Origin of the sequence: Halorussus marinus, assembly GCF_004765795.1 — an archaeon.
Classification (GTDB): domain Archaea; phylum Halobacteriota; class Halobacteria; order Halobacteriales; family Haladaptataceae; genus Halorussus; species Halorussus marinus.
The window spans coordinates 217,360-271,687 of the sequence record NZ_SBIV01000001.1 but is presented as its reverse complement, the minus strand read 5'-3'; the positions used below and the strand labels follow the sequence as shown (position 1 = coordinate 271,687).

At 70.2% G+C, this 54,328-nt stretch carries 57 protein-coding genes (2 of these 57 running past the window's edge); 26 read left to right on the top strand and 31 right to left on the bottom strand.

What is annotated here, in order from left to right; all coding sequences use genetic code 11:
- Together EPY72_RS01480 and EPY72_RS01475 are read left to right on the top strand one after the other, a co-directional pair.
- Positions 1–842 carry the 3' portion of a hypothetical protein gene (locus tag EPY72_RS01480; RefSeq protein WP_135805342.1) on the top strand. Its footprint begins 16 nt before the window's first position, so only the last 842 of its 858 coding nucleotides appear in the window; the start codon falls outside the window, past its left edge; the stop codon is at positions 840–842.
- Positions 843–909: 67 nt separating this feature from the next.
- Positions 910–2,892, top strand: coding sequence for an AMP-binding protein (locus EPY72_RS01475; RefSeq protein WP_134670744.1), 1,983 nt, complete (start codon positions 910–912; stop codon positions 2,890–2,892).
- 61 nt (positions 2,893–2,953) lie between these two features.
- Here the strand turns inward: EPY72_RS01475 and EPY72_RS01470 are convergent, their stop codons facing one another.
- The 3 genes from EPY72_RS01470 to lonB all read right to left on the bottom strand — a co-directional run bounded on the left by EPY72_RS01470 (position 2,954) and on the right by lonB (position 6,211).
- On the bottom strand, positions 2,954–3,685 hold the full coding sequence (locus EPY72_RS01470; RefSeq protein ID WP_135805341.1) for an acyl-CoA synthetase family protein: 732 nt from the start codon (positions 3,683–3,685) through the stop codon (positions 2,954–2,956).
- 215 nt (positions 3,686–3,900) lie between these two features.
- Positions 3,901–4,101 carry a hypothetical protein gene (locus EPY72_RS01465; RefSeq protein WP_134670746.1) on the bottom strand — a complete coding sequence of 67 codons (201 nt, stop codon included), beginning with the start codon at positions 4,099–4,101 and terminating at the stop codon, positions 3,901–3,903.
- A 94-nt stretch (positions 4,102–4,195) separates the two neighbouring features.
- A complete protein-coding gene (lonB, locus tag EPY72_RS01460) occupies positions 4,196–6,211 on the bottom strand; it encodes an ATP-dependent protease LonB (RefSeq protein WP_134670747.1) in 2,016 nt (671 codons plus the stop codon).
- A gap of 170 nt (positions 6,212–6,381) precedes the next feature.
- On the opposite strand from lonB, the gene EPY72_RS01455 reads away from it, so the two are divergent.
- Together EPY72_RS01455 and EPY72_RS01450 are read left to right on the top strand one after the other, a co-directional pair.
- A complete protein-coding gene (locus tag EPY72_RS01455; protein WP_135805340.1) occupies positions 6,382–6,900 on the top strand; it encodes a nicotinamide-nucleotide adenylyltransferase in 519 nt (172 codons plus the stop codon).
- A 47-nt stretch (positions 6,901–6,947) separates the two neighbouring features.
- Positions 6,948–7,712: an SAM hydrolase/SAM-dependent halogenase family protein gene (locus EPY72_RS01450; protein ID WP_134670749.1), complete on the top strand. Its 765-nt coding sequence runs from the start codon at positions 6,948–6,950 to the stop codon at positions 7,710–7,712.
- A gap of 57 nt (positions 7,713–7,769) precedes the next feature.
- Here EPY72_RS01450 and EPY72_RS01445 read toward each other — a convergent pair whose 3' ends face one another.
- On the bottom strand, positions 7,770–8,033 hold the full coding sequence (locus EPY72_RS01445; protein WP_134670750.1) for a DUF7520 family protein: 264 nt from the start codon (positions 8,031–8,033) through the stop codon (positions 7,770–7,772).
- A gap of 86 nt (positions 8,034–8,119) precedes the next feature.
- Positions 8,120–8,923 carry an orotidine-5'-phosphate decarboxylase gene (gene pyrF / locus EPY72_RS01440; RefSeq protein WP_135805339.1) on the bottom strand — a complete coding sequence of 268 codons (804 nt, stop codon included), beginning with the start codon at positions 8,921–8,923 and terminating at the stop codon, positions 8,120–8,122.
- Between the two features lie 104 nt (positions 8,924–9,027).
- Between pyrF and fen the strand changes: the two genes are divergently transcribed.
- Together fen and EPY72_RS01430 are read left to right on the top strand one after the other, a co-directional pair.
- The gene (fen, locus tag EPY72_RS01435) at positions 9,028–10,011 is read left to right on the top strand and encodes a flap endonuclease-1 (RefSeq protein WP_135805338.1); all 984 of its coding nucleotides are present in this window, start codon (positions 9,028–9,030) and stop codon (positions 10,009–10,011) included.
- Between the two features lie 74 nt (positions 10,012–10,085).
- Entirely contained in the window at positions 10,086–10,352 is a 267-nt protein-coding gene (locus EPY72_RS01430; RefSeq protein WP_134670753.1) for an HAH_0734 family protein, read from the top strand.
- A gap of 136 nt (positions 10,353–10,488) precedes the next feature.
- Here the strand turns inward: EPY72_RS01430 and EPY72_RS01425 are convergent, their stop codons facing one another.
- Positions 10,489–11,784 carry an MFS transporter gene (locus tag EPY72_RS01425; protein ID WP_134670754.1) on the bottom strand — a complete coding sequence of 432 codons (1,296 nt, stop codon included), beginning with the start codon at positions 11,782–11,784 and terminating at the stop codon, positions 10,489–10,491.
- A gap of 14 nt (positions 11,785–11,798) precedes the next feature.
- Here EPY72_RS01425 and EPY72_RS19155 point away from each other — a divergent pair, with 14 nt between their 5' ends.
- A complete protein-coding gene (locus EPY72_RS19155) occupies positions 11,799–11,975 on the top strand; it encodes a hypothetical protein (RefSeq protein WP_168215987.1) in 177 nt (58 codons plus the stop codon).
- 98 nt (positions 11,976–12,073) lie between these two features.
- Here EPY72_RS19155 and EPY72_RS01420 read toward each other — a convergent pair whose 3' ends face one another.
- The gene (locus EPY72_RS01420; protein ID WP_134670755.1) at positions 12,074–12,478 is read right to left on the bottom strand and encodes a hypothetical protein; all 405 of its coding nucleotides are present in this window, start codon (positions 12,476–12,478) and stop codon (positions 12,074–12,076) included.
- Between the two features lie 112 nt (positions 12,479–12,590).
- Here EPY72_RS01420 and EPY72_RS01415 point away from each other — a divergent pair, with 112 nt between their 5' ends.
- Complete coding sequence (locus EPY72_RS01415) at positions 12,591–13,847, top strand: NAD(P)/FAD-dependent oxidoreductase (protein ID WP_135805337.1); 1,257 nt, start codon at positions 12,591–12,593, stop codon at positions 13,845–13,847.
- Here the strand turns inward: EPY72_RS01415 and EPY72_RS01410 are convergent.
- Positions 13,839–14,528 carry a metallophosphoesterase gene (locus EPY72_RS01410; protein WP_135805336.1) on the bottom strand — a complete coding sequence of 230 codons (690 nt, stop codon included), beginning with the start codon at positions 14,526–14,528 and terminating at the stop codon, positions 13,839–13,841. The genes EPY72_RS01415 and EPY72_RS01410 overlap by 9 nt on opposite strands.
- A gap of 107 nt (positions 14,529–14,635) precedes the next feature.
- Between EPY72_RS01410 and EPY72_RS01405 the strand changes: the two genes are divergently transcribed.
- Positions 14,636–15,418 carry a DUF7839 domain-containing protein gene (locus EPY72_RS01405; RefSeq protein ID WP_135805335.1) on the top strand — a complete coding sequence of 261 codons (783 nt, stop codon included), beginning with the start codon at positions 14,636–14,638 and terminating at the stop codon, positions 15,416–15,418.
- On the opposite strand, the gene EPY72_RS01400 is transcribed toward EPY72_RS01405, so the two are convergent.
- Entirely contained in the window at positions 15,411–15,977 is a 567-nt protein-coding gene (locus EPY72_RS01400; RefSeq protein WP_134670959.1) for a J domain-containing protein, read from the bottom strand. The two genes, EPY72_RS01405 and EPY72_RS01400, sit on opposite strands and share 8 nt — an antisense overlap.
- Positions 15,978–16,122: 145 nt before the next feature.
- Between EPY72_RS01400 and EPY72_RS01395 the strand changes: the two genes are divergently transcribed.
- Entirely contained in the window at positions 16,123–16,662 is a 540-nt protein-coding gene (locus tag EPY72_RS01395) for a DUF7344 domain-containing protein (protein ID WP_134670759.1), read from the top strand.
- Positions 16,663–16,674: 12 nt separating this feature from the next.
- On the opposite strand, the gene EPY72_RS01390 is transcribed toward EPY72_RS01395, so the two are convergent.
- The 5 genes from EPY72_RS01390 to EPY72_RS01370 are packed head-to-tail and all read right to left on the bottom strand — an operon-like array spanning position 16,675 to position 18,876.
- Entirely contained in the window at positions 16,675–17,433 is a 759-nt protein-coding gene (locus tag EPY72_RS01390; RefSeq protein ID WP_134670760.1) for a proteasome assembly chaperone family protein, read from the bottom strand.
- A gap of 5 nt (positions 17,434–17,438) precedes the next feature.
- Positions 17,439–17,621: an RNA-protein complex protein Nop10 gene (locus EPY72_RS01385; protein ID WP_134670761.1), complete on the bottom strand. Its 183-nt coding sequence runs from the start codon at positions 17,619–17,621 to the stop codon at positions 17,439–17,441.
- Positions 17,622–18,422 (bottom strand): translation initiation factor IF-2 subunit alpha, encoded by an 801-nt coding sequence (locus EPY72_RS01380; protein WP_135805334.1) that lies wholly within the window; start codon positions 18,420–18,422, stop codon positions 17,622–17,624. It lies immediately after the preceding gene.
- On the bottom strand, positions 18,419–18,592 hold the full coding sequence (locus EPY72_RS01375; RefSeq protein WP_134670763.1) for a 30S ribosomal protein S27e: 174 nt from the start codon (positions 18,590–18,592) through the stop codon (positions 18,419–18,421). The genes EPY72_RS01380 and EPY72_RS01375 overlap by 4 nt, the downstream gene beginning before the upstream one ends.
- Positions 18,593–18,594: 2 nt before the next feature.
- A complete protein-coding gene (locus EPY72_RS01370; RefSeq protein ID WP_134670764.1) occupies positions 18,595–18,876 on the bottom strand; it encodes a 50S ribosomal protein L44e in 282 nt (93 codons plus the stop codon).
- Between the two features lie 204 nt (positions 18,877–19,080).
- Here EPY72_RS01370 and EPY72_RS01365 point away from each other — a divergent pair, with 204 nt between their 5' ends.
- Positions 19,081–19,392, top strand: coding sequence for a transcription factor S (locus EPY72_RS01365; RefSeq protein ID WP_134670765.1), 312 nt, complete (start codon positions 19,081–19,083; stop codon positions 19,390–19,392).
- Positions 19,393–19,564: 172 nt separating this feature from the next.
- Here EPY72_RS01365 and EPY72_RS01360 read toward each other — a convergent pair whose 3' ends face one another.
- The 4 genes from EPY72_RS01360 to EPY72_RS01345 form a co-directional block, all read right to left on the bottom strand.
- Complete coding sequence (locus EPY72_RS01360) at positions 19,565–20,371, bottom strand: formyltransferase family protein (RefSeq protein ID WP_134670766.1); 807 nt, start codon at positions 20,369–20,371, stop codon at positions 19,565–19,567.
- Positions 20,372–20,457: 86 nt separating this feature from the next.
- On the bottom strand, positions 20,458–21,177 hold the full coding sequence (locus EPY72_RS01355; protein ID WP_135805333.1) for a tRNA (adenine-N1)-methyltransferase: 720 nt from the start codon (positions 21,175–21,177) through the stop codon (positions 20,458–20,460).
- Positions 21,174–21,566 carry a nascent polypeptide-associated complex protein gene (locus tag EPY72_RS01350; RefSeq protein WP_134670768.1) on the bottom strand — a complete coding sequence of 131 codons (393 nt, stop codon included), beginning with the start codon at positions 21,564–21,566 and terminating at the stop codon, positions 21,174–21,176. The genes EPY72_RS01355 and EPY72_RS01350 overlap by 4 nt, the downstream gene beginning before the upstream one ends.
- A gap of 72 nt (positions 21,567–21,638) precedes the next feature.
- Positions 21,639–22,118, bottom strand: a complete 480-nt coding sequence (locus EPY72_RS01345) for a PUA domain-containing protein (RefSeq protein ID WP_134670769.1) — start codon at positions 22,116–22,118, stop codon at positions 21,639–21,641.
- Positions 22,119–22,289: 171 nt separating this feature from the next.
- Here EPY72_RS01345 and EPY72_RS19150 point away from each other — a divergent pair, with 171 nt between their 5' ends.
- Positions 22,290–22,460 (top strand): hypothetical protein, encoded by a 171-nt coding sequence (locus tag EPY72_RS19150; RefSeq protein WP_167599437.1) that lies wholly within the window; start codon positions 22,290–22,292, stop codon positions 22,458–22,460.
- Here the strand turns inward: EPY72_RS19150 and EPY72_RS01340 are convergent.
- Positions 22,457–22,954 carry a LabA-like NYN domain-containing protein gene (locus EPY72_RS01340; protein ID WP_134670770.1) on the bottom strand — a complete coding sequence of 166 codons (498 nt, stop codon included), beginning with the start codon at positions 22,952–22,954 and terminating at the stop codon, positions 22,457–22,459. The genes EPY72_RS19150 and EPY72_RS01340 overlap by 4 nt on opposite strands.
- Before the next feature lie 240 nt (positions 22,955–23,194).
- Positions 23,195–23,863 (bottom strand): metallophosphoesterase family protein, encoded by a 669-nt coding sequence (locus EPY72_RS01330; RefSeq protein WP_368280641.1) that lies wholly within the window; start codon positions 23,861–23,863, stop codon positions 23,195–23,197.
- Positions 23,864–24,114: 251 nt separating this feature from the next.
- Between EPY72_RS01330 and dapA the strand changes: the two genes are divergently transcribed.
- Genes dapA through EPY72_RS19145 form a run of 7 tightly spaced genes read left to right on the top strand, consistent with a single transcriptional unit; the run spans position 24,115 to position 30,007 of the window.
- A complete protein-coding gene (dapA, locus tag EPY72_RS01325; RefSeq protein WP_135805331.1) occupies positions 24,115–25,023 on the top strand; it encodes a 4-hydroxy-tetrahydrodipicolinate synthase in 909 nt (302 codons plus the stop codon).
- Positions 25,020–25,802, top strand: coding sequence for a 4-hydroxy-tetrahydrodipicolinate reductase (gene dapB / locus EPY72_RS01320; RefSeq protein ID WP_135805330.1), 783 nt, complete (start codon positions 25,020–25,022; stop codon positions 25,800–25,802). The genes dapA and dapB overlap by 4 nt, the downstream gene beginning before the upstream one ends.
- Positions 25,799–26,632 carry a 2,3,4,5-tetrahydropyridine-2,6-dicarboxylate N-succinyltransferase gene (locus EPY72_RS01315; protein WP_135805329.1) on the top strand — a complete coding sequence of 278 codons (834 nt, stop codon included), beginning with the start codon at positions 25,799–25,801 and terminating at the stop codon, positions 26,630–26,632. Before dapB ends, EPY72_RS01315 begins: the two co-directional genes overlap by 4 nt.
- A gap of 2 nt (positions 26,633–26,634) precedes the next feature.
- Positions 26,635–27,867, top strand: coding sequence for a diaminopimelate decarboxylase (gene lysA, locus EPY72_RS01310; RefSeq protein ID WP_135805328.1), 1,233 nt, complete (start codon positions 26,635–26,637; stop codon positions 27,865–27,867).
- Positions 27,864–28,709: a diaminopimelate epimerase gene (gene dapF / locus EPY72_RS01305; protein ID WP_135805327.1), complete on the top strand. Its 846-nt coding sequence runs from the start codon at positions 27,864–27,866 to the stop codon at positions 28,707–28,709. The genes lysA and dapF overlap by 4 nt, the downstream gene beginning before the upstream one ends.
- A complete protein-coding gene (locus tag EPY72_RS01300; protein ID WP_134670777.1) occupies positions 28,706–29,791 on the top strand; it encodes a M20/M25/M40 family metallo-hydrolase in 1,086 nt (361 codons plus the stop codon). Before dapF ends, EPY72_RS01300 begins: the two co-directional genes overlap by 4 nt.
- A gap of 42 nt (positions 29,792–29,833) precedes the next feature.
- Positions 29,834–30,007, top strand: a complete 174-nt coding sequence (locus EPY72_RS19145) for a hypothetical protein (RefSeq protein WP_167599438.1) — start codon at positions 29,834–29,836, stop codon at positions 30,005–30,007.
- Between the two features lies 1 nt (position 30,008).
- On the opposite strand, the gene purB is transcribed toward EPY72_RS19145, so the two are convergent.
- Positions 30,009–31,397 carry an adenylosuccinate lyase gene (purB, locus tag EPY72_RS01295; RefSeq protein WP_135805326.1) on the bottom strand — a complete coding sequence of 463 codons (1,389 nt, stop codon included), beginning with the start codon at positions 31,395–31,397 and terminating at the stop codon, positions 30,009–30,011.
- Between the two features lie 168 nt (positions 31,398–31,565).
- On the opposite strand from purB, the gene EPY72_RS01290 reads away from it, so the two are divergent.
- The 4 genes from EPY72_RS01290 (at position 31,566) to EPY72_RS01275 (ending at position 37,432) form a co-directional block, all read left to right on the top strand.
- Positions 31,566–33,209: a formyltransferase family protein gene (locus EPY72_RS01290; protein ID WP_135805325.1), complete on the top strand. Its 1,644-nt coding sequence runs from the start codon at positions 31,566–31,568 to the stop codon at positions 33,207–33,209.
- Positions 33,210–33,371: 162 nt separating this feature from the next.
- Positions 33,372–33,881, top strand: a complete 510-nt coding sequence (locus tag EPY72_RS01285; protein ID WP_135805324.1) for an SHOCT domain-containing protein — start codon at positions 33,372–33,374, stop codon at positions 33,879–33,881.
- Between the two features lie 334 nt (positions 33,882–34,215).
- The gene (folP, locus tag EPY72_RS01280) at positions 34,216–36,660 is read left to right on the top strand and encodes a dihydropteroate synthase (protein ID WP_135805323.1); all 2,445 of its coding nucleotides are present in this window, start codon (positions 34,216–34,218) and stop codon (positions 36,658–36,660) included.
- Between the two features lie 49 nt (positions 36,661–36,709).
- Entirely contained in the window at positions 36,710–37,432 is a 723-nt protein-coding gene (locus EPY72_RS01275) for a hypothetical protein (RefSeq protein WP_134670782.1), read from the top strand.
- A 16-nt stretch (positions 37,433–37,448) separates the two neighbouring features.
- On the opposite strand, the gene EPY72_RS01270 is transcribed toward EPY72_RS01275, so the two are convergent.
- Both EPY72_RS01270 and EPY72_RS01265 read right to left on the bottom strand, forming a co-directional pair.
- Complete coding sequence (locus tag EPY72_RS01270) at positions 37,449–38,588, bottom strand: glycosyltransferase (protein WP_135805322.1); 1,140 nt, start codon at positions 38,586–38,588, stop codon at positions 37,449–37,451.
- 48 nt (positions 38,589–38,636) lie between these two features.
- Complete coding sequence (locus tag EPY72_RS01265; RefSeq protein WP_134670784.1) at positions 38,637–39,251, bottom strand: DUF7344 domain-containing protein; 615 nt, start codon at positions 39,249–39,251, stop codon at positions 38,637–38,639.
- Between the two features lie 355 nt (positions 39,252–39,606).
- Here EPY72_RS01265 and EPY72_RS01260 point away from each other — a divergent pair, with 355 nt between their 5' ends.
- Entirely contained in the window at positions 39,607–41,424 is a 1,818-nt protein-coding gene (locus tag EPY72_RS01260) for a S9 family peptidase (protein ID WP_135805321.1), read from the top strand.
- A 30-nt stretch (positions 41,425–41,454) separates the two neighbouring features.
- Here the strand turns inward: EPY72_RS01260 and EPY72_RS01255 are convergent, their stop codons facing one another.
- Positions 41,455–42,057, bottom strand: coding sequence for a DUF7344 domain-containing protein (locus EPY72_RS01255; protein WP_135805320.1), 603 nt, complete (start codon positions 42,055–42,057; stop codon positions 41,455–41,457).
- A gap of 317 nt (positions 42,058–42,374) precedes the next feature.
- Between EPY72_RS01255 and EPY72_RS01250 the strand changes: the two genes are divergently transcribed.
- The gene (locus tag EPY72_RS01250; protein WP_134670787.1) at positions 42,375–42,806 is read left to right on the top strand and encodes a DoxX family protein; all 432 of its coding nucleotides are present in this window, start codon (positions 42,375–42,377) and stop codon (positions 42,804–42,806) included.
- Here the strand turns inward: EPY72_RS01250 and EPY72_RS01245 are convergent.
- The 3 genes from EPY72_RS01245 to EPY72_RS01235 form a co-directional block, all read right to left on the bottom strand.
- Positions 42,803–43,852 carry an NAD(P)-dependent glycerol-1-phosphate dehydrogenase gene (locus EPY72_RS01245; protein ID WP_135805319.1) on the bottom strand — a complete coding sequence of 350 codons (1,050 nt, stop codon included), beginning with the start codon at positions 43,850–43,852 and terminating at the stop codon, positions 42,803–42,805. The two genes, EPY72_RS01250 and EPY72_RS01245, sit on opposite strands and share 4 nt — an antisense overlap.
- A 93-nt stretch (positions 43,853–43,945) precedes the next feature.
- Complete coding sequence (locus EPY72_RS01240) at positions 43,946–44,617, bottom strand: hypothetical protein (RefSeq protein WP_134670789.1); 672 nt, start codon at positions 44,615–44,617, stop codon at positions 43,946–43,948.
- A 146-nt stretch (positions 44,618–44,763) separates the two neighbouring features.
- A complete protein-coding gene (locus EPY72_RS01235) occupies positions 44,764–45,753 on the bottom strand; it encodes an NAD-dependent epimerase/dehydratase family protein (protein ID WP_135805318.1) in 990 nt (329 codons plus the stop codon).
- Positions 45,754–45,948: 195 nt separating this feature from the next.
- Between EPY72_RS01235 and EPY72_RS01230 the strand changes: the two genes are divergently transcribed.
- On the top strand, positions 45,949–46,713 hold the full coding sequence (locus tag EPY72_RS01230; RefSeq protein ID WP_244605500.1) for a GNAT family N-acetyltransferase: 765 nt from the start codon (positions 45,949–45,951) through the stop codon (positions 46,711–46,713).
- 79 nt (positions 46,714–46,792) lie between these two features.
- Here EPY72_RS01230 and gltB read toward each other — a convergent pair whose 3' ends face one another.
- The 4 genes from gltB to EPY72_RS01210 form a co-directional block, all read right to left on the bottom strand.
- Complete coding sequence (gltB, locus tag EPY72_RS01225; RefSeq protein ID WP_135805317.1) at positions 46,793–51,340, bottom strand: glutamate synthase large subunit; 4,548 nt, start codon at positions 51,338–51,340, stop codon at positions 46,793–46,795.
- Positions 51,341–51,436: 96 nt separating this feature from the next.
- A complete protein-coding gene (locus EPY72_RS01220) occupies positions 51,437–52,684 on the bottom strand; it encodes an MFS transporter (protein WP_135805316.1) in 1,248 nt (415 codons plus the stop codon).
- A 107-nt stretch (positions 52,685–52,791) separates the two neighbouring features.
- Entirely contained in the window at positions 52,792–53,823 is a 1,032-nt protein-coding gene (locus tag EPY72_RS01215; RefSeq protein ID WP_135805315.1) for a 3-oxoacyl-ACP synthase, read from the bottom strand.
- Positions 53,820–54,328, bottom strand: the end of a protein-coding gene (locus EPY72_RS01210) for a branched-chain amino acid ABC transporter permease (protein ID WP_210423485.1). The gene runs 616 nt beyond the window's last position; only the last 509 of its 1,125 coding nucleotides appear in the window; its start codon lies off the right edge, out of view; it ends in the stop codon at positions 53,820–53,822. The genes EPY72_RS01215 and EPY72_RS01210 overlap by 4 nt, the downstream gene beginning before the upstream one ends.

Below are 54,328 nucleotides of genomic sequence, written 5' to 3'. Positions count from 1 at the left end.
CACACCGAGACGTCCCGGCCGACGAGCCCGACTCGTTTTTCGGCTTCGTCGTCGGGCTGTACGTCGCCGCCCTCCTCGCGCCAGTCGCGACCGTCGGCGTCGCGGTCACCGCGACCACGGAGGCCGGCGTCCTCTTTTTCACCTTCCTCGGGGTCGGCACCGCCGGGGTCGCGGTCGGGTGGCGGGCGGCCGGCCGCGAGGCCGTCGCGGTCCGGCTCGGTTCGACCCGGTGGGCGTGGCTCGCGCCGGCCGCCGGCCTCGCGTACGGCGGCGGCGTGCTCGCCGCGACCGGGGTCGAGGGGCCGGCCTCGGGGATCGCGGTCGGGCTCGCGCTACTCGGGGCGGTCGGCGGACTGGTCGGCGGGACCGGTCTCGTGCTCGCCGCGCACAATCGCCACGCGAAGGCCGTGCTCGCGGGCTCGGAGCGTCGGGTCCGCTTCAGCACCACGGGCCCCGAGCGGGACCGTCGGCTCGCAAAGTGGGCCGTCGGGGCGCTCATGCTCGGCGGCACGGTCGGGTTCGCCGCCTCGATCGTCGCCGGCTTCGAATCGCTCCGGTGGCTCTTTCACCTCATGATCGCCGGCGGCGCCGGACTGTCGGGCGCGGTCGCCGAGCGAACGTACGTGGTCGCCGACGCCGGCGTCCGGGTCGGCACGCCGGTCCACAAGCGCGTCCGGCCGTGGTCGAGGTTCGAGAGCTACTCGCTGACCGACGACGAGCTCCGGGTCAGGCGTGCCGGGTGGTCGCCGTGGGGCCTGCGTGACCTGCGGCTCGACCCCGAGGAGATCGACGACGTGGCGGCCGTGAGGGCGGTGCTCGACGCCCATCTCCCGCGGCGATAGCGCCCGGACGAGCGGTCGCGCAACTTACTTGGCAGACCCCGACAACGTGTCGCGTACGGTGGCATCTATGGATACGCTCGAAGACGTCGACGAGGTCGTCCACGAACCGTCCGAGGAGTTCGTGGAGTCGACCAACGTCTACCAGTTCATGCAGGAGTACGACATCGACGACTACGACGAACTCGTCGAGCGGACCACGGGGGACGTGGAGTGGTTCTGGGACGAGATGGTCGACTACCTCGACATCGACTTCTACGAGCCCTACGAGGCGGTCCGGGGCGACGCCGACGGGCCTCAGTTCTCGGAGTGGTACGAGGGCGGGGAGATCAACATCGCCCACAACGCGGTCGACCGCCACGCCGCCCCCGACGCCGAGACCCGAAACAAGGTCGCCTGCATCTGGGAGGGCGAGGACGGCGAGGTCCGCGAGGTCACGTTCCACGAGCTGGCCCGCCAGTCGAACAAGGTCGCCAACGCGCTCGAAGCCCGCGGCGTCGAGAAAGGCGATGCGGTGGGTCTCTACATGCCGATGGTCCCGGAGGTCATCTCGATCCTCTACGGCGCGTTCAAGGTCGGCGCCATCGTCGTCCCTATCTTCTCGGGGTTCGGCGTCGAGGCGACCGCGACCCGCATCGAGGACCCCGAGTGTTCGGTGTTGTTCACCGCCGACGGCTTCTATCGGCGGGGGAGCGAGGTCAGGCTGAAGGGAACCGCAGACGAGGCCATCGAGGCGGCGGGTCACGTCGAGCACACCATCGTCTACGATCGGTTCGGCTCCCGAGGGGCCGCCGACTCGGCCGTCCCGTGGCACGACGACCGCGACGAGTGGTGGGACGAGGCGGTCGAGACCCGGAGCGACGAGTACGACACCGTCCCGATGGACGCCCGCGACGAGTCGATGATCCTCTACACTTCAGGCACGACGGGCAAGCCGAAGGGCACCGTCCAGACTCACGCCGGCCAGCTCGTCCAGTGTGCCAAGGAGATCTACTTCGGCTTCGACCACAAGCCAAGCGACCGCTTTTTCTGGGTCAGCGACATCGGGTGGATGATGGGGCCGTGGACGCTCATCGGCAACCACGCCCACGCCGGCACGGTCTTCATGTACGAGGGGGCGCCCGACCACCCCGAGCCCGACCGCTTCTGGGAGATGATCGACCGCCACTCGATCTCGACGTTCGGCATCTCGCCGACCGCGATCCGCGCGCTCCGCAAGTACGGCGACGAGTGGCTGGAGGGCCACGACCTCTCCAGCCTCCGCCTGCTTGGCTCGACCGGCGAGCCGTGGGACCCCGAGAGCTGGCAGTGGTTCTACGAGCACGTCGGGGGCGGGGAGGCGCCGATCATCAACATCTCGGGCGGGACCGAGATCTGTGGTTGTTTCCTGATGCCGATGCCGATCCAGCCGCTCAAGCCCTGCACGCTCGGCGGACCCGGGCTCGGGATGGACGTCGACATCGTCGACTCGCAGGGCGAGTCGATCGCCGACACCCACGAGCGGGGGTTCCTCGTCGCCCGGGACTCCGCGCCGTCGATGACCAAGGGACTCTGGCAGGACGACGAGCGTTACCTCGAGGAGTACTGGTCGACGTTCGAGGACATGTGGGACCACGGCGACTGGGCCCAGAAGGACGAGGACGGCTTCTGGTTCCTCCACGGCCGGGCCGACGACGCCATCAACGTCGCGGGCCGGAAGGTCGGGCCCGCAGAGGTCGAGGGCGCGCTCATCGACCACGACGCGGTGAATCAGGCCGCCGCCGTCGGCGTCCCCGACGACACCACGGGGCAGGCGGTGGTGACCTACGTCATCCTCGAAGACGGCTACGAGGCTGGCGACGACCTCCGCGAGGAACTCCGCGCGCAGGTCGGCACGGAACTCGGCAAGCCGTTCCGGCCCCGCGAGGTGCTTTTCGTCTCGGAGTTCCCCAAGACCCAGTCGGGGAAGATCATCCGGCGGGCGATCGAGGCGACCTACACCGGCGAGGATCTGGGCGACATGTCCAGCATCGAGAACCCCGAGGCGCTCGACCGACTCGAAGACGCGCGGTGAGCGGTTACCGCTTCTACCGTCCCATCGGCTCCGGACCCGCGATCGGCCACGTCGGTCGGGCTTACGTCACAGTCGACGCCGCGACCGTCCGAGACTCGGGCGGGTCGCCCCCGTCCTCGACGACCGCGTAGTCGCCGACGGCTTCGTCGTCGGGCAACAGTATCGCCGCACCCGCGACCAGCGGCGCGACCACGCCTGCGGCGATCGCTCCGGGGTCGGCCAGCGGCGCGCGGACCGCCACCTCGTCGCCAGGCCCGATCCCCCAGTCGTCGGCGACCGTCCGGGCCGCAGACAGGAGGTCGGCGTGGGAGTACTCGCGGTCGGGGGCGTCGTCTCCATCGGCGGCGACGAGCGCGACCGACTCGGGGTCGACGGGCGTCTCGGGGAACGCCGGGTTCTCGCTCCAGACGTCGCGCTCGAAGTGCGCGACCGACGGATCGTCGGGCGGGCCGGCGTAGGCGACCCGCTGGCCGCCCGGCGGGAGGTCGTAGCCGTCGACGGCCCCGCGGGGCGCGACCCCGATCCGGGCGTCGACCTCGCCGGGCGCGCCGAACCGGGTCCGGGCGCCGAGCAGGGCCGCTCCGAGGAAGGCGAAGACGGCCTCTGGCTCGGGGTCGTCGGCGACAGCGACGGTCGCGTCGGCGTGGAGACCTCTGCGCCGCCAGAAATTGCCCGTCTTCCACGCGGTGGTGCAGAACCGCCGGTAGTCGTAGGCGCGGCGCTCGCGGGGCGCCGAGAGCGCCGGGTCGTCGCTTCGACGGTCGCGAGTCACGAGGTCGCCGAGTGCGTCCATGCGCTCACCTTCGGGGAGTCGGGAAAAAGTCGCGTCGGTTCGGAATGCGCCGCCGGGCAAAGAGGCGCTGACAGCGACGTCTGTTCGATAGGCGCGCTTATGCCGTCTCCGCGGTAGGCGGTAACTGACGGCACGGGAGACCGTGCTGGACCGGGCTCGTATCCCGATACCACTACACCGTCGCCCCCTTCCTGACGGCAAAAAGTGAGGCGTCGTTACTCCGCGGCGGGGTCCTCGATGGACAACTCTTCGACGGCGTCGTCGTCGCCACCGGACAGGAGCGTCCGGACCGCGACAGCGCCGCCTGCCAGCAGGCCGATCTTCGTCCCGCTCCGGGAGGAGGCGAGCGTCCGGACCGCGAGGGTTGCGACTGCGAACGCGACGAGTCCACTCAGGAGGCTCTTTTTGAGTCCCATGTCTCCCTATAGGACACGTCATCTAATAGATGTTCGTGTTCGCGGTCGAGGTGGCGGCCGCCGGCCGATCGAAAACGAGAGAAACGGGGCCGCGTTACTGCGGGCTCGGGCTACCGCCGGTGCCCGACCGGCCGACCTGCCGTTCGAGCGCGGAGCCGGTGATGTTCTTGAGCCGATCGACGAGGCTGTCCTTCTCGGCCTCGCCCGCCAGCGCCACGTCGAGCACTTCGCTGATGTGGGTGACCGGGATGATCTCGATCTGCTCTTCGTACTCCGCTTCGATCATCACGTCGTCCTCGTTGGCCTTCGGGATGATGACCCGGTCGAGGCCCGCCTTCGCGGCGGCCTCGATCTTGTGGGTCACGCCGCCGACCGGAAGCACGTCGCCCCGGACCGACAGCGAGCCGGTCATCGCGAGGTCCTGTGCGACCGGCATGTCCTCGAGCGCCGAGATGACCGCGGTGGCCACCGTGATCGACGCCGAGTCGCCGTCGACGCCCTGTTGACCCGCCTGCACGAACTGGATGTGGACGTCGCGTTCGGTGATGTCCTCGTCGGAGAACTTCTTGATGATCGCCGAGACGTTCTGGACGGCCTCCATGGCCATCTCCTTGAGCTGACCGGTGGCGATGACCTCGCCCGGTCCCTGAGACGGCGTGACCTCCGCCATCACGGGGAGGACGATCCCGCTGTCCTCGCCCATCACGGCGAGTCCGTTGACGCGACCGACCACGTCGCCGGCGTTGACCGTAAGCTCGTAGTCCTTCCGCCGTTCGATGTACTCGTCGGCGACCTGCTGTTCGATCGAGCGGCTCCGGCGCTTGGCCTGAAGCACGTCCTCGCGCTCGGTCTGGCTCTTGTCGGCGGCGCGGGCGATGTCGCCCGCGACCCGAACCAGCCCCCCGAGGTCCCGGAGCTTGAGCGTGAGGTGGTCCTTCCGGCCCGACCGACGCTGGGCCTCGAGGATGACCTCCTCGACCGCCTCCTCGGTGAAGTGGGGGAGCCGACCGTCCTTGGTGACCTCCTGGGCGATGAACCGGGCGTACTTCCGGCGCATCTCCGGGGTGTCCTCGATGGTGTCGTCCATGTAGACCTCGTACCCGTACCCCTTGATCCGCGACCGGAGCGCCGGGTGCATGTTCTCCATCGCGTCCATGTTCCCCGCCGCGATCATGATGAAGTCACAGGGGACCGGCTCGGTCTGGACCATCGCGCCCGAGGAGCGCTCGGACTGGCCCGTGATGGAGAACTCGCCCTCCTGGATCGCGGTCATCAGCTTCTGCTGGGACCGGATGTCGAGGGTGTTGATCTCGTCGACGAACAGCACGCCCTTGTTGGCCTTGTGGATGGCCCCGGCCTCGACGCGGTCGTGGCTCGGGGTCTCCATCCCGCCGGACTGGAACGGGTCGTGGCGGACGTCGCCGAGCAGCGCGCCGGCGTGGGCGCCGGTGGCGTCCTCGAACGGCGCGGTGGTCTGGTCGGCGGCGTTGACCAGCAGGTTCGGGATCATCGCGTCGCTGCCCCGCGAACCGTACCGGAACGCGAGGTAGATGACCCCGGCCGCGAGGATGCCCAACAGCGGCCGGCCCGCGATGAGCAGGGCGTACCCCACTACGATGGCGATGATGACCCACATCAGGAACGACCGCATCTGGTTGCGCTTGCGGGCCTCCTCCTTGTGGGCCTCGATGATCTGCTCGCCTTTCCCCGCCGGAACCGTCCGGACCTTCGGCTCGTTGCCGTCGTCGGGATTGTGGTAGACGAGCACGTCCTGCAACTCCTCTTTCGGGAGGAGTTCGCTCATCGCTTTCGCCAGCATCGACTTCCCCGTCCCCGGGGTGCCGATCATCATGACGTGGCGGCGCTGCTTGGCCGCTTTCTGCACGACGTCGCGTGCGTGATCCTGACCGATGACCTGATCGACCAGTCGGTCGGGAATGTCTATCTCGTCGGTCGTCTCGATATCCAAGCCGCCGAGCAGATCGGTGTCCTCGACCTCTGCTTCGTCGATATCGGGATCGACGTCGCTACCGAGGTCCTCGAACTCCGAGCCCCCCTGCTCGCGGGTCTGCTCCGGCGGCGGAGCGTCGTTGTCGGTATCCTTACTCATAGAACGGTCCTGTACGTATCTAAACGGTGGGGTGGCGAACTGATATACTTTCTCCCTCTCGGACCGAGACGGCCCGCCAGCGAATCCGGCGCGACGGCGCCCGAGTCGATCGTTTCTGGCGTCTCGGGCGACTCGCCACCCTTATAAAACTCCCGAGCGCAACGTGGCGTATGACCCGCGGGTTCTACATCGGGCGGTTCCAGCCGTTCCACAACGGCCACCGGAACGTGGTCGAGACCATCGCCGAGGAGGTCGACGAACTGGTCCTCGGCATCGGGAGCGCGGGCGACTCCCACAGCCGCCACGACCCCTTCACGGCGGGCGAACGCATCATGATGATCACCAAGTCGCTGGTGGACTCGGATCTGGTGACCTACGCGGTCCCGATTGAGGACTTAGAGCGCAACTCGGTGTGGGTCAGCCACGTCCAGAGCATGTGTCCGGACTTCGACGTCGCCTACTCGAACAACCCCCTCGTCATCCGACTCTTCGAGGAGGCGGGCGTCGAGGTGCGCCAGTCGCCGATGTTCAACCGCGACGTCCTCGAGGGCACGGAGGTCCGCGAGCGCATGATCCTCGGCGACGACTGGGAGTCGCTGGTCCCCGAGGCCGTGGTCGAGGTCGTCGAGGAGTGTGGCGGACTCGACCGGATCCAGCAGGTGAGCGACTCGGACAGCAACGGCGAGTGAACCGCCGGGTCGGGATTTTTACGGCCGGGGCGCCCCAACGATCGGCTATGATAACGCTCGCTTCGGACTTCGGATCGCCGTACCCCGCGGCGATGAAGGGCGTGTTGCTCGGCCGAACCGACGCCCGGCTAGTCGACGTGGCCCACGACTTCCCCCGCCAGAACGTGCGTGCCGCGGCGTTCTGGCTTCGGGAGGTCCTGACGTATTTCCCGGCGGCGGTCCACCTCGCGGTCGTCGACCCCGGCGTCGGCACCGAGCGGGCGGCGCTCGCGATCCGGGCCGGCGATCACGCGCTGGTCGCGCCGGACAACGGGCTCGCGCTCCCGGCGGCCCGCGCGCTGGCGGGCGAGGAGGCGGGCGTCGAGGTCTTCGACGTCGCGTACGCCGACCGAGACACCGAGAGCACCACCTTTCACGGCCGGGACGTGTTCGCGCCCGCGGCGGCCGACGTCCACGAGGCCGGCGTCGACTCGTTCGAGCGACTCGATCGGATCTCGCCGGCCGACGAGTTCGTCGACCTCCGATTTCCAGACCCCGACCGCGACGGCGCCGTGGCGGTGGGAGAGGTCCTCGTCGTCGACGGCTTCGGCAACGTCGTCACCAACGTCCCCGGGGAGTTTCTCGCCGACCGCGAGTCGGTGATCGTGAACGGCGAACCGGCGCCCGTGGCTCGCGCGTACGCCGAGCGGGCGGCCGGCGAGCGCCTCGTCACGGTCGGGAGCCACGGCAACGTCGAGCTCGCGGTCAATCGGGGCCGGGGCGAGGAGGCGTTCGGGCTCTCGGCGGGCGAACGCGTCCGGGTCGAGCGCTGACCGCAGGCCCCGCTCGCCGGGCGACCGCCGGTGGGTCGGCCGAGGGTGTGAGACCGCTCACCCCGTCGTCTCGGCCTCGTCGTACGCGGCGGCGACGCTGACGAGCCCGAACAGGAGCGCGAGGACCGCCGCGGTCGCGGTCATCCCGAACGCCGCCATCGAAATCGGCGTCATCTGGAAGGAGACGACTCCGAGGAGATCCATCGCCATCCCCTCCTGCTGGCCGGTGGTTCCGACGACCGCGCCGAGGAGTCCGGCCAGCGCGACCACCACGACCGCGGCGCCCGCGAGGTAGGGCCGCGCGGAGACTTCCCGTGTCATACCCGGACGTTCGTGTGGGCGCCGATTATGGCTATCGGTCCGGGGCGGGTAGGGCGCCGACTCCGGCTCCCGAGCCCGCGGCCCGGCTACCGGTGGGCGTTGAGCCGCTCGGCGAGGTCGGCGGCCGCCTCGCCCGCCGCCTCGTCGAACGGTCGCTCGGAGTCCTCGCCCGCGAAGATGATGCCCCGCGTCGAGTTGACGAGGCCGGCGCCGTTCGTCGCGGTCGCGCACTCGGCGGCCGCCGCGGCGTCGCCGCCCTGCGCGCCGACGCCGGGGACGAGAAACGGCAGTTCGGGGACGCGTTCGCGGACCGCCCGGAGCTCGTCGGGGGAGGTCGCGCCCACGACGAGCCCGACGTTGCCCGCGTCGTTCCACTCGGCGGCGAGGTCGGCCACGCGCTCGTAGACGCGTTCGCCCCCCGCGAGTTCGAGGTCCTGGACGTCCGCGCCGCCGGGGTTAGAGGTCCGACAGAGCAGAAAACAGCCCGCCGTCTCGCGGTCGAGAAACGGCGCCAGCGCGTCCCGTCCGAGGTAGGGGTTGAGGGTGATGGCGTCGACCGAGTCGAGAATCTTCGCGTACTGCCGGGAGGTGTTACCGATGTCGGCGCGCTTGGCGTCGAGCAACACCGGCACGCCTCGTTCGCGAGCGTAGTCGACGGTCTTTTCGAGTGCGCGCCAGCCGTCGGGGTCCTCGTAGAAGGCGGCGTTGGGCTTGAACGCGGCGGCGGACTCGCGGGTCGCGTCGATAATCCGTCGGTTGAACTCCCACCGGGGCAGGTCGGCGCCCCGGACCGCGTCGGGGAGGCGGTCCTCGTCGGGGTCCAGACCCACCGACACGACGCTGTCGATCTCGGCGATGCGGTCGGCGAGGCGGTCGAAGAACGCGGGCATTGGGCTCGGTTTCGGCGGTGTGGATACAAAAGCGTCGGATTCGGGCCGCGACCGACGACGCCGAACCCGGACCTTCAAATCCGCGGGCGCCCTACTGGCGGGCGATGGGAAACACCGATCTGCGGCAGCTCGCGGTGCTCTCGGAGGTCCCCTTCGAGGACCTCGACGGCGAGACGGTCGCCGTCGACGCCCACAACTGGCTCTACAAGTACCTCACGACGACCGTCAAGTGGACCACCGACGACGCCTACACCACCGCCGACGACACCGAGGTCGCGAACCTGATCGGCGTCGTCCAGGGGCTCCCGAAGTTCTTCGAGAACGACCTGACGCCCGTGTTCGTCTTCGACGGGTCAGTCACCGACCACAAGTCCGCGGAGATCGAACAGCGCCGGGAGGCCCGCGAGGCCCGCGAGGAGCGGCTGGAGAAAGCGCGCGAGGCGGGCGACGCGATCGAGGTCGCCCGGCTCGACGCCCACACTCAGCGGCTCACCGACACCATCCAGCGCACGACCCGGGAGCTGTTCGACCGCCTCGACGTCCCCTACATCGAGGCCCCGGCCGAGGGCGAGGCACAGGCCGCCTACATGAACCGGGTCGGCGCGGTCGACTACTGCGGGACCGAGGACTACGACGCGCTGTTGCTCGGGGCGCCGCTGACGCTCCGCCAGCTCACAAGCAAGGGCGACCCCGAGCTGATGGACTTCGAAGCCACCCTCGACGACCTCGAGGTGACGTGGGAGCAGTTGGTCGACATCGGCATCCTCTGTGGCACCGATTTCAACGAGGGCGTCTCGGGCATCGGCCCGAAGACCGCGCTCGAGACGGTCAAAGAGCACGGCGACATCTGGGGCGTGCTCGAAGCCGAGGGCGCCCACATCGACAAGGACGTCGACGTGATCCGAGAGCTGTTCCTGAACCCGTCGGTCACCGACGACTACGCGTTCGACGCCGAGATGGACCCCGACCTCGACGCCGCCCGCGAGTACGTCGTCGACGAGTGGGAGGTCAGCGCCGGGGAGGTCGAGCGCGGCTTCGAGCGCATCGAGGAGTCGGTGGTCCAGACCGGCCTCGGGGAGTGGACCTGACCGGGCCCGCCCCGCCCAGACGCCGAACGGGCGGTCCCGAAGCGCTTTTACCCGGTCCTTCCGAATCCACTCGCATGAAGCGACTCATCATCCACGGGAACCCGGGCATCCGGCGAAACGCCATCATCGAGTACGACGGCGGCGAGCGGGTCTGCTTCTCCATCAGCCGGCAGGGCGACTGGCACGGTCCCGACGAACCACAGCTGTGGTGTATCATCGGCACCGAAGACGAGCGCGAGGACTTCGCGAAGCGCAACTTCGTCCCCCACTGGCTCGAAACCGAATCGATCGACGCCGAGGCGGTCGACGTCGTCAAGGCCGCCGACGAGCTCGCGGTTTAAGCTTTCTTTCTACGACGGCCGCGGCCTCGTCCCGCGGTCGGTAGTCCAGCGCCCGTGAGATCTGCTCTCGGGCCGGCGGTACGATCGCGCCGCCAGAGAGATCGTGGAGTCGCCCCGGACAATCGCCGGCCGAGTCTCAGTCCCCGGCCACCGCATCGGCGCCCTCCGGGGCGGCCTCCGACGCGAAGAGGTACGCGAACGCGATCGACGAGACGACGATGAACCCGGCGGCAGTCCAGAACGCCACCAGCACCGTCGTGGCGTCCCAGATCGCGCCGACGAACACTGGGCCGCCGACCTGTCCGACCTTCCACGCGATCGAGCGCAACGAGAGGCTCGATCCGACCGCGTCGAAGTACTCGCCCTCCTCGACGAACAGCGCCATGCTCGCGGGAAGCCGGAGGCTGTCGCCGACGCCGAGGACGGCGTAGGCGGCGAACAGCACGAAGAAGGCGCCCGGAAGCGCCATCTGCTCGCCGAACGCCGCGAGGGTCACGCCGGGGACGTACCCCTCCGCGAACCCCGCCAGCGGGATGAGCGCGGTGCCGACAGCGTAGACGAGCGCGCCCACGAGGATGAACCGGTACTTCCGGCCGAACCGGTCGGTGAGGTCGCCGACCCACCCCTGCGTGAGTGCCTTGGTGAGCTTGCCGCCGGCCATGATCCCGCCGATGAGGAAGGCGTTGATGCCGAACCCGGTCCGGGCGTAGATCGGGAGGAACGTGATGACCGCCATCTTGCCGACGCTGAACGACCCCCGGAAGAACACGAGCGCCTTGATCGCCCGCCGGCCGAGGAGGTCCCGGATGGTCTCCATCCCGGAGGCTTCCTCGGGGTCGGCGGTCCCGCCGGGGTTGTCCCGGAGGAACAGGTACACCGAGACGAACGCCCCGATCGTGAACAGGCTGAGCGCGGCGTACGTCAGTTCGAAGCCGTAGAGAAACAGCAACAGGCCGCCGAAGATGTCGCCGAACAGGCTGGAGATGGCGCCGACCTGATTGTACGAGCCGATCCACAGCCCCCGCGACTCGTCGGGGCTGATCTCGCCGACGACGGTCGTCCCGGTCAGCCAGAGGATGCTCGCGCCCAGCCCCTGAACCGCCCGGAGCAGGATGACGTGTTCGACCGCCGAGACGAACGCGAACCCGACGAAGACGGCGACGTTGAGCACGAGTCCGGCCAGCAGGAACTTCTTCGCGTCCTTGAGGTCGATGTACCGGCCCAGCGGGAGCACGATGACCAACTGGACCGCGGCGAACGCGGTGCCAAACAGCCCCTCGACGGTGCTGGAGGTGCCGAACATGTCCGCGTACAGCGCCAGCGCGATCAGGATGGTCGAGTAGGCCTGACTCCGGGCGAACGCGGTGCTCGCCAGCGCCACGAACTCCCGGTTCCCGAACAGCCTGAGCGTCCCGCCGGTCGACTCGGCCACTGTTACGATTCGAAATGAACCCACTGACGCTCTTAAATCCGTTCGTCCCGGAAGTCCTCGCGAGGGGTTTCGTCCCCGGTTCGGCGACGAAATCCGCGCTCGTGATTGAAGGCGAAAAGAGCGATAGCCGCGACGAAGCCGCCGGTATCGGCCGGTACGCTATCCGCGGCGTCGATCGGAGCGAAGCGTAGTCGCCGGGGCGGGGCGCGCAGAGGTGGGCGATGTGAGCGCGCCGCGCCGACGGTCGACTACGCGACCGAGTAGCCGAAAAGAATCGCGCGTCGCGGCCTCAGTCTTCGAGCGCGTCGGCGATGCGCTGGAGCTGGCGGGTCGCGTCCCGAACCTCGTCGCGGAGCTGTCGGACCTCGCGGGTGAGCTCCTCGTTGCCGGCGCTCTCGCTCTCGCCGGGTCGGCCGCCGGGGCCGCCGGGCCCGCCGCCCATGCCGCCGGGGCCGCCACCGCCCATCATGCCGCCCATCATCTGGGCGAAGGGGTTGCCGCCGCCACCGCCCATGCCGCCGGGGCCGCCACCGCCCATCATCTCTTCCATCTTCTCGCGTCGGTCATCGCCCTCGCCTTCGCCTTCCTCGGCGCGCTTCTCGCGGATCTCCTCGACGCGCTCGCGGAAGGACTTCTCGTCCTCGCCGTTGTCTGTCTCGGATTCGGACTGGTCGCTGGATTCGTCGTCTGCCATGCGAACCCCTTGGCGGGCCGGGTGGAAAAGCGTGGTGTCTCGGAGACGGGACGCCCGACGGCCCTCCTCTCGGAACGGAGAGATTTTGTGCCGGGCGGCCCAACGCCCGTCAATGACCGAAGTCGTCGTCGCGGGCGGCGGACTGGCCGGACTGGTCGCGGCCCGCCACCTCGCCGAGGCGGGCGCGGACGTGCGACTGTACGAACGCCACGGCGAGGTCGGCGGCCGGGTGCGCTCGACCCGGCGTGACGGGTTCGTCTTCGACCGCGGCTTTCAGGTGCTTTTCACCGCCTACCCCGCGGTCGGGCGAGAGCTCGATCTGGACGCCCTCGACCTCCGGACGTTCGTCCCCGGCGCAGTCGTGGCCCGACCCGGCCACCGCGCGACGCTGTCGGACCCGCTCCGGGACCCGTTCAGCGCGGTCGAGACCCTGTTCAACCGCGACGTGACCGTCGGCGACAAGCTCCGGGTGCTCGGGCTCTACCGGGAGCTCCGGGACAAACCCGACGCCGAGATCTTCGGCGGTCCCGACGCCTCGACCCGCGAGTACCTCCGCGAGCGGGGCTTTTCCGGGAAGTTCCTCGCGAACTTCGCCGAGCCGTTCTACGGCGGCATCACCCTCGATCGGAGCCTCTCGACCTCTCGGAAGGCGTTCGAGTTCACGTTCAAGATGCTCGCGACCGGCGACACCGCGGTGCCGGCTCGGGGAATGGGCGCGATCAGCGACCAGCTCGCGGCGTCGGCCCGCGACGCGGGGGCCCGAATCGTCACCGACGAGACGGTGACCGAGGTCGGGACCGACGGGCGGGTCGAACTCGGCCGCGAGACCGACGCCGCCGACGCGGTGGTGGTCGCGACCGACCCGAAGCGGGCCCGCGAGCTCACCGGCGTCGACGCGATCCCGACCGACGCCAAGGGGTGTGTCACCCAGTACTACGCGTTCGACGGCGAGGAACTCGACGCCGGCAGGCGGCTGTTGCTCAACGCCGAGAGCGCGTCGCCCAACCAGATCGCCCAGCTCTCGTCGGTCGCCCCCGAGTACGCCCCCGAGGATCGCAACCTCCTGAGCGCGACGTATCTGGGCGCGCCCGACGACCCCGACGAGACGCTCGCGGCCCGGACCGCCCGCACCCTCGAATCGTGGTATCCCGAGCGCCGACTCGACCTCGACCTACTCCACACCAGCCGGATCGAGTTCGGCCAGTTCGCCCAACCGCCGGGCGTCTACGACGGCCTGCCGGCGGTTCGAGCCCCGGAGGGGTCGGTGTACCTCGCCGGCGAGTACACCGAGGCCTCGTCGCTGAACGCCGCCATGCAGAGCGGGCGGACGGCCGCCCGCGCGGTGCGGGCGGACCTCGACTTACAGTAGTCGGCGAAACTCCCCGAGCGGCGGGAACTCGAGCGTCTCCCCGCGGTCGTCGTCTCTGACCACCGGCCGGAGCGCGTCGGCGTCGGTCACGAGCGGCGACATGAAGTCGCCGGTCCGCATGCCGTTGACCGTCGATCCGGGCGCCAGACGGGTGAACGCCGGGAGCACCAGCACGTCGGCCCCGCGGAACGCGCCGGGGCCGTAGAGCAGACAGGGCCGGCGCTTGCCCTCGATCTCGATCGCCGGGTGGTCGTGGCCGACGACGTACCGGTCGGCGTCGGCGTGGGGGTCGGGGCGCTCGTGGCCGTGACAGATCACGGTGTCGGCGACGCGGTAGGCGTCGGTGGCCGCCACGTCGAACGAGTCGAGTAGCCGGTCGTGGTTGCCCCGGACGACGGTCAGGTCCGCGCCGGCGTCGGCGACCGCCGCCGCCAGCCCGTCGACCGTCTCCGCGACGCCGTCGGGGATCCGATCGAAGGCGTGGAGCAGGTCGCCCGCGACGACGACGTCGCCGGGGGCGAACGCGTCGAGCAGGTCCGCGAGCCGACCGGTCAGGTCCGCGCGTTCCCCGAACGGGATCTCGACCGCGGAGGCGGCGTCTCGGCCGACGTGGACGTCCGCGACGACGAGCGCGTCGGCGTCGGGGAGGTAGACCGCGCGATCGCGGTATCGGGCGTTCATCGGTCGGGGAAACGGGCCGGCCCCCTTTGCCCGTTGCGGTGGCGCGGGCGCCACCGTCCGCTGACCGACCGCGGGGATTTTTACCGTCCCGCCCGCCAGTTTCGGACATGTCCGACGTTCTGGAGAACAAGCGCGCCGCCACCCGGTTTCGCATCCTCGCGGAGATCGCGGAGCGCCAGCCCGCGGTGAGTCAGGGCGAGATCGCCGAGGCGGTCGGCGTGACGAGTCAGGCGGTCAGCGAGTACATCCGCGCGCTGGTCGAGGACGGACTCGTCGAGAAGGAGGGTCGGTCGCGCTACAGCGTCACCAAGGAGGGCGTCGACTGGCTCCTCCAGGAGGCGACCGACGTGCGCCGGTACGCCGACCGGGTCACCGAAGACATCCTCGGGAGCGTCAGGGAGGAGGCCGCGATCGCGACCGACGACATCGAGGAGGGCCAGACGGTGACTCTCACGCTTTCGGAGGGACTGCTCCACGCGAGTCCGGGCGAGACGGGGCCGGCGACCGGCGCCGCGACCACCGACGCCGAGGCCGGCGCGGACGTGGGGGTCACCGGCTTCGAGGGAATCATCGACTTCGAGCCCGGCACCGTGACCGTCTATCAGGTCCCGCCCGTCCGGTCGGGCGGAGCCGGCGCGACCGACGCCGACGCGCTGGCGGCCGCCTGCGAGTCGGCCGATCTGGTGGCGGCCACGGGCGTCGAGGCCGTCGTGGCGCTCGGACGCGCCGACCGTGAGCCCGCCACGACGTTCGCCGCCGGGGAGGTCGCGGCCGCGGCCGCCGACCGCGGGCTCGACGCGGTGGTGGTCGTCACCGCCGACGTCGTCGGTCGGGTCACCGACGCGCTCCGGGACGGCAACGTCACCTACGAGGTGTCGGATCTCAGCTGACTCGCTTCCGGGCGGTCGTGTACGCCTCCCGGACCCGCTGGAACCGCTCGCGGTCGCCGCCGTGGTCCGGGTGGACCTCCTTTACCTTCTCGCGGTAGGCCCGTTTCACCTCGGGAGCGCTCGCGCCCGGCGAGACGCCGAGCACCGCGAACGCCGCCTCACGCGGGTCGAGTCGGTCGTCGTCTTCGCCCGCCACCTCCGGGGTCTCGAACGGGAGTCGGTCGCCGAGGTGCATCCCGGGCATCTCGTGTTCGACGAGGACGGCGCGGGTCGGCGAGTGCTCTATCCGGAAGTACGCCCGGGCGTCGAAGGTGATCGCCACGTCGCGCTCCGGGAGGTAGAACGCGACGTGTTGGCCCTCGACGAAGTGGTCCTCGGCGAACGCCTCGCCGATGGTCGAGAGGTACTGGCGGATCTCGGTCCGACGCCGCCCCTCGCCGGTCGCGGTCGGGCGGGTCGGTTCGGTCGGATACAGTCGCGCTCCGGCCACGAAGATGCCGGCGATGAGCGCCCCGATAGCGCCGGACAGCCAGAGTCCGACGACCAGCCATTCGGGCAACACGGCCGTCGCTACGTCCTGTATCGTAAAGAATCTCTCGCAAATAGTTTCTACTCGGTACGTATAGAAATAATGGCAACATTAATGGTCGTAGCACTGGATGCACTCAACGGCACATGTCAGGTCGGCACTGTCGTACCGAACAATGACACTACGAGATGCAGACGCGGACAACGAGCGGACCCTCGACCCGAGCGAGATCCACAACGTCCTCCGTAACGACCGGCGACGACACGCGATTCAGCACCTCAGAGACGTCGACGAGACGCTGTCGGTCGACGCGCTGGCCGAGCACATCGCCGCGGTCGAGACCGGGGAGTCGCCGCCCCCCAGAGATGTCCGCAAGAGCGTCTACGTGTCACTTCACCAGACACACCTCCCGAAGCTAGACGAACTCGATATTGTCGACTACGATCAACGCGAGCAACTGCTCGAACTCCGCGACCGGGTCGAGGAGGTGGAGGTGTACATGGAGGTCGTCCCCGAGGGCGACATCTCGTGGGCGACCTACTACCTCGGGGTGAGCGCGCTCGGGCTCGCGACGCTGTCGGCGGTCCAGTTCGACCTGGCGTTCGTCTCGTCGTTCACCACGACCTTCTGGGCGTGGTACTTTCTCGTGCTGGTAGGGCTGTCTGCGAGTTACCACGCCTACACCGAGCGAAAGCGACGGGTCTTCGACTCGTAGGGGCGGCGAAAATCAGCCGATGTACCGGAGGTTCTCGTCGGTCGCCATCGCGTTCTGCTGGCTCTCCATCTCCTGGATCTTGTTCGCCACGTCCTCCATCTCGTCGGCTCGCTCCTCCAGGGCGTCGAACGCGATCTCGAAGCCGAGCACGTCTTCGAGCACTTCGAGGACCGCCTGTGCGCTCTTGGGGTCGACGAGGTAGCCGCTCGTCTCGCCCATCAGGCAGGCCGCCCGGAGCCCGCGGCGCTCGCCGAGCCCGAGCAACAGGCCGCTGGTCCCGACGATACCGCCGGCGGGCTCGTCCTCGCGGAACTCGACGCCGACCTCGCGGAGCTCCTCGACGAACTCGGCGTCGGTGGCGGCGCCCAGAACCGCGTACTCCTCGACGAGCTCGCCGGTCGGGACACCCCCGAGCGCGTAGACGGCCTCGGCGTCGAACGACTCGGCCACGTCGAGAAAGGCGTCGGTGACCCGGTAGTGGCCCGCGTTGTCGCCGGCCTGCTGGTCGCCGGTCAGCACTAGCAGGTCCCGATCCGCGAGTTCGACCGCGTGGACCGTCGCGCAGACGAGGTCGGTCGTGCCGTCCTCGTTCATCCCGACCTGCGGCGGGAAGTGCTCGGAGTACACCCGGCGGACGACCTCGCTTTCTTTCTCTTCGAGGAGGTGTTCGGCCGCGAGCTTTCCGACGTGGCCCACGCCCGGGAGCCCCTCGACGAAGACGGGGTCCCGGAGCTGTGGGTCCGCGACGACCTCGATGTCGATCTCGTCCATGTGGCTTACTCGCGGGCGCGCTCCTTAAGTGCCCGTCGGTACTCGCCGTAGGGGTCCTCGGGGTTGAACGGCGCGGGCGCGGTGTTGACGGCGTCGGCTCCGCAGTCGGGACAGCTCGGAGAAAGGGTGTACCGCGGTCGGTCGTGTTCCTCGCGCCACGCCGAACAGACGCGGATGTCGGATTTCATCTACTCGTCGTCGGTCTGTCGCTCGCGGTGGAACGACGCGGTACCGCCCAGCGACTCGATCGCCGACTCCGCGCGGGCCGCGCTCTCTTCGAGTTGGGACTCGGCGGTCTTGTAGTTGGGCGCCCGCACCCGGATCCGGTACTCGGGCGCGCCGACGTACGTCACTTCGAGGTCGATCTCGCCGGGGATGTCGCCGTTCCCCTCGGCGGCCTGAAGCGCCTCTTTCACGTCGTCGACGCCGTCGCCGTCCGGGCTCTCGAGGTCGACGTACCCCGTGACCGTGACGTACGGCACCGAGACGTTCTCGCGGGCGGTCTCGACGATCCGGTCGCGCTCCTCGTCGGTGATGTCGACCTCGTCGAGTTCCTCGTGGCCGTGGATCGCGGCCTGCTCGAACCCGTCGTAGAGGCTCCCGAACGCCGCGATGAGTTCGTTGGCGACCGACGCGTACTTTTCGTCGGAGACGTCCTCGCCGAACGCCAGCGTCATCCAGTTGTCGGCCTTCTGCTCGTTTTTCCACTCCTGGATCTTCTCGGAGCGCTGGTGGTCGTTGACGTCTTTCAGCGAGAGGTCGATCTGCTGGGCGCTCTCGTCGACTTCCAGCACCTTGCAGACGACCGTCTGGCCCTCGTTGACGTGGTCGCGGATGTTCTTGATCCACCCGCTCGCGACCTCGCTGACGTGGATGAGCCCGCGCTTGTCCTCGTACTCGTCGAGGTCGACGAACACGCCGAAGTCCTCGATCTCGTCGATCTTGCCGACGACGAGTTCGCCGGGTTCGGGCCAGCCGCTGTATTTCATCGGGCCTGAACGGTCTCAGTCACTTCGCCTTCGATGTCGGCCTTCCCGCCGGTGGGTCGGGCGAGCGTCGCGCCACAGACCGCGCAGGCGACCTCGGTCGCGGCCTTGTCGAAGACGGTCTGTTCGTTGTCGCAGTCGGGACATTCGACGGTGTAGAAGTTACCTGCCATTGTTACTCCTGAAGCTCCAGTCGGCCGGCGCGCCATCCCTCGCGGAGGTGGGCCTTGCCACACTCGCTGCACAGATACTTGAGGTCGGTCTTCTTGGTGGGCTTGTCGCCACCGGGCACCTTCGAGAACCGACCGCGGTTGCCGATACCCTTACTCCCCTCGCGTTGCTTGCGCTGGTCCCACTTCATGCCGGTCGAGCGACCCGTCCGGACCTTCTGGACCTCGTGTTCTTCGTGGGCTTTGCAGTGGGGGCAGTACGTATTGAAGCGTCGTGGCATCTGCATAGATATCTACCTTACCGCGAGTTTACGTCGCGGGGCTTAAAACCCGTTTGGTTCGCGACCGTCTCGGACCCCGGACTCGACGCCGGGTTCGCGACGAACGCGACGACACCGTACCCCCGAAAGCGGTCGGCGAGCCCTACCAGTCGGAGCGCGAGGGGTAAAGCAGGTCGCTTAACTTACCGCGCCCGCTACGCCGGACCAAGAATGGAGTTCTGTGACGAGTGCGGTTCGATGATGAAAGCCGAGGACGAACTGTGGGTCTGTGGGAGCTGTGGCAACAAGACGCCGAAAGACCCCGAGGCCAACTACGTCGTGACCGAAGACCAGGAGATCAGCGAGGTCATCGAGTCCGGCGGCGAGAACAGCGCACTGCCGACCACCGAGGCCCACTGCCCGGAATGTGGCCACGATCGCGCCCGGTGGTACATGCAACAGATCCGGGCGGCCGACGAGAGCGAGACGCGCTTTTTCATCTGCACCGAGTGCGAGCACAAGTGGCGCGAGGACGATAATTAGCGACGACCTTTTGCTGCGCTCGCTTGCAAACGCTCGATCAAAAACACGTCGTCACCCCCTTCGGGGGCTCCTCGGTCCGCTCGCTCCCTCCGGTCGCTCGCGGTGATTTCGGAGTGCGACGGTCGAAGATCAGCCGAGCGCGCGATCTTTAATTCGCGGGCCGAGCGACGCCTCACTCGACCGCGTTCGCGACCCGTCCTCGCCCCTCTTTCAGGACGTACTTGAGCACGTCCTCGCCTTCGGGGATGGTGTAGAGATCGCCGACCTCCTCGGGCGAGTGGGGGTCGGCGCCCGCCGCGACGCGCTCGATGCCCGAGACCAGCACGTCGTCGGAGACGTCGAACAGTCGGCGTCGGACCTCCGGCCACGTCCGGGCGTCGCGGATGTCGACCGGCTCGTAGGCCACCATCTCGCCCCCGTCGAGGGTCTCGGTGAGCCGCTGGAGCGTGACGCCCGCCGCGTCCTCGCCGTTGAGGAACTCCCAGAACCCGCAGGGTTGGCCGCGATATTCCCTGAGATCGCCGTGGTGGAAGCTCAACACGCCCCGGTCGGGCGCGTCGAGCGCGTCGCCTTTGAGGATGCCAAACGCGAACCGGACCGCCACGTCGGTGGCATCGAGCGCGTCGACGCCGGCCGGCGGCAACACGTTGCCGAAGTCCGACGCCGGCTCGGGGTCGCACTCGACGACCTCGGGATCGCCCAGCCCCGCGATCGAGGAGAGCGAGCGCGGCCGGAAGTGCTCGGGGAGCCTCCCGAGCCTGAGCGCGATGCTGACCGGCGCCCACGTCGGGTTCTCGCGGACCCGCCGGAGCGCGTCGGCGAGTCCGCGCTCGCCGGCGCCGGTCGAGTCGCGCTGGACGATCAGGTGCGTGACTGTCGCGTCCGTCCGGGCGAGCATCGCCTCGATCGCGCGCGCCTGCCACGCCGGAACGTCGAAGCCTCGAACCAACAGGCCGACCCGTAGCTGTGTGCCCGTCATGAAAGCGATAGGTGTCGAAAACGAGGGCCGCGACGGACTTTGTTATAGGCGGCCTACCGCGCGTTCGCCCGGCCTACGCCCGTGGGCTATCGGCGCGCGAACGTCAGGTAGCCGGTGTGGCCGACGCCGGCGGTCGAGGGTCGCGAGCCCCGGTCGTCGAAGTCCATCTCGCGCTGGATCGTCTCGAAGGTCCGGATCTCGCCGAGCCCCGCCTCGCGGGCGGCCTCGACGACCTCGCGGGTCTGCTCGACGAACGGCGAGTACACCGCGACGAAGCCGCCACGGACGAGCAGGTCGGGCGCCCGGGCCACGACCTCGTCGGCGTCGGCGGTGTCGAGGGTGAGCACGTCGAACCCCCCGAGGTCGTCGAGCCGGTCGAGAACGTCGCCCGCACGCACGTCGACCGAGTCGGCGACGTCCGCAAGCACCATGTTCTCGCGCGCGACCTCGGCGAACTCCGGGTCGCGCTCGAACGTCGTCACGTCGGCGCCCGCCCGGGCGAGGAACGCCGACAGCACGCCGGTCCCGGTGCCGGCGTCGAGCACGCGGTCCCCGTGTGCGACGCCCGTGTGGCCGACGACAAGCCCCACGTCGCGGGGCATCATCGGCGCGCCGGTGCGCTCGAAGTGGTTGAACAGGTCCGGGCCGCGGAGCTCGCGCACCTCGAAGGGTTCGCCGAGATGGGTCTCGAGCGTGTCGCCCGACTCGACGTCTTCGGGCACGTCGAGGACCCCGAGGTCGGTCTGGAGCTCCTCGCCCGGGTCCCGGAGGTACTCCCGGTCGCCGTGGACGAGCAGGACGGTCACTCTAGGCGCTCGACCGCGGCCGCGAGGTCGCCGTCGGTCGCCTCGAGCGCCTCGCGGGCGTCGTCCTGGCTCGCGCCCGTCCGTTGGGCGACGAGCTCGACGTCCGAGTCAGGAATGTCGCCCGACGCGGCGTCCGTCTCCTCGGCGTCGCCGGACTCGACTGCGCCGGCGCTCGCCTCGCGGGACTCGGGCTCGCCGACGACCTGGTAGGTCTCCTGTCCGCGGGCGTCCATCACGGTGATGTCCGGGTTCTCGAACACCAGCTCCTCGCCGTCGGACTTGCGGATGATTACCTCCTCGGCGTCCAGTTCGTCCACGTCGATGCCCATCTGCTTCATCATCTGCTGCATCTTGCGGGGGTCGAGCCCACCGCCGCCTCCTCCGAACATACTCGAACCGTCGGAAGCCGGGAGGATAAGCGTGTTGGACCGCGCCGGCGTCGGGCGACCGGAATGCCGGGTTCACTCGGCGTCGACCGCGCCCTCGCGGACCATCACGGCCATCCCGGTGTCGAAGTCGGCCATCGCGTCGGCCGACAGCTCCGCCCGGCCCACGCCGAGGAGGTCGCCGTCGGCCTCGTGGACGATCGCGACCTCGTCGCCGGGCCGGACGTCGGGGTCGACCGCCGAGACGAACTTCGCGAAGACGTTCTTGCCCTCGCGGACGAACGGTTCGCTCTCGTCGCCGACGACGACCCGACCCGCGGGCGCCTCAAGGGCGTCGAGGAGCCGTCGGCCGCCGGCGAGACCCAGCGTGAATCGGCCGTCGGTGCCGTAGGTGACGATCCGGCCGTCGGTCGCGACGACCTGCTGGGGCCGCCCCGACGAGGAGCGTCGCACTTCGAGGTCGGCCTCGGCGGGAAACAGCGCGGCGCCTGCGCCCGCCCCGAACTGGTAGTCCGCGGTCGTCCGGAGCGAGGGGAGATCCTCGGTCGAACTCATTGGCCGCGAGTTCGGGGCGGGCCGCGAAAAGCCTTGGCTCTCGGCCGACCCGATTGTGTGTTGTTTGCTATCACACACCGAGACATGCCAGACCAATATAATGATTAATCACGCTCTCTCCCGGCGGTTACGGCGAGATTTATAATCGTGGAGCGATTACTCGCGGCTACAATGAAAGCGAACCTCGGCCTGGCGCTCGTCCTCGCGGCCGGCGCGATCGTCTTCGCGATCTCGACCACACAGACCACCACGACGTACCTGCTCTCGTCGGTCGCCGTCCTCCTGATGGCGGGCGGCGCGCTCCTCTCGGGCACCGCCGACGAGGACGGCCGCCCGGTTTAGAGCAGGAACGTCTCGGGCCGCTCGGACATGTCGATGAATGCGTCGGCGGCCGAAAGCAGTTCTTCGGACGTCGACTCGGCGAAGCTGGTGACTTCGGTCCGGACGCCCTCGTGGCGGAGGTGCGAGCAGAGCCGCGAGAAGTCGCCGTCGCCCGTACAGAGGATCACCGAATCGACGTGGTTGGCCAGCGTCACCGCGTCGAGGCTCATCCCCACGTCCCAGTCGGCCTTCTTCGACCCGTCGCCGAACGTCTTGAGCTCCTTGATCTTGGTCTCGAACCCGATGTCCTCGAGCGCCTCGAAGAACCGCTCTTCGTCCGGACTGTCGGCCTGAATCACGTAGGCGATCGCCCGGGTGAGCTCGCGGCCCTGCACGGACTTTTCGAGCAGCGCGGAGTAGTCGATATTCCGACTGTAGACGCTCTGGGCCGTGTGATAGAGGTTCTGTGCGTCCGCGAGGACGGCGACCCGTTGATTCGGATGGATCTCGGTCATAGACACAGTTGGAACGCCCCGTAATAAAAAGGGTAAGCCCTCGACCGGGGTGGGGCGGCCCACGAGAGCGCCGCCCTTGCAACGGCTCGATCAAAAACCTGCCTCACTCTCTCGGTCGCTTCGCTCGCAGTATCGTACCGAGTCAGTTCGAGCGTGTCGGGATCGAGGGTGTAGTAGCTCTCCCACGCTGGCGCGAGGCTGACGAAGCGAGTGTCCCCGCGAGTCGCCCGTCGCGGCCGATCACGCCGAGGGGGTCTCGTGGCGGGTCAGTTCGAGCGTGTCGGGATCGAGGGTGTAGTAGCTCTCCCACGCGGGCGCGAGGCTGACGAGGCGGGTGTCTCCGCGGGTCCCCTCGGCGTGCTCGTGGTGGTGGCCGACGAGACAGAGGTCGGGGTCGAGTTCGTCGACCAGTTCGTCGATGTGGTCACAGCCGACCTCGTAGTCTTCGGTGACCGGCAGGCCGTGGGGTGCCTCGTGGAGCAAGAGCACGTCCACGTCGCCGAGTTGTTTTGCCTGTTCGACGTCGTCGCTCACGAAGTGGCGCCGGCGCTCGCCGAGGAGGTTCGGCCGCGGGCGTTCGTACTGGGTCGGGGCGTAGTTGCCCGAGAGCCCGCCGACCGTCACTCCCCCGACGTCCGCGGTCGAGCCCGCGAGCAGGGTGGCGTTGGTGACCCGTTCGCTGTCGACCCGGCCGTTCCGGAGCGCGTCGATGACGTCGAAGTCCTCGTTGTTGCCGGCGATGAAGTAGGTCGGAATCGGCAGGTCGTAGTAGAGCAGGTCGCCGAGCTGGAGGGCGACGTCCGCGTCGGCCGCCCGGTAGGCCGCAAAGAGCCCGCGCCGATTGTCGGGGTCGTCGGCGTGAGCGTCTCCGAGAACGAGCATCACGTTTCGTTGGTCCGGAGAGTTGATAAAACCCCGACTCTCCGGAGCCGTCGGTTCGCGGGTCAAAAGAGTTAAGTTCGGCGCGACCGCCGTGCCGGATATGGAATCCGTCGCCGCCGCGGCTGGCACGTTCGGCTCGCCAGCCGCCGGTGGGGCGGTCGAGTTCGTCGGGCTGACAGGCACAAAACGCCGGTACTAGCAGGTCCGCGGCGGCGTGGCGACCCGTCCCGGGCCACTCTCGTTCTCGCACCGCGCGCACACCGGCCCGACTCACCACGATGACACGACCCACAGATCCGTTCAGCGGGGTGTACCCCGCGATGACGACGCCCTTCGGCCCCGACGACAGCATCGACTTCGAACAGCTCCGAGCCGACGCTCGACGCCTCGAATCCGCCGGCGTCGACGGCTTCGTCCCGGTCGGCTCGACCGGCGAGAGCGCGACCCTCACCCACGACGAGCACGTCGAGGTGGTGGCGACGGTCGCCGACGCCGTCGACGTGCCCGTCGTCGCGGGTGCGGGGAGCAACGCCACCCGCGAGGCGCTCGAGCTCGCCCGGCGGTCGGTCGACGCCGGCGCCGACGCGCTGTTGCTCATCTCGCCGTACTACAACAAGCCCGAGCCGGCGGGGATCGAGCGCCACTACCGAACGATCGCCGACGAGCTCGACGTCCCCCAGATCGTCTACAACGTCCCGTCCCGGACCGGCCGACCCGTCCCGATCGAGACCGTCGAGTCGCTGGCCGACCACGAGAACGTCGCGGGCTACAAGGCCGCGAGCGGCGACCTCGGGCGGATCGGCGAGGTGATCGAGCGCACCCGAGATCGGGCGTTCTCGGTCCTGTCTGGCGACGACTTCCTCACGCTCCCGACGCTGTCGCTCGGTGCGACCGGGACCATCAGCGTCGCCGCCAACGTCGAGCCCGAACGGGTCTCGGCGATGGTCGCGGCCGCCCGCGACGACGAGTTCGAGCGGGCGCGCCACCACCACGAGGCGCTCGCGCCGCTGTTCCGCGCGCTGTTCGCCGAGACCAACCCCATCCCGGTGAAGGAGGCGATGGAGATTCGGGGGTACGGCCCGGCCGCGGTGCGGTCGCCGTTGACCCGCCTCTCGGATCGTAATCGGGCAGAACTTGCGGGTATCCTCGGGGAATTAGAGGGCGAACCGAGTGAGGTACACCCATGAGTGTCGATGTCGCAGTCACGGGCGCGACCGGCCGGATGGGCCGGGCGGTGCTCGACGCCGCGAGCGCCCGCGAGGACGTGTCAGTCGCGTTCGCCGTCTCCCGCGATCCCGGCGACGGCCCGATCGCCGGGACCGCGCTCGACCCCGCCGACGATCTCCGCGAGTTGCTCGCCGATCGCTCGCCCGACGCGCTCGTCGATTTCACGGTCCCCGCGAGCAGTCTGGAGTACGTCGATGCGGCCGCCGACGCCGGCGTCGCGAGCGTGGTCGGAACCACCGGCTTCGACGCCGAGGGCGAGCGAGCGCTCCGGGCCGCGGCCGATCGTGCCCCGGTCTTGCGAGCGTCGAACTTCGGGCGGGGCGTGCAGGCGCTACTGTCGGCGGTCGAGGCGGCGGTCGCCGGCCTGCCGGGCTACGACGCCGAAGTGACCGAGACCCACCACAACGCCAAGCGCGACGCCCCGAGCGGGACCGCGAACGCGATCGTGGACGCCATCGACGACGCCCGCGAGTCGGCCGCCCCCGCCGAGCGCGTCCACGGCCGGGAGGGCGAGGCCCCCCGCGAGGACGGCGAGATCGGGGTCCACGCCCGGCGTGCGGGGTCGGTCGACGGCGAGCACGAGGTCCTGCTCGCGGGCGACGGCGAGGAACTTCGGCTGACCCACCGCGCTGGAGACCGGGGCGTGTTCGCCGAGGGCGCGCTCGACGCCGCGGCGTGGGTCGCGGGCCGCGAGCCCGGCCGGTACGACTTCGCCGAGGTCGTGGAGGGGGACCGATGAGCCTCGATGCCGAGATCGGCGACCTCTGGGAGCGCTACGACGCGGGCGACCTCTCGGCCGCGAGCGCGGGCCGGAGCGAGCGCGAGACCCTCGACGCGTTTCTGACCGCGCTCGAAACCGGCGAGGTCCGGGCCGCAGAGAAGTGCGGCGGCGACTGGGAGGCAAACGAGTGGGTCAAGCGTGGCATCCTGCTGAACTTCGGGCTCCGAGAGACCGAGGGCCGCGAGTACGGCGGCGTGACCCACCACGACGTGTTGCCCCTCCGGGCGACCGACGATCTCGCCGACCGGGGGACCCGCAACACCCCCGACGGCACCGTGATCCGGCGGGGCGCCTACCTGGGCGCCGACTGCATCATGATGAGCCCGAGTTTCGTCAACATCGGGGCGTCCGTCGGCGACGGTACGCTGATCGACTCCTGTGACACGGTCGGGTCCTGCGCCCAGATCGGCGCGGACGTGAAACTCGGCGCGAACACGCTGATCGGCGGCGTGCTCGAACCGGTCGAGAGCGCGCCGGTCGTGATCGAGGACGGCGTCTCGCTCGGCGCGGGCTGTCGGGTCACCTCCGGGTTCGTCGTCGGCGAGGACTCGGTCGTCGGGGAGAACACCTTACTGACCCCCCGAATCCCGGTGTACGACCTCGTCGAGGAGGAGGTTCTGTACGGCCGACTCCCGCCCGAGCGCCGGGCGTTCACCCGGTTCGTGGAGTCGTCGGTCGGGGACCACGACCTGTTCGACGGCGGAGCTTTCAAGCCGGCGGTCGTCGCAACGGACGTACAGGAGACCACGCTCGACGGCGTCGAGCGCGAGGAGGCGCTCAGGGAGTGACCATGGAACGTGACGATCCACCGGTACGACGGCTCGCCGACTGGTCGGCCGACCGGCTCGCGGAACTGGCCGACGAGCACGGGACCCCGCTCTACGTGCTCGATCTGGACCGCGTCCGGCGGAACTATCGCCGGATGGCGGCCGCGTTCCCCGACGCCGAGGTCCACTACGCCGCGAAGGCCAACACCGTCCGGCCGGCGCTCCGGGCGCTCGCCGAGGAGGGCGCGGGCGTCGAGTGCGCCTCGCCCGGCGAACTCCGGCGCGCGCTCGACGCCGGCGTGCCGGGCGAGCGCGTCCAGTACACCGCGGTGAACCCCCCGGACGCGGACCTCGACCGGGCGGTCGACCTCGCCGCCGAGAATCCGGGCGTCACGATCACGGCGGGCGCGCCCGACACCGTCGAACGGCTCGCCGAGCGCGGCTACGACGGCCGGCTCTGCGTTCGGGTGAACCCGGGCGTCGGGGCGGGCCACCACGAGAAGGTGGCGACCGGCGCCGACGCCAAGTTCGGCGTGCCCTACGACGACGTCCCCGAACTCGTCGCGTCGGCGCGCGCGGATTTCGACGTCGTGGGGCTCCACGCCCACGCCGGGAGCGGCATCTCGGGCGAGGACCTCTCGGCCCACCGCGAACTGGTGGCCCGGATGGGCGACCTCGCCCGCGAGGTCGGCGGACTGGAGTTCGTGGACGTCGGCGGGGGCTTCGGCGTGCCCTACCGCCCCGACGAGCAACCGCTCGACCTCGACTCGGTCGCGGCGGCGACCCGCGAGGCGCTCGGTGCGGTCGAGGCGACCCTCGCGGTCGAGCCCGGCCGGTATCTCGTCGCCGACGCCGGGGTGTTGCTCACCGCGGTCAACACGGTCAAGGAGGCGCCGACCGCGACGGTCGTCGGCGTCGGCGCGGGGATGACGACCCTCGCCCGGCCCGCGATCTACGACGCTCACCACGCGATACGGAACCTCTCGGCCGCGGGCGCCGACCGCCCCGACCGGGCGGTCACGGTCGCCGGCCCGGTCTGTGAGAGCGCCGACACCTTCGGCGACCACGACCTCGCGGCCCCCGAGCGCGGCGACCTGCTCGCGATCGGTAACGCCGGCGCCTACGGCTACGAGATGGCGAGCCAGTACAACTCCCGTCCCCGCCCCGCCTCGGTCGTCCTCGACGGCGGCTCGGCCCGGGTGGCGCGGCGACGCGAAACGATGGCGGACGTGACGAGGATGGAGACCAACAGATGAGCATCGCGTACCAGAAGTACCACGGCACCGGCAACGATTTCGTAATTGTAGACGCAGACGAGTACGTCCCCGACAGGGCGGCGTTCGCGCGGGCGGTCTGTGACCCCGCGTCGACGGAGGGCGTCGGGGCCGACGGCGTCCTCTTTCTGGCGCTGGAACCCCAGTTCTCGCCGCCCCGGGCGGTGATGACGCTGGTCCAGCCCGACGGCTCGACCGCCGCGATGTGTGGCAACGGGGCGCGGTGTGCCGCCAAGTGGGCGGCCGAGCGGACCGGTGCCGACCGGATCATGCTCGACACGCAGGCCGGGACTCGCCGGGCCGAGATCAGCGACGGCGCGGTCACCATCGAGATGGGCGAGCCCACCTTCGACCCCGCGGCGGTCCCGGCCGCCCGGGACGACCCGCTCGTCGCCGAGGAGATCGAAGGCCTCGAACTCACCGCGGTCAACACCGGGGTCCCCCACGCCGTGGCGTTCGTCGACGACGTGGACGCGGTCGACCTCGACGCGGTCGCGCCCGCGGTCCGACACGCCGACGTCTTCCCGGAGGGCGCGAACGTCAACCTCGCCGCGCCCCGGCCCGACGGCGGGTTCGACCAACGGACCTTCGAGCGCGGCGTCGAGGGCGAGACCCGCTCGTGCGGGACGGGCGCGGTCGCCATCGCGGTGGCGGCCCGACGCCTCGGCCGGACGACCGACCCCTCGGTCGCGGTCCACCCGCCGGGCGGCCGCCTCGACGTGACCTTCCGGGACGGCCGGGCGACCCTCACCGGCCCGACCGAGCGGGAGTTCGACGGCGAGGTCACCACGACCCCGGAGCCGCGCCGGGTGGGCGAGGCGTGAGCTTCGACCCCGTCGCGTTCCTCGAAGACGCCGTCCGGACGCCCTCACACGACGACGTGACCGAGATGCGCGACCTGCTGGTCGAGACCCTCGAAGCCGGCGGGGTCGTCCCCCGGGTCGACCAGGCGGGCAACACCCTCGCGGTCCGCGAGTCGGGCGAGTCCGGCCCGCACGTCGTCCTCAACACCCACATCGACACCGTCCCGCCCCACGTCGAGTACGCCCGGGACTCGGGCGACGTGATCCGGGGCCGGGGCGCCTGCGACGCGAAGGGCCCGCTTGCCGCCCTGCTCGCGGCCTTCCTCCGGACCGACCCCGAGCGCGGTCGGGTGACCCTCGCGGTCACGCCAGACGAGGAGACCGAGACCGCGGGCGCCCGCGCGCTCTCGTTCGATCCCGACCCGGACGCGTTCGTGGTCGGCGAACCGACCGAACTCGACGTCTGCACCGCCGCGAAGGGCCGATTTCAGGCGACCGTCGAGGTCGCGGGCGCGAGCGCCCACGCCGCCGAGCCCGAATCGGGGGTCAACGCCGTGCGGGTGGCCGGCGACCTGCTCTCGTCGTTCGACGACTTCGGCGACCGCGAGGGGACGCCCGATCCCACCGAACTGCTCGGGGCGCCCACGCTGACGCCGACGACCGTCGAGGGGGGCTCGGCCGCGAATCAGGTCCCGGCGACGTGTTCGGTCGTGGTCGACCGCCGGAGCGTCCCGCCCGAGACCCCCGAGGGGTTCCGGGCGGCGCTGGAGGCACACCTCCGCGAGCGCGCGCCCGACGGCGCGGGCGTCGACGTGTCGCTCCCGGAGTGGAAGATGCCGTTTCTGGAGGCGTTCGAGACGCCCGCCGACGCCGAGATCGTACGCGCGCTCGCCGCGGCCAGCGGCGGGGCGGTCCGGCCGTTCGGCGCGGCGACCGAGGCCGCCTACTTCGCCGACCGGGCGCCGACCGTGGTGTTCGGACCGGGCGCGCTGGCCGACGACGAGGGCGCGGTCGCCCACGCGCCCCGCGAGTACGTCCGCGCGAGCGAGGTCGAGCGAGCGGCCGAGGCGGTCGAGACGGCGCTCTCGTCGCTGGTCGGCTGAGGACCGGCGGGACTTATTAGCCGTCGACACTCCCATCCGGACATGGCGGCCGACTCGACGACGCTCTCGAAGGGGTTCGGCGCCGCGGCGCTACTCGTCGGGGTGGCGGTCGCCGGCGCCGCGACCACCGGGACGCTGGCGACGGTCGGCCCGTACCTGCTCGGGGTCTCCGTGCTCATCGGGTCGCTGTTCGCGCTCGACCGCTGGCTCGGGTGAGCTACCGGTCGGCGGCGTCGAGCGCGTCGACCATGTCGCTCGCGACGCCCGTGTAACCGGCAGGCGTCAGCGCGAGCAGTTCCTCGCGGGTGTCCTCGTCGACGGCTAACTCCTCGAACAGCTCGCGGAAGTCCTCCAGCGTCACGCGCCGGCCGCGGGTCAGCGCTTTGACGCGCTCGTAGGCGTCGTCGTGGCCCTCGCGCCGGAGGATGGTCTGGACGGCCTCGCCGATGACCTCGGGGGTGGCTTCGAGCTCCTCGGCCATCACCTGCTCGTTGGGGACCACCTTCGAGAGGCCGTCCCGGAGCTTGAGATACCCCAGCAGGCAGTAGGCGAACGCCGCGCCGACGTTCCGCTTGACCGTCGAGTCCGAGAGGTCCCGCTGGAGGCGCGACTCGGTCACGTAGTCGCCCAGAAAGACCAGATCCGAGTTGGCCTTCGAGAGGTTGCCTTCGCTGTTCTCGAAGTCGATCGGGTTGACCTTGTGGGGCATCGTCGACGAGCCGGTCTCGCCCGCGGCGGCCTCCTGGCCGAGGTAGCGGTCGCTGACGTAGCGCCACGCGTCCCGATCGAGGTCGAGCAGGACGTTGTTCGCGCCCCGAAGGGCGTCGAACAGCGCCGCCAGATCGTCGCAGGGGTTGACCTGCGTGGTCAGCGGCGCCTGCTCGAAGCCCAGTTCGGCGACGAACTCCCGGGCGAAGCCGGGCCAATCGACGTCGGGGTAGGCGGCGACGTGGGCGGCGTAGGTGCCCGACGCGCCCGCGAGCTTGCCCTCTAGCTCCTCGGTGGCGGCCTTCACGCGGCCGATCGCTCGCCCGAGCCGCGAGGCGAACACCGCCATCTCCTTGCCGAACGTCGTCGGCGTAGCGGGCTGGCCGTGGGTCCGGGCGAGCATCGGCACGTCGCGGTGCTCGCGGGCGAAGTCCGCGAGCGCGTCCCGGACCGCGTGGAGTTGTGGCACGAGCACGTCGTCGACCGCGCCCCGGACGAGCAGGCGGTGAGCGAGGTTGTTCACGTCCTCGCTCGTGAGCCCGAAGTGGATCCACGAGGCGGCCTCGGACCCCTCGGGGAGGTGCTCGCGCACAAAGTACTCGACGGCCTTCACGTCGTGGTTGGTCGCGGCGTAGTCGCCGTACCCCTCGGTCTCGATCCGCTTGATCAGCCCGGCGTCGGCCTCGTCGAACCCCTCGTAGAGGGCCCGGAGGTCCGATCGGTCCGCGGCGTCGAGTTCGAGCGGGGTCGCGTCGAGGTCCGCCAGCGCGAGGAGGTACTCGACCTCGACCCGGACGCGGGCCCGCATCAGCGCGGCCTCGCTGGCGTACTCGCGGAGGGGTTCGGTTCGACCGGCGTACCGGCCGTCGAGCGGCGAAACCGCGTACAGGGAGTTCATGACAGTGAGTGTCCGTGCGCGGGCAAAAAGCGTATCGGTCGCAGAACGCACGCTCGTGCACAGTAGCCGGGATGGGAGGCGACAAATGGGTCATTGATATACACGTTGGTGGGTATTAGTCGGTTCGCAACCGCAAATTCTTTTGCCGCGGCGGGCGCTCGTTCGGGTATGACACGAATCGCGGGACTGGCCGGGAATCGCGGTCGCAACCTCCTCCGACTCGACGACCTCGCGCCCGGCGGGGCCGAGATCGGCGTCGTGGTAACCACCGACGCGGACGCGCCCGTGCTGGCCGACGCCGACGAGCGCGACATCCCGACCGAGGTCGTGGAACCCCGCGACGACGAGTCGCGCCGGGACCACGAGCGCCGCGTCCTCGACGCGCTCGACGGCCACGGCGCGGACCTGATCTGTCTCGACGGCTACATGCGCATCCTCTCGGACACCTTCCTCGATGCGGCGCCGACGACGCTGAACGTCCACCCCTCGCTGCTCCCGTCGTTCCCCGGGACCGACGCGTGGGGCGACGCGCTCGACGCCGGGGTCTCCGTGACGGGGTGTACCGTCCACGTCGTCACCGACGCGACCGACGACGAGGGGGACGTCGTCGAGTCCGAGGTCGACGCCGGTCCGATCGTGACCCAGGAGCCGGTTCCGATCTACGACGGCGACGACCGCGAGTCGCTCAAAGACCGGGTCCTCTCCGAGGGCGAGTTCAAGGCCTACCCGCGCGCCGTGAAGTGGTTCGCCGAGGGCCGCGCGACCGTCGACGAGGCGGCGGGCGAGGTCCGAGTCGAGGGCGACGCCGGCGGGCAGTTCCCCGCCCGGCGAGTCGAAACCGCCGACCGCGCGGCCGAGTTGCGATACGGCGAGAATCCCCATCAGGACGCCGCGCTGTACGCCGACGCGACCTGCGAGGAGGCCAGCGTCGTCGACGCCCCCCAACGCAACGAGGGCGCCAAGGGAATGGGGTACAACAACTACAACGACGCCGACGCCGCCCTGAACCTCGTCAAGGAGTTCGACCGGCCGGCCGCCGCGGTCATCAAACACACCAACCCCGCGGGGTGTGCCACCGCCGAGACGCTCGCCGACGCCTACGACCGCGCGCTCGCGACCGACCCCAAGAGCGCGTTCGGCGGCATCGTCGCGCTGAACCGCACCTGCGATCGGGCCACCGCCGAGCTGGTCGTCGACTCGTTCAAGGAGGTCGTGGTCGCGCCCGGGTACGACGACGACGCCCGAGCGGTGCTCTTCGAGAAGGACAACCTCCGAGTGCTCGACGTCTCCGCGAGCGGCGCGGGCGGGACCGACGGCGAACTGGGCGACGTCACCGAGCCGACCACCGAGAAGGACCTCGTCGGGGGTCGACTCGTCCAGGAGCGCGACCTGCAGGCGCCGACCCGGGACGACCTCGACGTCGTCACCGACCGCGAGCCGACCGACGACCAGTACGAGAGCCTGCTGTTCGCGTGGCAGACCATCAAGCACGTCAAGTCCAACGCGATCGTGTTCGCCGACGGCACCGAGACGGTCGGCGTGGGCGCGGGACAGGTCAGCCGCGTCGACGCCGTCGAGATCGCGAAGATGAAGGCCGACAGCGACGCCGAGGGCAAGTCCGCCGAGGGCGCGGTGATGGCGAGCGACGCCTTCTTCCCGTTCCCGGACGCCATCGAGGCCGCCGCCGAGGCGGGCATCGAGGCCGTGATCCAGCCGGGCGGGTCGGTCAACGACGACGACGTGATCGAGACCGCGAACGAACGCGACATGGCGATGGTGTTCACCGGGACGCGGTGTTTCAGACACGACTGAACCGCCCCGCTGTGACCGGTCACGCGACGGTCCCGGTCGGGGCGCTCGACGCCTCGCGAACGGGATCGATCGACTCGCGGCCGACGGAGTCTCGACGGCTTCCGGGCGGCGGGCGGCGATCGCACGAACGGACTCAAGTACGCGCCGCCCCAAACGACGGTGATGGCTATGGATCGACGGGTCTCGCTCCTCCTCGGGGCCTTCGCCCTCTCGCTGTTCGCGATCGCCGGCCTCGCGGCGTTCGGCCTGCTGGCGGTCGCCTCGGCGCTCGCGGGAGCGACCGGCACCGCGCCGCTGGTGTTCGTCGCGCTCGACGCCGCCGCGCCGTACCTCCTCGCGGCCGGGTTCGTCGGCGTGCTCTCGTTCCTGTTGTTGATCGGGACTTCGGTCGCGGCCGTCCGACGGGCGTCGCTCCCCCGTGACGAGCGACTCGCCCGGGTGGCCCGCGGGGTCGAGCGCGTCTCCGGGGACGCCCGCGAGTACGGGCTCGCCGACCGGTTCGAGCCCACCACCGAGGACCGGATCGAGGCGCTCAAACGCGAGTATGTCGACGGCGAGATCACCGAACTCGAATACGAGCGCCGGCTCCGGGAACTGCTGGAAGACGAGACGACGAGCGAGGATCGAATCGACCGCGAGCTCCGCGAACTCGAACGGGAGTTCGAGCGGTAGCCCGAGCGCCGTTCCGGGTTCGCATCGAGTCGTCGTCCCGCGAGCGACGAGCGAAGTCGTCGAACGCCATCGCCCTTCGCGATGAGAAGAGAGCGTCGCTGTCTCGGACCACGAGGAGCGAGCGGACCAAGCGACGACCGGAGTGAGCGAAGCGAACGTCGGAGCGAGCGCCGCGTCTGCGTGAGCGGAGCGAACGCAGGCTCCGGAGAGCTTCGCTCTCCCGGTGGTTTTCATCGACGTTTTGCACGGGCGGCGCGCTCGCGGGCCGCCCGCTGGAAACGGTCGTAGGTCGAGTTCCGACACGCCTAAGCGAACGGCGTGAGTCCACGCAGGTATGAACTACCACGAGGCGGCGAACTTCCTGTTCGACGTGCGTCGCTTCCGTCCCAAGCCGGGGACGGAGTCGACGGCCGACCTCCTCTCGCACCTCGGGGACCCCCACGAGGGCGTCGACTACGTGCAGGTCGCGGGGTCGAACGGGAAGGGCTCGACCGCCCGGATGACCGAGCGCGTCCTCCGGGAGGCGGGCCTCGACGTGGGGTTGTACACCTCCCCGCACTTCGACGACGTGCGCGAGCGCGTCCAGGTGAACGGCCGAAAGGTCCGGAAGGCGGCGGTCGAGACGTACGTCGAGTCGATCAGAGAGTACGTCGAGGACCGGGCGGCCGACGGCGACGCGCCGACGTTCTTCGAGGTGCTGACCGGGCTGGCGCTGTGGCACTTCGGACGCGAGGACGTCGACGTCGCGGTGCTGGAGGTCGGGATCGGCGGGAAATACGACGCCACCAGCGTCGTCGACCCCGTCGCGAGCGCGGTCACGAGCGTCACCCTCGAACACACGGGCATCATCGGCGAGACGATCGAGGAGATCGCCCACGACAAGGCCCACGTCGCGCCCGCCGACGCGCCGCTGGTGACCGCCACCGACGGCGAGGCCTTCGACGCGGTCCGGATGCAGGCCGGCGACGTGGTCCGGGTCGGGCCCGACGCCGAGGCCGACGTGCGGGCAAGCTACGAGGGCCGGACCAACCACACCGAGGCGGAGGTCGCGCTCGCCGGCCCGGACTGGTCGGTCGAGACCCCGATCCCGCTGTTGGGCGAGTATCAGGCCCGGAACGCGGGCGTCGCCGCCGCGCTCGCCAGACAGGTCGGAGACGTGACCGAGACCGAGCTGGCCCGCGGGCTCCGGAAGGCCGACTGGCCCGGCCGGTTCGAGGTGATGGGTCGGGACCCGATCGTGGTGCTCGACGGCGCGCACAACCCCGGGGCCTGCGAGGCGCTGGCCGACACCGTCGCGGAGTTCGACGGCGAGTACGACGATCTGCACCTCGTGTTCGGCGCGATGCACGACAAGGACCTCCGGGCGATGGCCGAGGCGCTCCCGACGCCCGACCGGGCGGTCGCGTGCCGGCCCAACCTCGACCGGGCCGAAGAGGAGGCGGTCGTCGGTCGGGTGTTCGAGGCGGCGGGCGCCGGCGAGGTCCTGACCCGGAGCGCGGTCGAGGGCGCGCTGGAGAACGCGCTGTCGGCGGCCGGCGACGACGACATGGTGCTGGTCGCCGGCTCGCTGTTCGCGGTCGCGGAGGCCCGCTCGCGGTGGACCCGCGCCGAGATCCCCAAGCACGTCCGGGACATCGACGACGCCCGCGAGACCCTCGAAGACGCCCACGTCACCGACCCCGGCGTCTGGCGGATGCGCGGGAAAGCGGTCCACCGCGTGCTCAAGACCCGGGTGCAGGAGCGACAGGCCCGCTACCTCAAAGAGGAGATGCTGAGCCTCGGCGGGGAGTGTGCCATCTCGGGGCTCAACGAACAGAGCGACCAGAACGTCGACGTCGTGTTGATGGGGACGCTCGCGCAGTTCAAGCGACTCGCCGGGAAGCTCGACGGCCAGCCGTACGGCCTGTCGGTGTTCGCCGACGACCTCCGGGCGGCGCTCGACATCCAGACCGAGTCCGACGATCCGGACTACCCGTGGGCGGACGGCACCGCCGTGATGGGCGTCCTGAACGTCACGCCCGACAGCTTCCACGACGGCGGCGAGTACGACCGGGTCGAGGACGCGGTCGCCCGCGCCGAGGAGATGGTCGCGGCGGGCGTCGACATCGTCGACGTGGGCGGAGAGTCGACTCGACCGGGCGCCGACGAGGTCCCGGTCGAGACCGAGATCGACCGCGTGGTGCCCGTGATCGAGCGCATCGCCGACCTCGACGCCGCGATCTCGATCGACACCCGGAAGGCGGCGGTCGCCGAGGCCGCGATCGAGGCCGGCGCCGACATCCTGAACGACGTCTCCGGGCTCGAAGACCCCGAGATGCGGTTCGTTGCGGCGGACCACGACGCGGCGCTGATCGTGATGCACAGCATCGACGCGCCGGTGGTTCCCGGCCGTGACGTCGACTACGACGACGTGGTCGAAGACGTGATCGACGAACTCGAAGAGCGCGTCCTGCTCGCCGAGAAGGCGGGGCTCGACCGCGAGCAGATCGTCGTCGACCCCGGACTGGGCTTCGGGAAGGCCGCCGCCGAGAGTTTCGAACTCCTCGGGCGGACCGACGAGTTTCACGCCTTGGAGTGTCCGGTGTTGATCGGCCACTCGCACAAGTCGATGTTCGACCTCGTCGACGCGGGCGAGGACAAGACCGCGGCGACGGTGGCCGGGACCGCGATCGCGGCCGAGCGCGGCGCCGACATCGTCCGGGTCCACGACGTCGAGGAGAACGTCGCGGCGGTGCGGGCGGTCGCGGCGGCCGACGACCCCGAACGGTTCGAGGAGTAAACGGTCCCACACTTTCTTGAGGGTAGTCGTGGTCTCCTGACGGAGACGCATGGAGTCCGAATGGGTGTCGGTGGCCGTCCTCGCCGCCGGACTCGCGCTCCTCCTCAATCCGCTGGTCCCCGGCGTCCACCTCGGATCGGATGCGGTGTACGAGTACAGCGCGGTCTCGGTCGAGTACGAGAGCGGAACGGGGCTGGAACTCCGCGGCGTGGACGACGGCGCCGAAAAGGAACCGCTCCCGGTGGACGACGAAATCGCCTGCGAGGCCCACTGGAATCGGTGGACGTGCGGGGTGTTTGGCGCCGTCCAGCGGAACGGACCCGTCCCCGGAGGCGCCAGCGCGGGCGTCGACTTCCACGCGGAGTTCAGGCTCGTCGCCCTCGGCGACCGATTCTTCCGCCCGACGACCGTCGACCGCGCCGGCGAGGCGCAGTTGGCGCTCGAACCGGTGACCGACTCCGATCCGCTTCGAATGGTGGCGACGAGCGATCTCCGGCCCCGCGAACGGAGGGCCGTCGAGTCGGGACGGATCGTGACCTATCGGCTGTTGGCCCGGACGAATCAGTTACTCCAGTTCGACGGCGGGTACTACTTCGTGCACCGAACGGGCCACAAGGAGTACGGCGGCGAGAGAACCCACTGCGTCGCGTCGGGCGGCGATTTCTGTAGCGACGCCGACTGGAAGCGACGGACCGACTCGACGGTGACGCTCGGCTCGCGACTGGCGGGACTCCTGTTGACGTTTCGGGGCTGGGAGCGAATCCGAAGCTGACGGGCCGACAGTCGGCTCACAGCGCGACGATCAGGAGCGCGACCAGCGCGAGGACCACCAGCACGCCGCCGGCCACCGCGGCCGGCTCGACCCAGCTCAGCCGCTCGCCGGCCTCGTCGTAGGCGGCGAGGTACTTGTCGAGGACCGCGCTCTCGTCGAACTCGGTGAAGTTCTCGTTGTAGGTCATCGGCTCCATCTCGGCGGCCGCGACCAGCGCGTCGGTGAGCTCTTGCTCGCTGGTCGTCCGGAACGCCCGGTCTTCCTGCTCGACGAGCTCGTGGGCGCTCGAATCGACGTGGTACTCGACGACGCCCGCACAGCCGCAAGCCAGCGCCCGGAGCAGGTCGGTCGGGAACGACTCCCGGCGGGCGGTCTGTGCGTAGACGTGGGCGCCCTTGAACGTCGCGAGCCGGTTTTCGAGCGGCTGGTCGCCCGCGAACGACACCCGGTCTTCGATCCGGAGGTCCCGGACCTGTCGCTCGTAGACGTCCCGTTCGGGCCCGTCGCCGATCACGACCGCCGACCAGTCGCGGTCCCGGAGCTCCGCGAGCGCGAGCAGGAGGCTCTCCAGGTTGGCGTCCTCGTCGAGCCGTCGGGAGTAGACCACGTCGGCGACTTCGCGGGGCTCGGCCGCCCGGATCTCGTCGAGGTCGATCGCGTTCGGAACCACCCGGACGGCCTCGCCGTCGGCGCCCAACTCGCGGATCCGCGTCCGGACCGTCTCGGACGGCGCCAACACGAGTTCGGGGAGCCGGGCCGCGAGCCGCCACAGCGGGTCCTCGCTGTCGCCGGGGTCGGGCGAGTCGTACCAGTCGACCACCACTGGCGCGCGGACGGCGACGCCCGCGGCCTTCGCCGCGAGGACGTGGCCGGGGCTGGCGGGCGACACCTGAATCACGTCGGGGTCGGCCGCCCGGAGCGCGGCCGGGAGCGAGACGGCGAATCGTCGGGCGTCGCGGGCGGGGCGGTCGGTGACAGCGCGGTAGGTCACGCCGCGCTGTTCGAAGGTCTCGTGGTCGCCGTCCCACCACTTCGCACAGCAGACGACCGCGTCGTGGCCGCGCTCGACCAGCGCCTCGGCGGTGCGTCGGGTCCGCCGAGTCGCCCCGGTCTCCCGGTGGTGGGCCGTCGTCTCCGAGACGAACGCGACGCGCATACGAAGCGCCACGAAGCGCCCGATTAAAAACCCAACCCTTCGGGACAGTCAGTCGTCGAGTTCGAGGATGAAGTCCGGCGCGGCGCCGTCGGCGCGTCGGCGCCAGCGCCGCAGGTCGTAGGTGTGGCCGATGGCGATCGCACCGAACCCGGCGGTGACGAACAGCGCGACCTCGACGGCCGACACCATCGCGAACGGCGCCACCCCCTGCCAGACGGAGGCCAACACCAGCAGGCTCAGTACCGCGAGCGAGAGATAGACCCGGTGCCACGGCACCGACGTGTGCGGGTCGCTCGCGAGCTGGAGGTCGAGGCGGGCCGCGTGGTCGGGGGTGGTCACGAGACTCCGGTCGGCGTCGTAGTGGACCACGCCGGCCGCCTGAAGCTTCGGGAGGTGGGTCTGGTGGAGCGCGCTGTACACCGACTTGCGCTCGCTTGGCGACACGTCGCCGACGGTGGTGTCGTTCTCCCACGCCGCGACCTGTTCGGCCAGTTCGCCGAGTTCGACCGGGCTCCCGTATCGCTGGAGGTAGTAGACGACGTATCGCCGCCGGAGGTTCTTGACGGCGTCGAACACCTCGTCCCGGGAGGGAGAGGCCCCGTCGGCGTCCGTGCCGGACAGACGAGCGTCGCTTCGAGCGCGGCGCGTAGTTCCAGAGTCCATACGAATCTCGGCAGAAACGGAAGTTAGAAGACCTCATAAACCGATTCGACCGTTTAGGACTCCCCGAGACTGTTCAAAAACGTAACATCAAATTGCGTCGGCTCGCGTCGGTAGAAACTCGGCGTTCTCCACCGGTTTCCGGTCGGCGTCGCGTCGGTCGAGGCCGGACCGGGTCGACCCGTGCCGGGAGCGTGCGTAAGGGTGTCACGGGCCGGAATCTCGGCTTACCCGAGTTCCATCCGTAGTTACCCGTTCGCGGCGAGTATAAGCCGAGTCTACTCGGGGGGACCGCCCGGACGGACGCGCCGATGCCGGAGTCCAAAGCGCTTTGTCCGTCGGCTCGATACGGTGTCTCATGCCGACCTACGATTTCGAGCGGTATCTCAACGTGCGGACCGCATCGGGCCCCTCCTTCGGGCCCGACGGCGAGCGCCTCTCTGTGCTGATGGACACCACGGGCGTCCCGCAGGTGTGGGGACTCGACGAGCCGACCGGGTGGCCCCGCCAGCTCACCTTCGAGGACGAGCGGGTCAGCTTCGCGTCGTGGTCGCCCGAGCGCGACGAACTGGTCTTCGGGATGGACGAGGGCGGCGACGAACGCACCCAGCTGTTCCGGCTCGACGGCGACGGGGAGACGGTGACGCCGCTGACCGACACCCCCGAGGCGATCCACTACTGGGGCGGGTGGAACGCCGACGGCTCGGAGTTCGCGTTCGCGTCGAACCGCCGCGACGAGTCGGCGTTCGACATCTACGTTCAGGGCCGCGACGAGGTCGGCGACGACGCCGAGCGCGTCCACGAGGGCGACGGCTGGCTCTCGGTCGCGGGGTGGAGTCCCGACGACGACGCGCTCGCGGTGGTCGAGATGCACTCAAGTTTCGACTACGACGTGTACGTCCTCGATCTGGACACCGGCGACCTCGATCACCTCACGCCCCACGACGGCGACGTCCGGTACCAGCAGGTCGAGTGGGGCCCCGACGGGGACGCGCTCTATCTGGTGACCGACCGGGACGCCGACACGACCTACCTCGCGCGCCTCGACGTCGAGACCGGCGCCCTCGACCTCGTCGCGGACGGCGGGGACTGGAACGTCGAGCGGTTCGGGCTCGACGACGACACCGGCCGGTTCGTCTACGGCCGCAACGTCGACGGCTACACCGACCTGACCGTCGGCGAACTCACCGCCGAGACGTCGTTCCGAGAGTTCCCCGCGCCAGACCTCCCCGGCGGAATCCACTACGGCGTGGCGTTCGACGGCGACGCCGACCGGTTCGCGGTCGCCGTCACGGGGAGCGCCGAGAACGCGAACGTCCACGTCGTCGACGTCGAGACCGGCGACACCGAACGCTGGACCGACGCCGCCGCGGCGGGACTCCCGAAAGAGTCGTTCGTCGACCCCCGACTCGTGCGCTACGAGACGTTCGACGACAGGGAGATCCCGGCGTTCTTCTCGGTGCCCGACGGTGCGGACCGCGACGCCGAGGCGGGCGAGATCCCGGTCGTCGTCGACATCCACGGCGGCCCCGAGAGCCAGCGCCGCCCGAGCTTCCACCCCGTCAAGCAGTACTTCCTGAACCGCGGGTACGCGTACTTCGAGCCCAACGTCCGGGGGTCGTCGGGCTACGGCGCGACCTACACCCACCTCGACGACGTCGAAAAGCGGATGGACTCGGTGGCGGACGTCGAGGCCGGCGTCGAGTGGCTCCGGGACCGCCCGGAGATCGACGCCGATCGGATCGTCGCCATGGGCGGGTCGTACGGCGGCTTCATGGTGCTGGCGGCGCTCACGGAGTATCCGGAGCTGTGGGCCGCGGGCGTCGACATCGTCGGCATCGCGAACTTCGTCACCTTCCTCGAGAACACCGGCGACTGGCGCCGCGAACACCGGGAGGCCGAGTACGGCTCGCTCGACGAGGACCGCGACCTGCTGGAGTCGATCAGCCCGATCAACAACATCGAACGCATCGAGGCGCCCCTGCTTGTCCTCCACGGCGCGAACGACCCCCGGGTCCCGGTCGAGGAGGCCGAACAGATCGCGGCCGAGGCCGCCGATCAGGGCGTCCCGGTCGAGAAGCTGATCTTCGACGACGAGGGCCACGGCTTTACGAAACTCCAGAACCGGATCGAGGCCTACACCACCGTCGCGGAGTTCCTCGACGAGCACGTCTGAGAGGCGAGCGACACCGCCCGGTCGCGCCGGTCACGCGCTCGGGGGCCGATCGCCCCCGCCGAGGCGCATCTCGCGGTTGTGATAGACGTGGGCGACTCCCGACACCGTCACCAGCAGCGACGCCCCGGCCGCGATGGCGAGGCCGGGCAGGCTCCCGAACGGCGGGGTCCCGGCCCACGCCGCGACCGTCACGGATCCACAGAGCAGTCCCAGCAGAACGTAGTACTGGCTCCACGGGATCTCGTTGCCGGGAACGACTTCGAGATACACCTGTAGCTCTTCGAGGTCGTCGGTCGCGGCGAGCGTGCTCCGGTCGGCGTCGTACTCGACGAGTCCGGCGTCGTCCATCTTCGGGAGGTGGACCTGCTGGAGCGCGTTGTAGGCCCGCCGGCGCTCCTCGGCGGTCACCGCCTCGGGTCGCTTGTCGTTCTCCCGCGCCGCCACCGTCCGGGAGAGGTCGCGCAACTCCGCGAGGCCCTCGCGTGCGAGGAGATAATCGACGACGTACCTGCGGCGTTGGTTGCTCAGCATCTCGAAGACCACCTCCCGGGAGAGCTCGCGGTCGCGGTCGCGATCGCTGTCTTCGTCGGTCGCGTCCTGAGACTGGGTTCGTTCGAGGAGTTCCGTGTTCATCGTGGTCACGGAGGGCGGGCGAGGCGGGGCCGGTCGCACACGTAGCACTCGTGGCAATCGTAATATATGTTCTCGATCTTACAATTATCCGAGACGCGAAATCATCGCCTTCGCGAGAGGAGGTAGGCGGCACCTACGTCCGGAGATCCGAAACGCCACGCCGGTGGCTCGGAGATATGCTTCGGCTAACCGACCGAGGGCGGGCCGACTGATCGCTCCGGAAGCGACCGCCACCCCGAACCGCCGACCCGACCCGGCCCCGTCGGCGCCGAAAGGCGGCGAACAGACGTAAGTCGACCACCGGCGTATCGTCGCCGATGTCACTGAAAACCACCGAGCGAGACAGCGACGACGCGGCGACCGAACGACCGACGAAATCGACGGCGTTCAGGCTGGCCCGCCTGCTGTTCGGCGGGGCGCTCGCGCTCACCGCGCTCGACAACTTCCGGGACCTCGACGGGATGATCGCGTACGCCGACAGCGAGGGGGCGCCCCGGCCCGAGGCCGCGGTGCCCGCGATCAGCGGCGCGCTGGTGTTCGGCGGCGCCGGGCTCGCGGTCTGGAAGCTCCCGCGGCTGGCGGCCGGCGCGGTCGCGACGTTCCTCGCGGCGACCACGCCGCTGATGCACGACTTCTGGACGATCGACGACGAGGCAGAGCGCGACCAACAGCAGGCCCACTTCGTCAAGAACCTCGCGTTGCTTGGCGGCGCGCTGGCGTTCCTCGGGATCGCCGACGACGAGCGTTAGATGACGCCCGTGGTCTCGGCGGCCTCGACCGCGGCGGCCTCGCTCATCCCGTTGCCGAGGATGGTGTAGCGGTCCCGGATCTCGTGGGCCGAGGTGAGCGCCGCCACCACGGTCGCGTCGTCGATGCCCAACTCCGCGGCGGTGGTGGGCGCGCCGATGGTCGCGAGCGCCTCGCGGACCCCGCGCCAGTCGCCGCCGTGGAGGTACTCGGCGACGATGGTGCCGACCCCGACCTGATGGCCGTGGAGCGCGGCGTCGGGCACCATGCGATCGAGCTGGTGGGAAAAGAGGTGCTCGGCGCCGCTGGCGGGCCGCGAGGAGTCGGCGATCGACATCGCGACCCCCGAGGAGACGAGCGCCTTCACGACGGCCCACGCCGACTCCTCTAAGCCCTCCTTGATGGTGTCGGCGTTGCCCACCAGCATCTCGGCGGTCATCTCGGCGAGCGCGGCGGCGTAATGAGAGTACTCGACGCCCTGGAGCCGGTTGGCGAGTCGCCAGTCTTTGACCGCGGTGTAGTTGCTGATGATGTCGGCACAGCCGGCGGTGGTGAGCCGCCACGGCGCGTCGGCCAGGATCTCGGTGTCGGCCACGACCGCCAGCGGCGGCGCGGCCGCGACGCTGTGGCGGGTGTCGCCCTCCGGAACCGAACCCCGGCCCGAGACGATGCCGTCGTGGCTCGCGGCGGTCGGCACCGAGACGAAGCCGGTTTCGAGGTCGTGGCTCGCCATCTTGGCGATGTCGATGGCCTTGCCGCCGCCGACGCCGACGAGGTAGCCGACGTCGGCCTCGCGAGCGACCTCGATCACTCGCTGGACCGCGTCGAAGCTGGCGTCCTCGACCACGACGGTCTCGGGGTCGTCGCCGGCCGCCGCGAACTCCTCGGCGACCCGGTCGGCCGCGACCCGGCGGGGCGTCGGGCTGGTGACGACCAGCGGCCGGCCCCGGAGGTGGAGCTCCGAGACCGCCTCGACCGTCTGGTCGAGCACGCCGTGGCCGACTACCACGTTGCGCGGGAGCCGAATCCACGTCGACTTGTCGAACATACCTACGGTTCTCTCGCGGCGGGTGAAACAGTTTGCCCTCTCCGGCGGGGTCGGTCCGGCGCCCGCGGAGGCGCGGTCGGCTCGCCGATCGAGTCACTCCGGCGGCGTCCCCCACGACGACTGCCAGCCCGCGGTCCCGACGTCGCGGTTCGCCCGGAGCGCGTACCGCACCGCGAGCGCGTGCCGGACGAACAGCGCGCCGGCGAGCACGCCCCCGCCCACGACGGCGCCGGCCGAGAACCCCGCCGTCGGGACGGTGACGACCCACTCCGGGACGACGACCCACCCGGTGACGACGAGCACCCAGACGGTCGCGCCCGCGGCCTCGACCAGCGCGAGGCCCGCCGGCACCCGCCCGACCAGCGTCGAGAGCGGCCGGCGACTCCGGAGGAGGTTGTCCGCGATCGCGTGACGCGGCGCAAGTCCGACCGCGAGCGCGACCCCGACCAACGCGACCCCGACGGGGTCGCCGACTCGCCGGACGGCGCCGAACCACCCGACCCACAGGGCCGTCTCGGCGAGCGCGAGCGCCACCACGGGCGGGGCCGGTACCTCGCGGCGCCACCCCTTGACGGTGACGTGGGCGCCCAGCCCCGCCACGAGCAGGCCGGCGCCGAGCGCGGCGACGCCGACGGCCGCCGGAATCGACAGCGGGGACGCGTCGGCGACGAGCCCGAGCCACACCGACAGCGCGGTGACCTCGACGGCGGTCGTGGCGACGACGCCGAACGCCCGGACCGTCGCCCGGAGCGCGTGGCGGATCATCGCCGACCCCCGGACCCGGCTCGGTTGCGACGCGTGCGTGCCATGAGCTACCAGTCGCTCTCGGGGGTGATTGTTATCAGCCACCTGAAACGGGTAGTACGGGCCTTCGAACGGTCGAACGGCGGGGTTAACGTCTTCTCGATCGCTCAGAGCGTATCGAGCACGCCGAGGACTCGCCGTTCGGCCTCCCGGCCCGGATCCCACTCGGCGCCGTCGCGGTCGCTGTCGAGGTGTTCTTCGACCGTTCGAGCCATCGCCTCGTCGAGCGGCGTCGACTCCCACCCGAGATCGGCGAGCTTGGCGGTGTCGAGGAGGTGGGGGTACTCCCGATAGAGCACGAAGTCCTCGGCCGAGAGATCGGCGGCCGCCAGTTCGCGGTCGCCGGCGTGGACGACCTCCACGTCGGTGGAGAGCGCGTCGGCGATCAGTTCGACCATCTCGTCGATCGTCACGGCGCGCCGATCGCCGACGTTGTACGCCTCGCCGGGCGTCCCCTCCTCGGCGACGATCCGGAGCGCGCTCGCCACGTCCGGGGCGTACGCACGATGCCAGACGTTGTCGCCGTCGCCGGGCACCACCACGCGGTCGTAGTTCGCCACCCGATCGATCCAGTAGTCGAGGCGCTCGGTGTAGTCGTAGGGGCCGTAGACGATGCAGGGCCGGACGCTGTAAGCGTTCACCCCGCGGTCGGCGGCGGCCGCGATCGCGCGGTCGCCCTCGGCCTTCCGGTTGCCGTAGGTGTCGCCCGAGTCGTCGGTCGCCTGCTCGGCCGTGCAGGGCCGGAGCGCCGTCTCGCCCTCGCGCTTGGGGAGCTCCTCGCTGGCGTAGGCGTCGCCGCTGGAGACGTAGACGTAAGCGTCGACGTCGGCGAATATCTCGGTCGCGGCCCGGACCTCGCGGGGCTTGTAGGCGACGCAGTCGAAGACGGCGTCGGGGTCGACCCGCTCGGCCGCGAGTTCGAGCGCGGAGTCGTTGGTCCGGTCGCCCTCGACGCGGTCGACGTCGGCCGCGTCGGCGAAGGGGTTGTCGTGGTTTCCGCGGTTGAAGATGGTCACGTCGTAGTCGTGCTCGCGCAGTTGCTCGACCAGATGGCGGCCGACGAACCGCGTGCCGCCGATGACGAGTGCGGTGTCCATACGCCACGATGACCCGCCCGCCCAAAAATCCTACCGGACGCGTCGAACGGCCGTCGTCGCGGACGCCCCGGACGACCGGGAGCGCCGATGACGTTCGTGCAGTTTTTCGCCGATCGGAGTCGCGTCCGCGAACGATTATGCGTTTGTTTCGGACGGGTACAACACTTATTGTGAACACCGTCGTACGTTGGTGGTATGGGACAGAGAGAGGCCGACTCGGACGGCATCGAGATCCGCGAGGCGGAGTCGAGCGACGTCGCGGGCATCCGCGAGGTCGCGTTGCAGTCGCTTCACGCCTCCTACGACGACGTACTCGGCGAGGAGACGGTCGAACAGGCGGTCGAACGGTGGTACGACGACGACGCGCTGGGGGCCGAACTCGACGAGGAGGGGATGTGTTACCTCCTCGCGGTCGCCGGCGACGAGGTGGTCGGCTTCTCCCAGAGCCTCGTGTTGCCCGAGGACGGGACCGCGACCATCCTCTGGCTCCACGTCGACCCCGGTAACCGCGACAAGGGCGTCGGGACCACTCTGTTGAAACAGACGCAGGCCGCCCTCTCCGAGCGGGGCGCCGAGCAGATCTCCGCGGCCGTCCTCGCGGACAACGAGCAGGGGTGTTCGTTCTACGAGGCAAACGGCTTCGAGACGGTGAACAGCCGCGAGACCGAGATCGGCGGCGAGACCTACGTCGAGAACGTCTACGGCCACGAGGGCCGGGCCAAGTTCGAGTCCCGGGAGTACGACGGGCGGACCCTCTACGTCAACTGGGCCGAGAGCGACCGGGGGTCGAAGGCTCCCTTCTACGCGGCGTACAGCGACGAGGACGCCCAGGACCTGTTCGGGTGGTTCTGCTCGAACTGCGAGAGTTTCGACAACGCGATGGACTCGATGGAGCGGCTGAAGTGCAACGACTGTGGCAACCAGAAAAAGCCCGCGCGGTGGGACGCCGCCTACCTGTAGGTCGCTCTTTCTCGCCGACTTCGAACGGCGCGGTGCAGTTTCCCGGGCGGTCGTCCGGACGGGCCGCTTGCGGCGACTCTCAGTCCGCCCCGCCGGCGACGAGGCTCGCGCCCTCCCGGTCGTCGGCTCGGGGCGGGAGCGCGTTCCGAACGTCCTCGCGGCCCTCCTCGGAGACGGCCCGCTCGTAGGCTTCGGGCATCACTTTCACGAACCGCGAGACCGCCCGGTCCCAGTCGGCGAGCACCGCCGCCGCCCGATCGCTGTCCGTGTAGGCGACGTGGTTTTCGAGGAGGCGGCCCAACACCGCCTCGTCGCGGGCCGACAGCGACTCGTCGAGCGAGACCATCCCCGTGTTGGCCCTCTCGGCGAACGCGCCGTCGTCGTCGTACACGTAGGCGACCCCGCCGCTCATCCCCGCCGCGAAGTTCTTGCCGGTCTCGCCGAGCACCGCGACGACGCCGCCGGTCATGTACTCACAGCCGTGGTCGCCGACGCCCTCGACGACCGCCTTCGCGCCGGAGTTGCGCACGCCGAACCGCTCGCCGGCGACGCCGTTGACGTACACCTCGCCGCCGGTCGCGCCGTAGAGAGCGACGTTGCCGACGACGACGTTCTCGGCGGGGTCGTAGCCGGCGTCGGCGGGCGTGGTGACCGCGATCCGACCGCCCGACAGCCCCTTGCCGAGGTAGTCGTTGGCCGCGCCGACGAGGCTGAGATCGACCCCGGACTGGAGGAACGCGCCGAAGCTCTGGCCGGCGGTCCCCCGGAGCGAGCACGCGATCGTGCCGTCCGGGAGCCCGCCCTCGCCGTGGCGCTCGGAGACCCGACCCGACAGCATCGCGCCGACCGCTCGGTCCTCGTTGGTGATCGAGGCCTCGACCTCGACCGGGTCGCCCCGCTCGATCGCGTTCCCGGCGGCCGCGAGCAGGTCCCGGTCGAGGTGGTCGTCGATTTCGTGGGTCTGCGGGCGGGTCTTGGTGCGTCGAGGGTCGGTCGGCCCGGGGTCGGCCGGCTCGGCGAGCACCGCCGAGAGGTCGAGGCCGCGGGCCTTCGGGTGGTCGACCGTCCGCTGGTCGAGACAGTCGACCCGGCCGACCATCTCCTCGACGGTCTCGAAGCCGAGGTCGGCCATGACCGCCCTGAGCTCCCGGGCGATGAACGTCATGTAGTTGATGACGTGGTCGGGCTCGCCGGGGAACCGCGCCCGGAGGTCCTCGCGCTGGGTCGCCACCCCGACCGGACAGGTGTTCTCGTGGCACTGGCGGGCCATCACGCACCCCGACGTGACGAGGCTCGCGGTGCCGAAGACGTACTCCTCGGCGCCCAGAAGCGCCGCGACCGCCACGTCCCGGCCGGTCTTGAGCCCGCCGTCGACGCTCACCCGGATGCGCGAGCGCAGGCCGGTCTCCCGGAGCAGTTGGTTCGCCTCCGCGAGCCCGAGTTCCCACGGCAGGCCGGCGTGCTTGATCGAGGTGCGGGGGCTCGCGCCGGTGCCGCCCGAGTGGCCCGAGATGTGGACCACGTCGGCGTTGGCCTTCGCGACGCCGGCCGCGATGGTGCCGATACCGGCCTCAGAGACCAGCTTGACGTTGATGTCGGCGTCCTCGTTCGCGACCTTCAGGTCGTGGACGAGCTGTTTCAGGTCCTCGATCGAGTAGATGTCGTGCTGGGGCGGCGGCGAGATGAGCCCGACGCCGGGCGTGGCGTACCGGACGCCGGCGATCGTCTCGTCGACCTTGCCGCCCGGCAGGTGACCGCCTTCGCCGGGCTTCGAGCCCTGAGCCATCTTGATCTGGAGCTCGTCGGCGCTCTCCAGGTACGCGCTGGTCACGCCGAACCGGCCCGACGCGACCTGCTTGACCGAACACTCTCGCTCGGTGCCGAACCGCTCGGGGGGCTCGCCGCCCTCGCCGGTGTTTGCCTTTCCGCCGAGCCGGTTCATCGCGACGGCGTTGTTCTCGTGGGCCTCCGGCGAGAGCGACCCGAGGCTCATCGCGGCGGTCGAAAAGCGCTCGACGATGTCTTCGACCGGTTCGACGTCCTCGATCGGGATCGACTCCCGATCCGACGCGTCGAACTCGAGCAGTCCCCGGAGCGTCTGGAGTCGCTCGCTCCGGTCGTTGGTCTGGGCCGCGAACTCCCGGTAGGTGTCGTAGTCGCCCTCTCGGACCGCCCGCTGGAGGGTCCCGACCGTCTCGGGGTTCCACTGGTGGTGGCGCCCGCCCGAGCGGTGCTCGAACTCGCCCTGGCGCTCGACGTCGGGATCGTCGCCGAACGCGACCTCGTGGCGCTCGCGGAGGTCGGCCTCGATCTCCGGGACCCCGATCCCCTCGGTCCGGTTCTCGGTCCCTTCGAAGTACTCGGCGACGAAGCCCGAATCGAGCCCGACCGCCTCGAATATCTGGGCGCCGCGGTAGCTCTCGACCGTCGAGATGCCCATCTTCGCCATCGTCTTCTGGAGGCCGTCCTCTAAGGCCCCGACGTAGGCGTCGACCGCGTCGGCCTCGTCGGCCCCCTCGGGGCCGGCCACCACGTCGCCGATCGACCGGTAGGCGAGGTAGGGGTTGACCGCGCCAGCGCCGTAGCCGACGAGGCAGGCGAGGTGGTGGACCGTCCGGGGGTCGCCCGACTCCACGACGAGGCCGGCGTGGTTGCGCAGGCCGTTCCGGACGAGGTGGTGGTGGACTGCCCCCGTCGCGAGGAGGCTCGGCACCGCGAGTCGGTCCTCGCCGACCCGGCGGTCCGACAGCACCACGAGTTCGGCGCCCGACTCGATCGCCTCGCGGGCGTCGGTCCGGACGCGCTCGACCGCGGCTTCGAGGTCGACGTCGGGCGCGTAGGTGATGTCGACGGTCTCGCTCGGGAGGTCACACTCGCGCAGGCCGGCCGTCTCGGCGTCGGTCAACACCGGCGAGTCGAGCCGGAGCTGGCGGGCGTGGGCCGGCGTCTCCCCGAGGAGGTTTCGCTGGCGGCCGAGCCGGGTTTCGAGGCTGGTGACACAGTCCTCCCGGAGGTAGTCGATCGGCGGGTTCGACACCTGCGCGAACAGCTGTTTGAAGTACGAGAACAGCGGGCGATCGAACGCCGAGAGCACCGACAGCGACGTGTCGTCGCCCATCGACCCGACGGGGTCTTTCCCGGTGGTCGCCATCGGTTCGAGCAACTGATCGAGCTCGTCGCGCGTGTAGCCGAAGGCCGCCTGCGCGGCCCGGAGCGAGACGTCGGCCGCCGCCGGATCGTCGCCCGCCGACCCTCCGGCGCGGGGCGTCGGATCGGCGGGCGCGTCGAGTTCGACTTGCTCGCGGTCGACCCACTCGCCGTACGGTTGCTCGGTGAGGTCGTCGAACACCTCCTCGTCGGGGACGATCCGGCCCGCGGTCACGTCGGCCAGAAACAGCTGGCCGGGTTCGAGCCGGCCGCGCTCGACGATCTCGGACTCGGGCAGGTCGAGCGCGCCGGCCTCGCTCGCCATCACGAGCCGGTCGTCGGCGGTCACGTCGTACCGGCAGGGCCGGAGCCCGTTGCGGTCGAGCACCGCGCCGATCCGGCCGCCGTCGGCCCCGGCCACGAGCGCGGGGCCGTCCCACGGCTCGACCAGCGAGGCGTGGTAGTCGTAGAACGCCCGGCGGTCGTCGGCCATCCGGTCGTCCTTGCGCCACGCCTCGGGGACCAGCAGTCTGAGCGCGTGCGGGAGGTCTCGGCCCGCCTGCAACAGGAGTTCGAGGGTGTCGTCGACCATCGACGTGTCGCTTCCCTCGGGGTCGGTGACGACGGGCGTCACGCGGTCGGGGTCGAACCGGTCGGTGTCGAGGTCGGTCTCGCGGGCCCGCATCCAGTTGACGTTCCCCCGGATCGTGTTGAACTCCCCGTTGTGGACGACGTTCCGGTACGGATGGGCGAGGTGCCACGCCCCGAGCGTGTTGGTCGAGAATCTGGCGTGGACCAGTACGAACCGCGTCCCGACGCGGTCGTCGGTCAGGTCCGGGAAGTAGCCCGCCAACTGGTCGCCTTTCAGCAGTCCCTTGTAGACGACCGTCTCGCGGTCGAGCGAGCAGACGTAGAGGTCCTCGGGCGTCTCGACGGCCTTCTCCAGGGCCCTGCGGGCGACGTAGAGTCGCCGGTCGAACGCGTCGGCCGAGAGATCGACCTCGGGCCGGACGAAACACTGCCAGATCGCGGGCTCGGCGTCGAGCGCGGTTGCCCCGAGGTCGGCGCCGTCGGTCGGAACCGCCCGCCAGTGGAACACGTCGAGGCCGTCGTCGGCGAGCACCGACTCGATGCGCTCCCGAAGATCGCGCCGAGCCGCGTCGTCGGTCGGTAAGAACAGCGAACCGACGGCGTACTCGCCGCGGGCGGGGAGGTCCGGGACCACCTCGGCGAAGAAGTCGTGGGGCGTCTCCAGCATCACGCCGGCGCCGTCGCCGGTGTTCTCCTCGGCGCCGGTGGTTCCGCGGTGTTCGAGGCGTTCGAGGAGCGCGAGGCCGTCGGCGAGGACCTCGTGGTCGCCGTCGCCCGGGTCGCGTCCGCGGAGGTCCGCGACGACGCCGACCCCGCAGTTCGCGCGCGCGTCGTCGGGCGAACCGAGGCCTCGGCGGTCGTCTGTGTGCGTAGAGTGCTCGTGGGTCATGGGCGTGCTATTCGGGACGCCGTACAAGAGCCTACCCCTGAATGACTAAGGACGTATTAATGCCACATAAGGCCAATAATACTGTTTGGTCGGCCTTTACCACTGCGTGAGCGCCCGAGCGCCGTGGTCGCGCGCGAGGATGCCGAAGAACGTGAGGATCCCGCTAAAGGCCGCCCCCGCGCCGACGAAGAACACCCACTGCATCCCGACGCCCATGAGCGCGCCGCCGAGCATCGGCGCGAGCACGCTCCCGGGCCGCCAGACCAGCTCCCGGATGCCGAAGCTGGAGGCGACCGAGCCGTCCTCGGTGCCCTCGTCGGCGAACAGCGCCATGCTCGCGGGCTCGCGGAGGCTGTCGGCCACACCGAGCAGGGCGTTACAGGTCAAAAGCGGCAGGAACGCCGCCGACAGCGTTCCGACGACCGGGAACGTCTCGGGCGCGCCGACGAACGAGCCGATCGCGGGGGTGAACGGCACCGCGAGCGCGACCAGCCCGTAGAGGCCGCCGCCGACGAACACGAACAGCGACCGGCCCGCCCGATCGGAGAGCCGGCCCGTGTAGGGCTGACACAGCATGTTGGTGGCCTTCTCGGCGGTGATGAGCAGGCTCACCGCGAGCGCCGTCTCCGTGTACCCGAGCCCGCCGCGGGCGACCTCCAGCCCGGCGTAGAGGGGGACCCACGTCCGGACCAGCGTGACCGCGACCGCGTACTGGGCACGAAAGCTCGTGAGAGTGAGCAGTCGTCGGTTGAACGCGAGGCCGGCGAAGGGGTTGCCGGCGATCGTCGTCCCGTCGCTGTCGACGAACCACCAGACCCCGACCAGCGCGGGCAAGAGCAGGCCGACGAGGACGGCGTACACCGCCTCGAAGCCGTACAGCCCGTGGAGGCTCCCCGCCCCGAGACTGCCGAGGATGCTCGCGCCGAACCGGGCGGCGTTTGCCCGTCCGATGTGGGTCGCCCGGGCGTCGGCGGGCGCGAGTTCGCCGATCAGCGCGAGCGACATCAGCCCGGTGCCGGTGACCGCGACGCCCTGAAGCGCCCGGGCGGCCACGAACTGGAGGCTCGACCCGACGAGCGCGAACGCGACGTATGTCACGGCCGCGAGCCCGAGACAGCCCGCCAGCACCAGCCGCTTGTCCCCGCGGTCGCCCGCCCACGCCAGCGGGACGACAGCCGCGGTCTGGGCGAGCGTGAACGCCGTCGTGAACAGCCCGACGACGAGGTTCGAGGCGTCGAAGAGGTTCACGTACGTCGGGAGCAGGGTCACCAGCGTGATGAACCCGAAGCCGCTGGCGAACCGCGTGAGATACAGCGCGTAGAACTGAAACTTCTCCTCGTTCACACCGGTAGGGTGCGTGCCGGTCGAAAAGCAGTTTCGGAAGCGGTCGCCCGGCGGTCGCGGCGATCGACGCGATCACGAGCTTCGAGCGGTCGCGGCGATCGACGCGATCACGCACCGTCGCCGCGCCACTCCAGAATCGTCGCGGCCCACGTATAGCCGGTCCCGGCCGCGAGAAAGCAGACGAGGTCCCCGGATTCGACGAGGCCGCGGTCGAGCGCCGCGTCGAGCGCGAGCACCTGATCGACGCTCTGGACGTGGCCGTACTCGTCGAGGTAGTAGTCAGCCGCGTCGAGTTCCTCGACCAGCAACTCGTGGAACGACCGCTTCATGTGGGTGAGCGCCACGAAGTCCAGGTCCGAGCGGTCGTAGCCCGACCGCGAGAGGGCGTCGTCGGCCACCCGAAGGAAGTTCGGGAGGCTCACCGCCCCGAGGCGCTCTTTCATCCCGTCGGGATCGGGCACGTCGAGCGTGTGCAGTCCCTGCTCGACCGTCGCCGTGCTCGGCGGGTTCCGCGAGCCGCCCGCGGGCATTACCACGTCCTCGGAGAAACTGCCGTCCGTGATCGCGGCGCTCTCCCCGAGCGTAGCGCGAGCGCGCTCGCCCGGCTCGGACTCCAGCACCATCGCGCACGCCCCGCTCCCGAAGTTGAACATGAACGAGGCGTCCTCGTTGGCGTAGTCGACGAGGTCCTCCTCGCGGCTCGCGGCCACGAGTAACGCCGTCTCGGGGGCGTCGGCGCGCAGTTGGGCCCTCGCCTGTCGGAGCGCGAGCGGCGCGCCCGCACACAGCGCGTAGCTCTCGACCGCGAACGCCTCGTCGGCGCCGAGTCGCTCGGCGACGTCGGCGGCGGCGCTCCAGACGTAGAAGTCCTTGTACTCGCTCCCGTGATACAGCACCACATCGACGTCCGCGGGCGCGAGGCCGGCGTCCGCGAGCGCCGCCTCGGCGGCCGAGACGCACATGTCGGTCGCGTGGTCGGCGTCGGGCGGACAGACCCGCTTCTCGCGGACGCCCATCTTCTCGACCACCACGTCCTCGGGGACGCCGCTCTCGGCGGCGATCTCCTCGCCGGTGACGACGCCGTCCGGGACGTAGGTACCGTAGCCGGTGAGCCCGACCGTCGGCGCGGGGTCGGTCATCGCTCACCCCGTAGCCGGCTGGCGATCGCTTCGCCGACCGGACCGCCGACCCGGTCGCGGACGGTGCCGAGGAGTCCGCTCGGCACGAAGAGGACGAACAGCACGAACAGCACGCCGATGTACAGTTCGGCGTGGCCGTTGAGGAAGGTGTTGATCGCCTCCCCGACCGTGAGGCCGTCGAACACCTCGGTCGAGAGCAGTCCCTCCCCGAGGTTGTCCCGGAGGTAAGGGAGCAGGCCGCCGCCCTCCCCGCGCTTCGAGAGGAACTCGGTGACCCCCTCGTCGAACAGCCAGCCGTACAGCGGGCCGGCGAGCGTGCCGAACCCGCCGATGATGGAGGCCAACAGCGCGTCGCCGGTCACCAGGAAGTAGAAGGTGCCGTCGGGCGAGACCGACCGCCGGAACCCCGCGAGCAGGCCGCCCGCCACCGCGGCGAAGAAGGCGCTGACCGCGAACGCACCGAGCTTGTACCAGAAGGTGTTGTAGCCGATGGCCTCGGCGCGCT

What these genes read in the sequence shown, in the direction of transcription:
- EPY72_RS01475 (WP_134670744.1), top strand. Translation starts at nt 910, where the DNA reads ATGGATACGCTCGAAGACGTCGACGAGGTCGTCCACGAACCGTCCGAG.
- EPY72_RS01470 (WP_135805341.1), bottom strand. Translation starts at nt 3,685, where the DNA reads ATGGACGCACTCGGCGACCTCGTGACTCGCGACCGTCGAAGCGACGAC.
- EPY72_RS01465 (WP_134670746.1), bottom strand. Translation starts at nt 4,101, where the DNA reads ATGGGACTCAAAAAGAGCCTCCTGAGTGGACTCGTCGCGTTCGCAGTC.
- lonB (WP_134670747.1), bottom strand. Translation starts at nt 6,211, where the DNA reads ATGAGTAAGGATACCGACAACGACGCTCCGCCGCCGGAGCAGACCCGC.
- EPY72_RS01455 (WP_135805340.1), top strand. Translation starts at nt 6,382, where the DNA reads ATGACCCGCGGGTTCTACATCGGGCGGTTCCAGCCGTTCCACAACGGC.
- EPY72_RS01450 (WP_134670749.1), top strand. Translation starts at nt 6,948, where the DNA reads ATGATAACGCTCGCTTCGGACTTCGGATCGCCGTACCCCGCGGCGATG.
- EPY72_RS01445 (WP_134670750.1), bottom strand. Translation starts at nt 8,033, where the DNA reads ATGACACGGGAAGTCTCCGCGCGGCCCTACCTCGCGGGCGCCGCGGTC.
- pyrF (WP_135805339.1), bottom strand. Translation starts at nt 8,923, where the DNA reads ATGCCCGCGTTCTTCGACCGCCTCGCCGACCGCATCGCCGAGATCGAC.
- fen (WP_135805338.1), top strand. Translation starts at nt 9,028, where the DNA reads ATGGGAAACACCGATCTGCGGCAGCTCGCGGTGCTCTCGGAGGTCCCC.
- EPY72_RS01430 (WP_134670753.1), top strand. Translation starts at nt 10,086, where the DNA reads ATGAAGCGACTCATCATCCACGGGAACCCGGGCATCCGGCGAAACGCC.
- EPY72_RS19155 (WP_168215987.1), top strand. Translation starts at nt 11,799, where the DNA reads ATGAACCCACTGACGCTCTTAAATCCGTTCGTCCCGGAAGTCCTCGCG.
- EPY72_RS01420 (WP_134670755.1), bottom strand. Translation starts at nt 12,478, where the DNA reads ATGGCAGACGACGAATCCAGCGACCAGTCCGAATCCGAGACAGACAAC.
- EPY72_RS01415 (WP_135805337.1), top strand. Translation starts at nt 12,591, where the DNA reads ATGACCGAAGTCGTCGTCGCGGGCGGCGGACTGGCCGGACTGGTCGCG.
- EPY72_RS01410 (WP_135805336.1), bottom strand. Translation starts at nt 14,528, where the DNA reads ATGAACGCCCGATACCGCGATCGCGCGGTCTACCTCCCCGACGCCGAC.
- EPY72_RS01405 (WP_135805335.1), top strand. Translation starts at nt 14,636, where the DNA reads ATGTCCGACGTTCTGGAGAACAAGCGCGCCGCCACCCGGTTTCGCATC.
- EPY72_RS01395 (WP_134670759.1), top strand. Translation starts at nt 16,123, where the DNA reads ATGACACTACGAGATGCAGACGCGGACAACGAGCGGACCCTCGACCCG.
- EPY72_RS01390 (WP_134670760.1), bottom strand. Translation starts at nt 17,433, where the DNA reads ATGGACGAGATCGACATCGAGGTCGTCGCGGACCCACAGCTCCGGGAC.
- EPY72_RS01385 (WP_134670761.1), bottom strand. Translation starts at nt 17,621, where the DNA reads ATGAAATCCGACATCCGCGTCTGTTCGGCGTGGCGCGAGGAACACGAC.
- EPY72_RS01380 (WP_135805334.1), bottom strand. Translation starts at nt 18,422, where the DNA reads ATGAAATACAGCGGCTGGCCCGAACCCGGCGAACTCGTCGTCGGCAAG.
- EPY72_RS01375 (WP_134670763.1), bottom strand. Translation starts at nt 18,592, where the DNA reads ATGGCAGGTAACTTCTACACCGTCGAATGTCCCGACTGCGACAACGAA.
- EPY72_RS01370 (WP_134670764.1), bottom strand. Translation starts at nt 18,876, where the DNA reads ATGCAGATGCCACGACGCTTCAATACGTACTGCCCCCACTGCAAAGCC.
- EPY72_RS01365 (WP_134670765.1), top strand. Translation starts at nt 19,081, where the DNA reads ATGGAGTTCTGTGACGAGTGCGGTTCGATGATGAAAGCCGAGGACGAA.
- EPY72_RS01360 (WP_134670766.1), bottom strand. Translation starts at nt 20,371, where the DNA reads ATGACGGGCACACAGCTACGGGTCGGCCTGTTGGTTCGAGGCTTCGAC.
- EPY72_RS01350 (WP_134670768.1), bottom strand. Translation starts at nt 21,566, where the DNA reads ATGTTCGGAGGAGGCGGCGGTGGGCTCGACCCCCGCAAGATGCAGCAG.
- EPY72_RS01345 (WP_134670769.1), bottom strand. Translation starts at nt 22,118, where the DNA reads ATGAGTTCGACCGAGGATCTCCCCTCGCTCCGGACGACCGCGGACTAC.
- EPY72_RS19150 (WP_167599437.1), top strand. Translation starts at nt 22,290, where the DNA reads ATGAAAGCGAACCTCGGCCTGGCGCTCGTCCTCGCGGCCGGCGCGATC.
- EPY72_RS01340 (WP_134670770.1), bottom strand. Translation starts at nt 22,954, where the DNA reads ATGACCGAGATCCATCCGAATCAACGGGTCGCCGTCCTCGCGGACGCA.
- dapA (WP_135805331.1), top strand. Translation starts at nt 24,115, where the DNA reads ATGACACGACCCACAGATCCGTTCAGCGGGGTGTACCCCGCGATGACG.
- dapB (WP_135805330.1), top strand. Translation starts at nt 25,020, where the DNA reads ATGAGTGTCGATGTCGCAGTCACGGGCGCGACCGGCCGGATGGGCCGG.
- EPY72_RS01315 (WP_135805329.1), top strand. Translation starts at nt 25,799, where the DNA reads ATGAGCCTCGATGCCGAGATCGGCGACCTCTGGGAGCGCTACGACGCG.
- lysA (WP_135805328.1), top strand. Translation starts at nt 26,635, where the DNA reads ATGGAACGTGACGATCCACCGGTACGACGGCTCGCCGACTGGTCGGCC.
- dapF (WP_135805327.1), top strand. Translation starts at nt 27,864, where the DNA reads ATGAGCATCGCGTACCAGAAGTACCACGGCACCGGCAACGATTTCGTA.
- EPY72_RS19145 (WP_167599438.1), top strand. Translation starts at nt 29,834, where the DNA reads ATGGCGGCCGACTCGACGACGCTCTCGAAGGGGTTCGGCGCCGCGGCG.
- purB (WP_135805326.1), bottom strand. Translation starts at nt 31,397, where the DNA reads ATGAACTCCCTGTACGCGGTTTCGCCGCTCGACGGCCGGTACGCCGGT.
- EPY72_RS01290 (WP_135805325.1), top strand. Translation starts at nt 31,566, where the DNA reads ATGACACGAATCGCGGGACTGGCCGGGAATCGCGGTCGCAACCTCCTC.
- EPY72_RS01285 (WP_135805324.1), top strand. Translation starts at nt 33,372, where the DNA reads ATGGCTATGGATCGACGGGTCTCGCTCCTCCTCGGGGCCTTCGCCCTC.
- folP (WP_135805323.1), top strand. Translation starts at nt 34,216, where the DNA reads ATGAACTACCACGAGGCGGCGAACTTCCTGTTCGACGTGCGTCGCTTC.
- EPY72_RS01275 (WP_134670782.1), top strand. Translation starts at nt 36,710, where the DNA reads ATGGAGTCCGAATGGGTGTCGGTGGCCGTCCTCGCCGCCGGACTCGCG.
- EPY72_RS01270 (WP_135805322.1), bottom strand. Translation starts at nt 38,588, where the DNA reads ATGCGCGTCGCGTTCGTCTCGGAGACGACGGCCCACCACCGGGAGACC.
- EPY72_RS01265 (WP_134670784.1), bottom strand. Translation starts at nt 39,251, where the DNA reads ATGGACTCTGGAACTACGCGCCGCGCTCGAAGCGACGCTCGTCTGTCC.
- EPY72_RS01260 (WP_135805321.1), top strand. Translation starts at nt 39,607, where the DNA reads ATGCCGACCTACGATTTCGAGCGGTATCTCAACGTGCGGACCGCATCG.
- EPY72_RS01255 (WP_135805320.1), bottom strand. Translation starts at nt 42,057, where the DNA reads ATGAACACGGAACTCCTCGAACGAACCCAGTCTCAGGACGCGACCGAC.
- EPY72_RS01250 (WP_134670787.1), top strand. Translation starts at nt 42,375, where the DNA reads ATGTCACTGAAAACCACCGAGCGAGACAGCGACGACGCGGCGACCGAA.
- EPY72_RS01245 (WP_135805319.1), bottom strand. Translation starts at nt 43,852, where the DNA reads ATGTTCGACAAGTCGACGTGGATTCGGCTCCCGCGCAACGTGGTAGTC.
- EPY72_RS01240 (WP_134670789.1), bottom strand. Translation starts at nt 44,617, where the DNA reads ATGATCCGCCACGCGCTCCGGGCGACGGTCCGGGCGTTCGGCGTCGTC.
- EPY72_RS01235 (WP_135805318.1), bottom strand. Translation starts at nt 45,753, where the DNA reads ATGGACACCGCACTCGTCATCGGCGGCACGCGGTTCGTCGGCCGCCAT.
- EPY72_RS01230 (WP_244605500.1), top strand. Translation starts at nt 45,949, where the DNA reads ATGGGACAGAGAGAGGCCGACTCGGACGGCATCGAGATCCGCGAGGCG.
- gltB (WP_135805317.1), bottom strand. Translation starts at nt 51,340, where the DNA reads ATGACCCACGAGCACTCTACGCACACAGACGACCGCCGAGGCCTCGGT.
- EPY72_RS01215 (WP_135805315.1), bottom strand. Translation starts at nt 53,823, where the DNA reads ATGACCGACCCCGCGCCGACGGTCGGGCTCACCGGCTACGGTACCTAC.